Below are 55,536 nucleotides of genomic sequence, written 5' to 3'. Positions count from 1 at the left end.
CGCTGGCGCTCGTGGAAGGCCGCGATGCGGGCGTGGGCGAGGTCGAGCGCTTCGAGCGTCTCCTTCGGGACCTTGGCCTCCGCCGCGTCGATCTCGGCTTTCGTCAGCGCGATGCCGGTCTGCGCGAGGTCGATATGGTCGAAGCGCTTGGAATAGTCGATCAGCGCGGCGTCGCCCCGGGCGGCCACTTCCTCGATAATGCCGCGGACCGTGTCGTCGACGTCCTGGGCGGCCTCGCGCTTCGTCGCCAGCAGCGCGGTGAAGCGCTCCTCGAAATCCGCCGCCGACGCATCCAATCGCCAAGTCATGTTCTTCTCCAACCGGTATTTCCGGTTGTCATGACCCTCCCTCGCCGTCTTCGTCAAGCTCATGTGACGGACAGGCCTTCGCGGCCCAGCGCGGACCGAGGTCCTGAAGGCGGGCCTCGACGCATTCCACATCGAGGGAAATCGCCGCTCCGCCGGCAAAAATCAGCGTGACGACGCCCCCCGGAGGCTCGGCGGCGGGCTCGAAAGTGACGGCCAGAAGGTCCAAAATCGCTTCGGGCTCGGCGCGGGGGATTTTGAGCTGGCGCACCCGCCGCACCCCGTCGAAATGGACGCCCGCATGGCAGCGTTCACGCTTGCCCTGCTCGGCGGCGGCCCAGTCGTAGCGGCAGCCGACGAAGGCGAAGCGCCGCTGCTCGGGCAGAAAGGCGATGTCTCCGACCCGCACCAGCGCATCCTGGAGCAGAGCGGAGAGGCAGGAGAGATCATCGGCGTCCATGGCCTGGAGCCTCAGACCATCCGACTGTGGCGAGGAAGAGCGCTTGAACATGGAGCTGGCCTCCTGTTCGAGCATATGGCGAGCGCCGTTTCGCTGCGCAACCGCGCCGCTGAGGCGATGGCGCACGCCGAGCGGAAATTTGCCGCGTGGTTTCAAAAGAGTGAGCCCTGGTCGCCGCCGCCCTTGTCTTTTCCGCGCTTCGGCCGTGCGATAGGGGCCGGAGCGGGCGACGCGCCGCCGGATTCAGAGGGGGAACCGCTTTCTGCCCGGGCCGCGATTTCTCCATCGGCGAATTGAATCTTCACGCGTGCGCCAAGCGTGACGTCGCCAGCACGCCGCAACAAGTTATCGGCCTCGTCTCGCACCAGCGCGAAGCCGCGCGCGAGTACCTGCTTGTAGCCGAGGGAAAGCCTCAGCTGATCGAGCCGGTCGAGCCGCGCCTGCCGCTCGTCCAATATGCGGATGAAGGCCGAGCGCAGCCGCTGCTCGGCATGGTCGAGCCGCCTCTGCGCGCCCTCGGCCTCCCGGCGGGAGAGGGCGAGGCGGGCGGCGAGGCCCTGGCGCAGGCGGGCGTGCAGGCCCTTCAGCCGCTCGGAGGCGCGCGCCAGCTCCGCCTGCGGGGAATGGCGGGCCAGCACATGGGAGACGCGCGAGAGCGCGAGGCGGCGGCCGTCCAGCGCGCGTCGCAAATTGCCGCGCAGCCGCTCGCCGGCGCGATCGGCGCGCTGGGCGGGAGCGAGCAGCAATTGCGCCCCCGCCGGCAGCACACGTTGCAGCGAGGCGAGGTGGCGACGATTGGCGTCGAGAAGCCGCCGCTCCGCCCCGCCGAGGCGGCGGGCGAGATTGGCCGTCTGCTCGATGAGCTCGGCGCGCACGGGCACGCATTTTTCTGCGGCGCCCGTGGGGGTGGGGGCGCGAAGATCGGCGGCGAAATCGATGAGCGTGGTGTCGGTCTCATGGCCGATTGCCGAGACCAGCGGAATGGCGCTGGCCGCGGCCGCGCGCACCACGATCTCCTCATTGAAGCCGAACAAATCCTCGAGCGAGCCGCCGCCGCGTGCGACGATCAGCACATCCGGCCGTGGAATAGGCCCGCCCACGGGCAGAGCGTTGAAGCCGTCGATCGCCGCGGCGACCTCGGCCGCGCAGGTTTCCCCCTGCACGCGAACCGGCCAGACCAGCACGCGGCGCGGAAAGCGATCGAGCAGCCGGTGCAATATGTCGCGAATCACCGCGCCGGTCGGCGAGGTGACGACGCCCACGACGAGGGGCAGGAAGGGCAGGGGCTTTTTGCGTTCGGCGTCGAACAGCCCTTCGGCCGCGAGGCGCTTGCGCCGCTCGTCGAGCAGAGCCATCAGCGCGCCGGCGCCGGCCGGCTCCAATGTCTCGATGACGATCTGATAGGAGGATTTGCCTGGAAACGTGCTGATCTTGCCGGTGGCGACGACTTCCAGCCCCTCTTGCGGCTTCACGCGCAGGCGCAGGAAGGTCATCTTCCAGATCACTGCGTCGAGGCGGGCGTTCTGGTCCTTCAGGCTGAAATAGACATGGCCGGAGGAGTGCGGCCCCCGATAATTGGTGATCTCGCCGCGCACGCGCACATGGCCGAAGCGATCCTCCACCGTGCGCTTCAAGGCGTTGGCGAGCTCGGAGACGGACAGCTCCGGCACATTGGGCCCGGCGGCGATCGGCGGGGCGGGATCATCGCCCTCGGGGGCGGGGGATTTGGCGGGACGCTTGGCCATGCGGGAGATATGGCCGATTTTGCGCCGTCCCGCGAGAGGGGCGGGGCTGCTCGTCCAGAGGATTGCGACGGCGCACGCGCAAAACAAAAGGCGCGCGGCTCTCGCAAGCCGCGCGCCCAGAGGCTTCGGAGAAGCGTCGGATCAGTATTTGCGGACCAGCGGGCCGGGAGGCGCCAGCAGCACCGGGGCCGGCGCCAGCAGCGCGTAGCGGAAGCCGAGGCGAATGTCGTGCGAGGCGAGCTGGAAGCTCTGGCGCTCGCCCGCGCAGCCGGCGGCCTGGCAGCCGATCACATTGGTTTGGAACTTGCCCATGTCGAGATAGCGGTAGCCGAGCTCGACCTTGAAATTGGGCGTGATGTTATAGGCGAGACCCGCCATCACGGCCCAGGCGAAATTGGTCTTGGTCGCGTCCTGGGCGATGCCGAAGCCGCCGGCCGGCTGCGCCGAGAGGTCATAGAGATTGTTCAGCCAATTGACCGCGACGCCGACGCCGCCGCCGACGAAGGGCGTGACGCCGTACCAAGTGCCGAGATCGACATAGCCATTCGCCAGGAACACCGCCGCGCTGTGCTGCGCGCTATAGATGTCATAGCAGCGCACGCCGCAGGCGAGGCCGAAGATATTGGCGTAGCTCTGCGTGGCGCGATAATTGGCGGCGGTGCGATATTCGCCGGTCACATCGACGCGGAACCAGTTGTTGATCTGATAGCCGACGCCGCCGCCCGCGAAAGCGCTGTCGCCGATCGAATATTGATCGAACTGCGGCGCCGGCACGAGGACGGTCGGATCGAAGGTCGAGCGCAGGTTGGAAAGCTGATTCACGCCGACGCCGACGTCGCCGCGCAGATACCAGCCGCCGAAATCGGCGGGCGGCGGCGGCTCGACCGGCGGAGGCGGCGGCAGCAGAAGATCGGCGGCGAATGCGCTGAAGCTCATGGTCATGGCGGAAGCGAACGCGGCCGCTATGAAGAGGGCTCTCGTCTTGCCCATTTATGTCTTCCCTTCACGATAGAGGACCGCGGCGCGGACCCTTGGCGCTAAGCCAATGTGAAGGAAGATTGAGCGAGAACGCTTAAAGTGGAGTTAACCTTACCGACGATGTAGGTAGCTGTGATTTGTCGAAATACATTGAATGCGACGCATGGGCTGCGAGACAGAGTCTATCGTGGCAAGCGATAGCGAATCGCGAAGTTCGGTCCGTCGCTAGCCTTCTCAGATATGACGATGTCGATCCCGACTCGCTGCTCTTGCCGCATCACGCTGCAACAATTCGGGAAACGTTGGGTTCGGGTCGGATTAGCCATTTGAGCGGCGTCATGAAGATCGCGGGCTATGACATCGAGAGTGTTGCAGCCTGCAGCCTCTGCTGTGTGAAACCTCGAGCGTAATTCAGCACGGAATTCTGCGGCCGTCGCCATCGCTAACTATCCTCCAGCCTTGCATCTATCCTTCTGAGGCTGCGCCGCGCAGCCATGGCGTTTCCGTCCGCGGCGCTTTTTGCCTTTCGCGCCTTACGCCGCCTCGGCCCGCGTGAGGGCGTCGCAAATATCGTCCACGACGCTGCCGACGATCTCCGGGTCGTCGCCTTCGCCCATCACGCGAATGACCGGCTCTGTGCCAGAGGGGCGGATGACGAGACGGCCGGAGCCCTCGAGGCGGCGGCGGCCTTCCTCGATCGCTGCGACGACGGGGGCCTGCTCCAGCGCCCGCGCGCCGCGCGCCCGCACATTTTTGAGTACTTGCGGCAGCGGCTCGAAGCAGCGGCACACCTCGCTCACATTGCGATTCAGCTTTTTGACCGCGGCGAGCGCCTGCATGGCGGTGACGAGTCCGTCGCCGGTGGTGCCGTAATCGGAGAGGATCACATGGCCCGATTGCTCGCCGCCGAGATTGTAACCGAGCTCGCGCATGCGCTCGATGACATAGCGGTCGCCGACCGCTGTGCGCTCGAGATTGAGGCCCAGCCCCTGCAAATGGCGCTCGAAGCCGAGATTGGACATGATGGTGGCGACGACGCCGGGCTTGGCGAGCAATCCCTCGTCGCGCCAGCTGCGCGCGACCACCGCCATCAGCTGATCGCCGTCGATCACATGGCCGAGCTCGTCGACCATGATGACGCGATCGGCGTCGCCGTCGAGCGCTATGCCGACATCGGCGCGCATCTCGCGCACCTTGTCGCGCAGCGCTTGCGGGGCCGTGGAGCCGACGTCGCGATTGATGTTGAAGCCGTCCGGCTGGTCGCCGATGGTGATGACCTCGGCGCCGAGCTCCCATAGCGCTTCCGGCGCCACCTTATAGGCGGCGCCATTGGCGCAATCGAGCACGACGCGCAGCCCCTCGAAGCTCATGTTCCGCGGCAGCGTGCGCTTGGCGTATTCGATATAGCGGGCGCGCACGTCCTCGACGCGCTTGGCGCGGCCGAGTTCGTGCGGCCCGGCGAGCCGGCTGGTCAGATCGCGGTCGAGCAGCTTCTCGATCTCCGCCTCGGTCTCGTCGGACAGCTTGAATGCGTCCGGGCCGAACAGCTTGATGCCATTGTCCTCGTAGAGATTGTGCGAGGCCGAGATCATCACGCCGAGATCGGCGCGCATGGAGCGCGTCAGCATGGCGACGGCCGGCGTCGGCATGGGGCCGAGCAGCAGCACCTCCATGCCGACGGAGGTGAAGCCGGCGACCAGCGCATATTCGATCATATAGCCGGAGAGCCGCGTGTCCTTGCCGATGACGACGCGGTGGCGCCGCTCGCTGTCGCGATTGAACACGAGGCCGGCCGCCTGGCCGACCTTGAGGGCGAGCTCGGGCGTGATCTTCTGATTGGCGCGTCCGCGAATGCCGTCGGTGCCGAAATAGCTGCGCGTCATTGCTTGTCGTTCTCCGGGAAACGGCGCGGGCGGCGGCGCCGGAAGGGCGAAAGAGCCGCCGCTGCGGCGCCAGTCGACCTCGAGATTGTGGGCGTTTTCGGTCCAAACGCCGACCCTGCGGGCATGATCGGAAAAGGATATGAAGAAATATCGTCATCCATACTGGCCGCTTCCATCGCCTTTCGCGTCCTGTGGTTAATGCGTATTCCCGAACGCGGCCCGTGAACGCGCCGCGCCGCCGCTTCGCTCTGCGCGCGGACGGGGCTATGCTCACGCACGCTAACATGATCCGGGGGGCTCGATGAAGGTCGTCATCTACCATAATCCCGCCTGCGGCACATCCCGCAAGGTGCTGGCGCGGCTGAAGGAGGCCGGGCTCGAGCCGGAGGTGGTGCAATATTTGAAGACGCCGCCGGACCGAAAGGCGCTGAAGGCGCTGCTGAAGCAGATGGGCAAGGGCGTAAGGGACATCCTCCGCAAGCGCGGCACGCCCTATGAGGAGCTCGGCCTCGGCGACCTTTCCGTGAAGGACGAGGCGATTTTCGACGCGATCGAGAAGAATCCGATTCTGATCGAGCGGCCGATCGTCGTCATCGGCGACAAGGCCGCGCTGTGCCGCCCGCCGGAGGCCGTCGAGGCGCTGCTCGCGTGAATGTCGCGGGCGTTTTCGCCGTCTATCTGGGGGCCGCCGTAGCCGAGATTGCCGGCTGCTACGCCTTTTGGGCATGGCTGCGGCTCGGGAGGTCGCCGCTCTGGTCCTTGCCCGGCGTCGCGTCGTTGATCGTCTTCGCGGCTCTCCTCACCCGCGTCGAGGCCGAGGCGGCGGGCCGGGCCTATGCGGCTTACGGCGGCGTCTATATCGCGCTCTCGCTCTTCTGGTTGTGGGCGGTGGAAGGGCGCGCTCCCGATCGATGGGATGCGACGGGTGCGACAATTTGTCTAGCCGGGGCCGCAATCGTGTTTTTTGGTCCACGGAGCTGAATTTACGATAGCTTCTCGCCATCGTTTCCGCAGAATTACGATCGTGAGACGATTTTTCAAATCGGCGACTCTCTGCCGCGACGCGAGCGACGGCGGCGGGGCGAGTCATGGATTTGGTGAACGCATATCTCCTCTTAGGGCTCGGTTTTTGTATGGGCTATGGGGCGCGAGAAATGATCTCGAGAGCGCGTCGGTCCCGGCGGAGGGCCGGGCGTCGACCGAGGCCGCGGCATCCGGTCATTTCTTACGCCGTCTACTGAGCGGGCGCGCTAGTCAGACGACTTCCGATCGATCCATTCGGATGAAACATCCGTCCCTCGCCCTGAAGAGCCCGCATCGATCTCGGGTTTACCCGAGATCGGCATGATAATGCCCAAGTCGGGCTTGCCCGACTTGGGTGCGGGCGTTTCGAAGGGTCTCGCCGCTGCGTGTCGCTGGAACGTCCTTCGAGGCTTTTTGCGTGCCGCAAAAAGCGCCTCAGGATGAGGGGATTGTATTTGCTTGGTCGGCAAATCCCGCGTCGTGATCGGGTCGGCGCCAATTCCCGCTGGAAAAAGAAGAAGCCCGGCCTTTGGGGCCGGGCTTCTGAAATTTCCTCGTTCTGGCGATTAGACCGGATGCGGCTCCAGACCGCCCGCGTCGGGCTCCGGCGAAGGCCGCGTGCGGCCCGTCGACGGCACCGGCGAGGGACGGGCCGGCGGCGCGGCCGGCGGCACATCCTCGCGCACGGGGCGCTTGCCTTGCAGCAGGCCGATCAGCTCGTCGCCGGTCAGCGTCTCGAACTCGAGCAGGCCGTTCGCCAGCACGTCGAGGTCGGCGCGCTTCTCGGTGAGGATATGCTTGGCGTCGTCATAGCCTTCCTGCACCAGGCGGCGCACTTCCGCGTCGATCGTCTGCTGCGTCGCCTCGGAGAGCGTCTGCGTGCGGCCCATCGAATAACCGAGGAACTGCTCCTGCTGCGGCTCGGCGTAAGCCACCGTGCCGAGCTTGTCGGAGAAGCCGAGCTGCGTCACCATCGCCCGCGCGATGCGCGTGCATTGCTGAATGTCGCTCGCGGCGCCCGACGTCACCTTGTCATGGCCGAACACCAGCTCCTCCGCCACGCGCCCGCCCATGGCCAGCGCCAGCATCGCCTTCAGCTGCTCATAGGTCTGCGAGATCTGATCGCGCTCCGGCAGGCCCTGCACCATGCCCAGCGCGCGGCCGCGCGGGATGATCGTCGCCTTGTGGATCGGGATGGAGCCCGGCATGTTGAGCTGCACCAGCGCATGGCCGCCCTCGTGGAAAGCGGTGAGGCGCTTCTCCTCCTCCGTCATCACCAGAGTGCGACGCTCGGCGCCCATCATGATCTTGTCGCGCGAATCCTCGAACTCCTGCCGCGTGACGATGCGCTTGCTGCGGCGAGCCGCCAGCAGAGCGGCCTCGTTCACCAAGTTCATGAGATCGGCGCCCGAGAAGCCTGGCGTGCCGCGCGCGACGACCTTGAGATCCACATCCGGCGCCAGCGGCACCTTGCGGGCGTGAACCTTGAGGATCTTCTCGCGGCCGATGAAGTCGGGGTTCGGCACATTGATCTGACGATCGAAGCGGCCGGGACGCATCAGGGCGGGATCGAGCACGTCGGGGCGGTTGGTCGCGGCGATGAGGATGATGCCCTCATTGGCCTCGAAGCCGTCCATCTCGACGAGCAGCTGGTTCAAGGTCTGCTCGCGTTCGTCATTGCCGCCGCCGAGACCGGCGCCGCGGTGACGACCGACGGCGTCGATCTCGTCGACGAAGATGATGCAGGGCGCGTTCTTCTTCGCCTGCTCGAACATGTCGCGCACGCGGGAGGCGCCGACGCCGACGAACATTTCGACGAAGTCCGAGCCGGAGATGGTGAAGAAGGGGACGTTCGCCTCGCCGGCGATGGCGCGGGCGAGCAGCGTCTTACCCGTGCCGGGCGGACCGACGAGCAGCACGCCGCGCGGAATGCGTCCGCCGAGGCGCTGGAACTTCTGCGGATCGCGCAGAAACTCGACGATCTCCTGCAAATCTTCCTTGGCCTCGTCGACGCCGGCGACGTCCTCGAAAGTGACGCGGCCCTGCGTTTCCGTCAGCAGCTTGGCCTTGGACTTGCCGAAGCCGAGCGCGCGGCCGCCGGCGCCCTGCATCTGGCGCGACAGGAAAATCCACACGCCGAGGAAGGCGATGAGCGGCAGGCCGTTGATGAGCAGAGTCATCAGCCAGCTGTTGCCGTCGGCCGGCGGACGCGCGCTGATGGCGACATTCTTCGCGGTCAGATGCTGCACGAGCGACGGATCATTGGGCGCATAGGTCGAGAACGGCCGATTATCGGAGAAATGCCCGGTGATCTCATTGCCGGCGATCGTCACGTCGTGGACGCGGCCCTGATCGATCTGCGTGAGCAATTCGCTGAAGGTGATATCGCGGATCGGAGTCCGCTGACCCGGCTGCTGGAACAGCATGACGAGCGCCACGACGAGCAGCCCGATGATCGCCCAAAGAGCGATGTTCCTGAAGTTTGCGTTCATGTCGAACCTTGCGAATGACGATTCCGCCGGGGCCATCCCGGAAAACAGAAGTCGTTTCATGTAATCTAGGCGCGTCGGAAGCGATTGCCAAGAGATCGCCTCGCCGCGACGTTCTCGCCGTCTCGCGATGCGCGCGTCGCCTGCGTTTCGCAGCGCGAAGAGGCGTGTCGCCGAGGCTCATACGATCGAAGCGGAGTGGCTTTTTTACGGCTGTGGCGCGATCTCGGCGCGTCGGGGGGGCTCGGGCGTGATCGCGAGAGCGCCGCCGGCCAATATTAGGCACGCCCCGCCCAATGTCGTCTTGAAGCGCCCTTCGGCCGTCAGCGCCGCCGCCAGCCTTTCGACGGCGCGCTCCAGGCGCTCGAGCCGCGGCTCGCCGCCGCCGATGCGGGCGATCTCGGCCGCCAGCAGGCGCAGCAGCAGCTCGCGCGGCAGCGCGCGCAGAGCCGCGGCCTCGGCGCGAAACAGTCCCGGGCCGCGCTCGGCCGCAAGCTCCAGCGCAGCGCGCGCGGCGGACCAGGCGAGCGCCTCCTCGGCGCGGGCGGCGCGGGCGGAAAGGCGCAGCAGCGCCTCTGCGTCCAGCCCTTCCGCGGCCAGAGTCGCGGCCAGACGCCGCAGCCGCACCCGCGCATAGGCGGGGTTCTCATTGGAGGGATCGCGAATGAAAGCATGCTCCGCCGCAGCGCAGAGGCGCTCCAGCTCGCTCTTACGAAAGGGAAGCAGCGGCCGCAGCAGCGCCAGCCCGTCCACGCGCGACTCCATGGCCATGGCCGCGAGTCCGGCGACGCCGCTGCCGCGCGTCAGCCGAAACAGCGCCGTCTCGGCCTGGTCGTCGGCGTGATGGGCGGTGACGATGGCGCTCGCGCCGATCTCCCGCGCGCGCGCGCGGAGCAGGCGATAGCGCGCCTCTCGCGCGCGCTCCTGAATGCGGGTCGTGGGCTTTTCGCCCTCCCACCGCAAAATATGATGAGCAAATCCTAAAGCCCGCGCCCATTCGCCGACCAGCGCGGCCTCCAGCGCCGCTTCGGCGCGCAGCCCGTGGTCGACAGTGGCGATCTCGACGCGCTTTTGCGCGCGGAGCGTCCAGCGCGCGGCGAGCAGAACGAGGGCGATGGAATCCGGCCCGCCGGAGACGGCGAGCAGCAGCCTTTCATGGCCGGCGAGCGGCGCCAGCGCATGGTCGGGATCGGGAAGCGGTGGCTCAGCGGGCATTTGCGCCCGTCAGCATCGCACCTTCTTGCTTTCCTGCTGAGCGATTTCTTTCACCCGCGCCGGCGCGCCCGGATATTTCACCGCGATCTCGCCGAAGGAGGCGCAGGCCTGCTCGTTCGCGCCGATCTCGTGCAGCGATTGGCCGAGCCGCAGCATGGCCTCCGGCCCCTGCGGCGAGGCCGGATGCTTGGCGGTGATCTCGAGATATTTCTCCGCCGCCTCGCGATAGCGCTTCCGCAAGAAGAAGCTCTCGCCCAGGTTGAAGATCGCCTGCGGCGCGAGCCGGCTCTTCGGGTTTCGGGTGAGAAAGCCGGCGAAACCCACTTCAGCGGCTTCATATTCGCCTTGACGCAGCTTGGAGACGGCGAGGTCGAACTCGTCTCTCGGCGTCTGCGGCGCGGTGGGCGTCGGCGAGAGCGCGGCGGAAGGGCCGGGGGGCGGCGGAGCGGCGGGCGCAGGCGCCGGCGCGTCGAGCCGCCCATGGACGAGATCGAGTGGCGCGCCCGGCGAGCGCAGATCGGTGACGCTGCCGGCCGTTGCGGCCGCCGGCAGCGGCGCGCTCGGCGGGGTCGAGCCGAGAGGACGCGGCGCGCCCGGCGCATTGGGGTTGGAGCCGGCGTCGAAAGCGTCATTATGGCGGGTTCCGCCGGAGGCTCCGGGCGCCGCGCCGGGGTCGAGAGCGTCATTGCGCCGCGTTCCGACCGGGGAGATGGAGCTCGGGCCGGGGAGGGCCGTTTCCGGCGTCGCGGCCACGCGCGGCGCTTGCGGCGGAGGGGCGGAGGCGGCCGCGCCGCTCTCCTGAGCGCGCCGCAGCTGCTCCTCGAGCCGCCGCACATTATGCTGCAGCTCCTCCACCTGGCCGTTGAGCGCGCGAATCTGGTTCTCGAGCCGGTCGATGCGCACGCTCGAGGCGCTCGCCTCGCGGCCGGCGGCGTCCTCCTCGGGATCGCGGTGGCCGAAGAGCTGCGTCACATCGAGGCGGCGGCCGATATTCTGGCCGATGTTCTGTATGCCCTGGCCGAGCTTGTCGAGGCGGGAGCCAGCGTCGGAATCGGCGGCGAGCGCGGCGCTTGCGGCCATCATGGCGCCGAGGGCGGCGCCGGCGAAAATGGAGCGTGACGAAAGGGTCATGGGAGGAATCGATCGCGAGAGCGGAGCGGGACGAGGCGTAGCATAAGCCGGCTTTCGACCAAAATTTGACGAAGCCGCGGCGAGCGTCGCACGAGATGTGGCAAAGACGAGTCTTCTCGCTGCTGGTCCGCATGGTATCGAGAGCGAGCCGGAAGGCTCGCGGTCCAAGGACGAGAGCCTTCGGGCTCGCTCTCGTGCTCTCGCGACTGTTTTGCTCGCAATGTTCGGACTGACGAAGCTTCGCCACGCCGCCCGCCTTTTCCTCTGCATGGGGGGCGCCGTCCATGCGCCCGCCGCCGGTTCGGCGCAGGAGGCGGCGGGCGTCTGCGCGCTCGAGGCCGCTGTTCCGGTCGAGATCGCGGCGCCGGGCTCCGATCTCGAGCTGTGGACGATGGACGGCCGCCGCTTGACCCTTTCGGGGCTCGAGCCGCCATCGGGCGCGGCCGCGCGCGAGAGCCTGCAGCGCTTCTTCGCCGAGCGTCTGCGCGCCGGCCGGCTCGTTTTCCTCGCCGCGCCGACAGCGACGCCGGATCGCTGGGGAGCGGCCGCGGCGGGGCTCTTCGTCGAGGGGGAGGGGAGCGACGCGCCGCTCGTCTCGCTGGCGGAAGCCGCGATCGGCGCCGGGCTCGCGCGCTTTCGCCCCGATCCGGCCGCATTCGCCTGCCGCAATGGGCTGCTCGCCGCGGAGGAGCAGGCGCGCAGACGAAAGCTTGGACTTTGGACCTCGGGCGAGTATCACATCCTCGACGCCGGCCGGCCCGAAACGCTCTTCGGAAAGAAGGGAATGGTTCTGGTGGAGGGCGTCGTCGGCGCGATCGGCGAGGCGGGCGGCTCTCTCTATCTGAATTTCGGGCCGCGCCGCGGAGATTTCGCTGTCGTGATCTGGAAACGCAATCTCGAGACATTCGCGCGGGCCGGAACGTCGCCCAGAATGCTCACGGGGCGGCGAGTGCGCGTGCGAGGATTGATTGACACAGCTTTTGGACCGCGCATGGAGATCCTCTCTCCGGCGCAGATCGAGCTCCTCCTCGGCGACGAGCGTGTCGGCGACGAGCGCCTCGGCTCGTCTGGCCGGCGGTGACGTGCGGCCGGCGGCCGGCGCGCGTCTCGCCGCGCTCGCGGTCTTCGTCCTTCTCGGCCTGTCCGGCTGCGCCCAGCTCGAGCGGCAGGGCGAGCTTCTCAATGGCGTCGGCGCTCAACATGCGCGGCTGCCCCCCGCCGTGCCGCGCACAGTGGGCGGCGAGCAGCCCTCCGCCTCCGAGCACAAGGAGCTGGTCTCGCAATTCGGCGGCGAATATCGCTTCCCCTCGGCGGAGCGCTATCTCGACGATATTTTGATCAAGCTGGCGCAGGCGAGCGACACGCCGGGCCAGGCCGCCTATCGCGTGACCATCCTCAACACGCCGGTGGTCAACGCTTTCGCCCTGCCGAGCGGCAATCTCTATGTCACGCGCGGCCTGCTCGCGCTCGCCGGCGACGCCTCCGAGGCGGCGGCGGTGATGGCGCATGAGATCGCCCATGTGAGCGCGCGGCACAGCGCGCTTCGCGCCGAGCGCGAGCGCGAGGCGGAGGTCATCAGCCAGGCCGCCGCCGTTATCCAGAGCAAGCAGAAGGGCGATGACGTGCGCGCCTCGCAGCGGCTCTCCTTCGCGAGCTTCTCGCGGCTGCAGGAGCTGGAGGCCGACTCCATCGGCGTGCGCGTGGTGGCGCGCGCGGGCTTCGATCCCTATGGCGCCTCGCGCTTCCTCGCCGCGCTCGGCAAATCGGCCGAGCTGCGCGCCGTTCTCTACGGCAAGAAGAAATCGCCCGAGCTGGACATATTGGCGACGCATCCCTCGACGCCCGATCGCATCGCCAAGGCGGTCGCGGCGGCGCGGCAGATCAGCGCGCCCGGAGTCGGCTCACGCGATCGCGAGGGCTATCTCGCCGCGATCAACGGCCTCGCTTATGGCGACGATCCCAATGACGGCTTCGTGCGCGGCCGCAAATTCGCGCATCCGCGACTGCGCTTCTCCTTCGTCGCGCCGGAGGGCTTTCTGCTCGAGAATTCGAGCGAGGCCGTCTTCGGCGTGAAGGAGGGCGACGATGAGGCGTTGCGCCTCGATCGCGTTCGCGCCCCGGTCGGCAAGACGCTCGAGGCCTATGTCGAATCGGGCTGGGTGGACGGGCTCTTGCGCTCGTCGATGAAACGTATCGACGTCAACAGTTTGCCGGCGGTGGTCGCCAGCGCGCGCGCCGGCGAATGGAATTTCAAGCTCGCCGTCATCCAGATCGACGACGAGCTCTATCGGCTGATCTTCGCCGTGCGCGCGCTCGACGAAGCGGCCGAGCGACGTTTCGCCGCTTCTGTCGCGACATTCCGACGCTCGAGCTGGGAAGAGTCTCTGGAGGCGCGTCCGCTGCATCTCTCCATCGTGAGCGCGGGCGCGGACGACACGGCGGAATCCATGGCGCAGCGCATGGTCGTTCCCAATCGTCCGCTCGAATATTTTCAATTGCTGAATGGCCTCGAGCATGGAGGCCGCCTCACGCCGGGCGAGAGATACAAGCTCGTCGTCGAGTGAGAAACGCTCACGACGGATGGAACCGTCGCGCTCCGAGAATGTTGTAAGCCTTAGAATTCCCGGGGGGGCGGACGGCGGCGCCGGTTGTGTGGCCGCTCGGGGATTCTCCTCAATCGAGGCATCGTCGCAGCGCTTTTTCCTCGGCCGATCCCTTCGGTCGAAAGCCTTCCGCGCGCGCGACTGCCACCCCGGAGAGCGAGAATGGCTTATTTGCCCGGAGTTGGACGCGAGCTCGTGAAAGCGGCCATGGATGCGCCCTTTCTCGAACGCGAGGAAGAGAAACGTCTGGCGGTCGCCTGGAAAGACCATAAGGACACGGATGCGTTGGATAAGCTGGCCTCCGCGCATATGCGGCTGGTGATCGCGCTCGCCGTGCGCTTTCGCCATTACGGCCTGCCTGTCGCCGATCTCGTTCAGGAAGGCCATGTCGGCTTGCTGGAGGCGGCCGCGCGTTTCGCGCCGGAACGCGACGTGCGCTTCTCCACCTATGCGACATGGTGGATTCGCGCATCGATCCAGGACTATGTGCTGCGCAATTGGTCGATCGTGCGCGGCGGCACCAGCTCCTCGCAAAAGGCGCTGTTCTTCAATCTTCGCCGGCTTCGCGCCAAGCTCGCGCATGCGCCGCAGTCGGAGGCGGGCGATGCTTTTCAGGCCATCGCCGGCGCCATCGGCGTCTCGCGCGCCGATGTGGAGCTGATGAACTCGCGTCTCGCCGGCTCCGACGTCTCGCTCAACAGCCAATTGGTGGAGGACGATTCCTCGACTTCCGCCGAGCGCATGGATTTTCTCGTCGATGATCGGCCGCTGCCGGACGAGGTCGTCGAGGATCGCGTCGACTCCGATCGTCGCGCGCGCTGGCTCGCCGATGCGCTGAAGCTCTTGTCGGAGCGCGAGCTGCGCATCGTGCAGGAGCGGCGGCTCAGCGAGAGCCTGGTGACGCTGGAATCGCTCGGCGATCGTCTCGGAATTTCCAAGGAGCGCGTGCGCCAGATCGAGAATCGCGCGCTGTGCAAGCTGCGCAAGGCGCTGACCAAAGCCCAGGAGACGCCGGAGACTGCCGCCGCCGCCGAGTAGGGCGGGCGGCTCTCTCCGCGCCGAAAAAAAACGCGGCCCCGACGGGCCGCGTTTTTTCGTGCAAATCAAAAGAAGGGGGCGCGACGTCAGGCGGCGCGCTCTTCGACGTCGTCCTCTTCGCCCTCGTCGTCGCTCGCATCGTCGCCGGCGTCCGCATCGGAGTCGCCCTTCGGACCGCCGCGGCGCGGACCCTTCTGCAGGAAGGACTCGATCAGCTTGAGCGATTCCGAATCGATGAGCTTGCGCACGGCCGCGACCTCGCGCGCCATGCGATCGAGCGCCGCCTCATAGAGCTGGCGCTCCGAATAAGACTGCTCCGGCTGCGTGTCGGACCGATAGAGATCGCGCACCACCTCGGCGATGGTGACGAGATCGCCCGAATTGATCTTGGCCTCATATTCCTGCGCGCGGCGCGACCACATGGTGCGCTTGACGCGCGCGCGGCCGCTCAGCGTCGAGAGCGCCTTGTCGACGACCTCGGCCTCGGCCAGCTTGCGCATGCCCACGGCGGCGACCTTGCTGGTCGGCACCTTCAGCGTCATCTTGTCCTTGATGAAGCTGACGACGAACAGCTCCAGGCTGAAGCCGGCCACTTCCTGCGTCTCGATCGCGATGATCTGTCCAACGCCATGCGCCGGATAGACGATGAACTCGTTCGTCTTGAACCCGAGCTTCTGCGCCGAGGTCTTCGCCTTCACGGGGGCGGGAGTCGGCTTGATGGGGGCCGCAGCCGCGGTGCGCGCGGCGACAATGGCCTTGGGCGAAAGGGCCGAGCCCGTCGCGGCGCTCGTGGGAGCGGCGGGGACGGGGGCTCTGGGCGCCGGCGAAGATTTGGCGGGAATCGCCTTTCCTTGTGTCGATTTTGGCACTGGAATGGTTTCGCTCGAAGCTGGAGTTGAAACGGGCGCCGTCGCATTCGGCTCGCTCGCCCCCGCATCGGGGACGTGCGCGGAGGCGGCGACGTCGGAGTGCTCGATATCGGTTTTGATCGCGCTCTGGCGCAAGGACGTTGTAATTCTCGTCTCCCCGGTTACGCCGGCCGCAACGGCGGTTGAAGTCTCATGTGAAGTTCCCAGCGGAGCCGCTTTCGCAGCCTGCGGGCGGATGGCCTCGCCTCGCGCCGCGTCGATGCTCGGCGCCGTGACGCTTTTCGCGTGAGGCGGAGCCTCGGCGTTCTTGGTGGGCGCGGTCGCTGCGCTCGCGCTGCGCTTGGCGTCGCTGTTATGGGCGGCGCTGGCGCGGGCTCTGGCCTTGCCCGCTCCTGCGGCAGCCTTGGGCGCGGCGACGCTTTTTGCAGGGGCGGCCTTGACGCTTCTCGAGGCGGCCGACTGCGAGGCGCCCGAGCGGGCGGCGCTCGCCTTGGCCGCCGTCTTGGCGGCGGCGCGCGTTCTGGCGGCGGAGCCCGTCTTGGCCCCGGCCTTGCTCGTCGTCGTTCTCGCGGCGGTCGCTCGCGAAGCGCTGGTTCTCGCGGCGGTCTTGCTCGCGGCCGTCTTGCCGGCGGCGGATTTCGCGCTTTTGGCGGAGGCGGGGGCCTTGGCGGCTGCGCTCTTCGACGATGCGGAAGTCTTGGCGGCTTTGGCCGCCGCGGTCTTGCTGGTCTTGCCGGCGGCGCTCGCGCTCGCGGGCTTTTTGGTCGAAGGCTCCGTCGCGACGGCCGAGGTCCGCGCCGTCCTGCTTCCCGCGCCGCGTCGCGCTCCGGCGACGGACGCCTTGCGGTTCTTTGCGGTCTTCTTGCTGGAAGAGGACATACGCGGATACTCCTTCTGTTGCCCCGCTGTGGAGACGGGGCGGAAGCTTCGTGACCGAATGGGCTCAACGCGCCCCGGCCAGGACAGCGCCAATGACCGCGCATGCTTTGGCTGGCGAAAGTCCGACGCTTCTACAATATAGAGCCGACATTGGCGGCGAGCGCCGCCATCTTCGCCCATTCTCGATGTCGGCGGCTGGCCGCTATTTCCCTTGTGGAAATCGCGACGCTTGCGCCCCTCGCGCCCGAAAGCTAATTCTTAATGTTCCGTATATCATGTGGTACGGGAAAAATCAAAGGAAAGGCGCCGGCGCCTTTCCGCATGGTTACGAGCGGCCGCGCTGGCGCCTTTGAATCTCTTAACGATTTCGCGAGCGCGTCCGCTGTGGACGACGGCGCGTCAGTCGCCTTCGCCGGGCTCGGGCGAGAAATGCGCCTCCAGCTTGCCGGGCTTGCCGTCCCATTCCTTGGCGTCGGCGGGCGGGTCGCGCTTGACCGTCACATTGGGCCAAGTCTGAGCGTATTCCGCGTTCAGCGCCATCCATTTCTCGAGGTCCGGCTCGGTGTCGGGCTTGATCGCCTCGGCCGGGCATTCCGGCTCGCACACGCCGCAATCGATACATTCGTCAGGATGGATCACCAACATGTTGGCGCCTTCGTAGAAGCAGTCCACAGGACAGACTTCGACGCAATCCATATATTTGCACTTGATACAGTTTTCCGTGACGACGTAAGGCATGGGGCGTCCTCGATCCGCGGGCTTGCTAGCGTTTTTGAGAATGGGTTGCAAGCGGCCTCCCGGCCCGCGCGGCGCGCATGATATCCTGCGAGGGGTTGGAAGGGAATCGGTCTATGGCGGAAATCGAATCGGCCTCGCAGGGCGTCTCGGCGCTGCCGGCGGCGCGCTGCGTGACGGCGCGGGCCTTGCTGCTCGGTGAGCGAATCGATACGGGCGGGCTCGAGCGCGCCGATCTCGTCTCCACATCGCCGCTCGCCTTTCCGGCGGGGCAGTCGGGCTTCGTCGTGCTCTACCGATTCGGCGTCGCCGTGCTGTTCGGACTGTCGCCGCTCGAGGAGGACGAGATTCTGGCCAAGGTCGGCGCCCGCGTCGCCGGCGCCGCCGCGCGCCGCGACGACGAGACGCTGGTGCTCGAGATCACGCCCGAGGGCGACGACAAGACGCTCGCCAATGGGCGGCTCGCGATCAAGGACGCCTCCGGCGAGCGGCTGCTGGTGGTCGCCGACGCTCTGGCCAAGAGCGTGGCGCTCGCCCGCGACGAGCGCCGCGTCAACGCCGTCTTCGACACGATCGAGCCTTTCGCCGCCGAGCTCGCCAGCAAAGGAAGGCCTCCCTTCCGCCGCCGCGCCATGCTGGAGCTGATTGGCCAGACGCTGCTGGTGCAGCATCGCGTCTCCGGCCGCGTCGCCGTGGAGGACAAGCCGGACGTGCTCTGGGACCGGCCGGATCTGGAGCGCCTCTACTCCAGGCTCGAGGACGAATACGAGCTGGAGGCCCGCGGCCAGACGCTCAAAGCCAAGGTCGATGTCATCGGCGAGACGGCGCGTGCGCTGACCGAGATCATCGACGTCGATCGCTCCGTGCGGCTGGAGGCGACGGTCGTCGTGCTGATTCTCGCGGAAATTCTGCTCACCCTGTTCCAGATATTCGTGCAGCGGGCGCATTGAGACCCTTTATGCCGGAAGCCCGCGCGTGACCCTCGGCCAGCTCTCCATTCTGGCTGCGGCTCTGTTTCTGGTCGGCTCGGCGGAGGTGGTCGCCGGGCCGCTGATGACGGCCATGGCGCCGGATTTCGGCGTCGCGCCCGCGGCCATCGCCTATCTGCCGGCGGCCTATGGCCTCGCCTATGCCGGCTTCGCCATCATCGCCGGGCCTTTGTCCGACCGATTCGGCCGCAAGCGGCCGTTGCAGGCGGGGCTGCTCGGTTTTGCGCTGCTCAGCGCCGCGCTGGCCAACTCCTCCAATCTTTCCGTGGCCATAGCGCTCAGCGGCCTCGCCGGCCTCTGCGGGGCTTTCGTTCAGCCCAATTCCCTGTCCTTCGTCGCCGATTCCTCTTCGCCGGAGGAGGTGGACATTCGCACGGCGCGCGTCTTCGTCGGGCTGATGTCGGCCTTCGTCATCACGCCCTCCATCGCCGGATGGATCGCCGACCGTTTCGGCTGGCGCTACGCCTATTATCTTCTGGCGTTGCTGGCGGCGCTCGCCTTTGTGGCGGTCTCGGCGGCGTTCCGGCCCGGCCGCGCGCATGGCGGCGGAGTGGTCTCCTTCGTCGCCACCCATAGGGGCGCGCTGGCGACGCCGGGCGTCCTGCGGCGGCTCGCGGCGAGCTATTTCTGGCTCGGCTCGGTGGCGGGCTTCGGCGTGGTGGTCGCGGATGTCGCGGCGCGCAAGCTGTCGCTCTTGCCGACCGACGCCGGCCTATTGGCGGGCTTTTTCGGCCTCGTCACCATCGCCGGCAATCTTTCCGGGCCGCTCGCGCGCCGGCTTCTCGCCTATCGGGCGCTGCCCATCGCCTGCCTTGCCGCCTCGGCCGGCGTTTTCGCTTTTGCGCTGCCGGCCGGCTCTGTCGCGCAGCTCGCGCTCATCGGCCTGCCTTGGGCCTTCGGCTATGGCTGCGGCGGGCCGCTGCATCACGCCCGGCTCAGCGGAATGTCGGCGCAGTTTCGCGGCACGATCAACTCCTATCACGCGAGCCTGCTGAACCTCGGCATCTTCTCGACGTCTTTCCTGTTCGGCGCGCTGGCGCCGAGCGGGCTCGGGATTTTTTTCGCGCTCATCGGCGGAATATCGCTGATCGGCGCGACGCTGCTCGTCGTCGCCAATCTCGCCGAGCGGCGCGCGCTCACCGACCGATGAAACCCACCGCCTCTTCGACGGCCGCGTCTGTCTCCCCCGGCGCGATCCAGCGGAACGACGGCAGCTGATGGCGGGCGAAGGTGAATTGCCGCTTCGAATAATGGCGCGTGTCGAGCTTGCCCTGCGTCGCCGCCTCCTCGAGCGGCAGCTCTCCGCGCAAATAGCGCAGCAAATGCGGAGCCCCATGCGCGCGCATCGCCGGCAGAGCGGGGTCGAGCCCGCGCGCGCCCATCGCCTCCACCTCCTCGAGGGCGCCTTTGCGGAGCATGTCGTCGAAGCGCGCGTCTATGCGCCGATAAAGCTCCTCGCGCTCTGGCGCGAGGAAGAAGGCGAGGCATTGCGACGGATCGAGCAGCGAGGCCATGCGCGCGCCTTGGAAAGAGGCGAGCGGCTTGCCCGTCGCCGCGAAGACTTCCAGCGCGCGCAATATGCGCTGCGGATCGGTCGGCCGCAGCCGCGCCGCCGTCTCGGGGTCGCGTTCGGAAAGGCGCGCGTGAAGATATTCCGGCGTCCGGCCTTCCGCTTCGGCGCGGATTTTTTCGCGAATCTCGGGTGGGACTTGCGGAATGTCCGAGAGGCCGTAGAGCGCGGCCTTGAAATACATGCCAGTTCCGCCGGCGACGATGGGCGTGACGCCTTCCTGGGCGAGCTTGTCGAGCAGGAGGCGAAAATCCTCTAGCCAGCGGCCGACGGAATAATTCACCGAAGCGTCGACATGGCCGAACAGCTCATGGCGGATGCTGCGCTCTTCCTCCAACGTCGGGCGGGCGGTCAAAATGCGCAGGTCGCGATAGACCTGCATCGAATCGGCGTTGACCACTGCGCCGCCGAGGCGCTGGGCGATCGCCAGCGCGAGAGCGGACTTGCCGCTCGCCGTCGGTCCTGCGATGAGAATGGCGCGTCTCGTCATCGGTCCTTCGCAACGACAAAACGAGCGAAATGTCAAAAGCCCTCGTCGAACATGTCGCGACTTTCATCGCCGGCGCCGGCGGCCCGAAGCTGACGGTCGAGGTCGTGCGCGCCGCTGCGCCCGCCGGCGCGGTGGTGTGGCTGGAGCAGGGCGTCGCTGCGGATGTCTTTTTTCCTCTTGCGCCGGATGCTTTGCCGGAGCGGCGTCTTTCGCTTCAGGCGGCCGCGCGCGAAGCCGGCGTCGATGTGATCGTCCAGCCGAAGGCGGGGCGGCGCAAGCGTCTCCTCGTCGCCGATATGGATTCGACCATGATCGGCCAGGAATGCGTCGACGAGCTGGCCGAATTCGCCGGCATTCGCGAGCGCATCGCGAAGATCACAGAGCGAGCGATGAGGGGCGAGCTGGAGTTCGAGCCGGCGCTGCGCGAGCGCGTCGTTCTGCTCGCGGGCCTGCCGGTCACGATCATCGAGACGATACTCGCCGAACGCATAAGCTTCACGCCGGGCGCGCGGCGGCTGATCGCGACCATGCGCGCCAATGGCGCCTATGCGGCGCTGGTTTCCGGCGGCTTCACCCTTTTCGCCGAGCGTATCGCGGCCAGCCTGGGCTTCGACGAGGCGCGCGCCAATCGGCTGGAGACGCGCGAGGGAAGAATCACCGGCGTGGTCCTGCCGCCGATCGCGGGCGCGGCCGCCAAGCGCGAGGCGCTCGAGGAATTGCGCGTGAGGCTGGCTCTGCCGGCGGAGGCGACGCTCGCGGTCGGCGACGGCGCCAATGATCTCGACATGCTCGCGGCGGCCGGCCTCGGCGTCGCCTATCACGCCAAGCCGAAAGTGGCGGAGGCCGCGGCCGCTCGCGTCGATCACGCCGATCTTTCGGCGCTGCTCTTCGCGCAGGGCTATCGACGCGAGGATTTCGTCGAGGCGGATATTCGCGAGGGTTGAAGGGCTCAGGCCCGGCTCTCCTGCGGCGGCTCGGCGATGGTGAAGCGAAAGCGGGCTCTCGTCGCCTCGGAGGTGAGAAAGGCGGCGATCCCGACGCCGATGAAATGCGCCAGCAGCAGCGCGAAATTCACCAGCAGCACGAATACATCCAGCGCGCGGATGATCTTATTGGGATCGGTGATGGCGATTCCGGGCGGCTGCGACACGGTTTTGGCGACCAGCAGCGAGACGCTGAGCGATAGGCCGATGAAGGAGACGATCACGCCGATGAGGCCGATCGCCAGGCCGAGCGTGAGAAACCAGAAGGCCGTGACCTTGTGGACGCCGAGATAATCCGCCTGCGCCACGGAACGTGCCGCGCGCGTGTAGAAAAAGGCGAGCGCCGTCGCCGCGCAGAGCAGGAGAAAAGCGAAGAGGCTCCAATAGATGGCGTCGCCATAGCCGGATTGGCTGGGGCTGAAGGCGCGGCCGGAGGTGGAAAATTGCAGCAGCACGGCGCTGGCCAGCGCTATGGCGAGCTGCGGCCAGAATTGCAGCCAGCCGAACAGGCGCAGACGCGCGGAGAGCCCCGCCGTCGGCGAGCGCTCGATCAGCACGGGCGTGAGCTTTGCCGATTCTGGCGGCGGCGGCGCGGGGGAAAAGCGCGAAAAGCCGCCCAGCGCGAAATAGAGGATGGTCGCGCCGGCGAGCGCATAGCCGAGCAGCCGATGCGCCGCCAGCAGCGCCTCCGAGACGGTCGTTCCGCCGAGGCCGAGCGGCTGCGTCCAGGCTGCGCCGAGAATATCGGAGAGCCGAGGGTCGGCGGCGGGCGAAACGGGCAGGGGATGGCCGAAGACCTCCAGCGGCGCGCCGCCGAAATAGCCCCAGAGCGCGCCGGTCGCGACCAGCAGCGCGAGCGAGAGATAGACGAGAAATTCGCAGAAGGCCGCCGCGACGCGGCGCCCCTTGGACCAGCGCGCGGGCAAGGCTGGCGGCGGAACCGCGAGCCGCAGCGCGATCTGCGCGATGAGCAGAGCGCCGGCGAGGACGCCGAGCGCGACATGCAGCGCGAAAGGCGGGCTGGCGAGCGGCCGCTCCGACTGAGCGGCGAGCCATCCGAGCGCCAGCGCGAGGGCGCCGATGAGGACGACCGAGAGGAAATTGGCGCGGGCGATGGTCGAGCGCATGGGAAAGACTGTCCGGCAAAAGAAAACGCCCGCGTCGATCTCCGACGCGGGCGATCTTTTCGCCAGATAGGGCGCTCGCGCGAAGGCGAAAGCCTGGGGCTGTCGTCAGTCCAGCGTCAGAGCGACGAAATGCGTGTCGCCCTGGGCGTTGGCGACGATCAGCAGCGCCGATTTCTTGCCGCCGTCCTTCAGCGCCTTCACCTTCTTCACCGCATCGGCGGGATCGGCGACCGGCTCCTGATTGATCTCGAGCAATATCTCGCCCGCCTGCAGACGCTTATCGGCCGCATCGGAGCGCGGATCGACGCCGGTGATGATGACGCCGTTCTTCACATTCTCTTTGATCTGGAAGCGGTTGCGCAGCTCGTCGGAGAGCGAGGAGAGTTCGAGGCCGAGCGCCTTTTGCGCGGCGGTCTTCTCGATATTCTCGCTCTTGGGCGAATCATTGGAGGCGAGCTTCTCGCCATCCTCGAGGCGGCCGAGCTTGATCGACTTCGTCTGCTCCTTGCCGTTGCGGACGATGAGGACCTCGACCTCCTTGCCCACCGGCGTCGCGGCGACGAGCTTGGGCAGATCGCGCGACTCCTTGATGGCCTTGCCGTCGAATTTGACGATGACGTCGCCGGCCTTCAGCCCCGCGGTCTTGGAAGGGCCTTTGTCGTCGACGCCCGCGACCAGCGCGCCGCGCGTCTGGCCGATGCCGAGATTCTCGGCGATGGTGTCATCGACATTCTGGATGCGCACGCCGAGCCAGCCGCGCCGCGTCTCGCCGAACTTCTGCAGCTGTTCGATGACCGGCTGCACTGTATTGGCCGGGGTCGCGAAGCCGATGCCGACCGAGCCGCCCGAGGGGGACAGAATGGCGGTGTTGATGCCGATCACCTCGCCGTCGAGATTGAACAGCGGGCCGCCGGAATTGCCTTTGTTTATCGAGGCGTCGGTCTGGATGTAATTGTCGTAGGGGCCGCTGTCGATATTGCGGTTGCGGGCCGAGACGATGCCGGCCGTCACCGAGCCGCCGAGGCCGAAAGGATTGCCGACCGCCAGCACCCAATCGCCGACGCGGGCCTTGTCGCTGTCGGCGAATTTCACCGCCTTCAGCGGCTTCTCGGGCTTCACCTTCAGCACCGCCACATCGACCTTCTGGTCCTTGCCGATCACCTCTGCCTTGAGCTTCTGCCCATCGGTGAAGATGACCGTCACCTCATTGGCGTCGGCGATGACGTGATTATTGGTGATGACGATGCCGGAGGCGTCGATGACGAAGCCGGAGCCCAGCGAGGCGGATTTGCGCTGGCGCGGCAGCTCCGGGCCGCCCTGGCCCTGCTGCTGCCGGCGCTTGAGGAATTCCTCGAACAATTCGTCGAAGGGCGTGGAGGGCTGGCCGCCGGGGCCGGCCTCCTTGGACGACCGCTTCTGGTCGACGGTCTGAGTCGCGGAGATGTTGACCACCGCGTCCTGCACCGATGCGGCGAGATCGGCCAGCGAATCGGGTCCCTTGGCGCGCGCCGGCGTCGCCGCCAGCGGGAGGGCGACGAGCGCGCCGACGAGCCCCGCGGCGAGGGCGCGCCTCAGCGCCGTGAAAAGCGAAACGGACGCGGCAGATGTCATACTATTGCTCTCCTGAGACCGGACGGCGCCTCGCGCGGCGGCGAAAGCGCGATTTGCGTTCCGCGCGATTCGACGGGCTGCGTAGACTGTCGGATGACTACGCTCGCACTCTGCCAGCAAAACGGCGAGAGTTGGGCGTTCGCTATAATCCTACCTTCTGTACCTTATTTTGATCGCCTTCGCGACTCTATTTCTTTTGCGGCGGAAGGGAGGTCGGCTCCTCGGCGGCCTTGCCGGCCGAGGGCGTCCCGAAAAAACGGAAGAAATCCGAGCGCGGGCCGACGAGAAAGCGCGTGTCGCCCGTTTTGAAGGCGGTCTCATAGGCCTGCATCGAGCGATAAAAGGCGAAGAAATCCGCGTCCTTGCCGAATGCCTCGGCGAAAATCCGGCTGCGCTCGGCGTCGCCTTCGCCCTTCAGCTGATCGGCCCGGCGTTGCGCCTCGGCCTTCAGCACGATCACGTCGCGATCGGCCTTGGCGGTGATCTTCTGCGCCTGCTCGGCGCCTTGCGCGCGATATTCCGCGGCCTCGCGGGCGCGCTCGGTCTGCATGCGGCCGTAGACTTTCTCGGAAATCTGCTGCGGGAGATCGACCCGGCGGATGCGCGCGTCGACCACCTCGACGCCGAACTTGCGCGCCTCGAGATTGGCCTGCTGACGGATTTTCACCATCAGCCCGGCGCGCTCGTCGCGTACGATTTGCTGCTGATTGGCCTCGCTGAGCACACGGCGCACGGCCGAGTTCAGTACCGAGGCGAGCTGATTGTTCGCCCCGGCTATGCCGCCCACCGATTGGTAGAAGCGTAGCGGATCGACGATTCGGTAGCGGATGAAGCTGTCGACCTCGAGCCGCTGATTGTCAGAGGCGAGCACCTCGAGGTTGGGGCTCTCGACGTCGAGAATGCGATTGTCGAGGAAGATCACATTCTCGATGAAGGGAATCTTGAAATGCAGGCCGGGCTCGGTGATGAGGCCGCGGCCGGCGACCGGCTCGCCGAATCGCAGCACCAGCGCCTGCTCCGTCTGGGTGACGGTGAACAGCGCGCCGCCCGCCGCGATCAGCGCCACGAGGGCGAGAAGAACGCCGAAGAGAGCGAGAGAACTCTTCACTTGCGGCCTCCTTGCGCCGCGGAGAAGCCGGGCAGCGGAAGATAGGGAACGACCGAGCCGCCGCCCGGCGGCTCGTCGATGATGACCTTCTCGGCGCCGCCGAGCACACGCTCCATCGTCTCGAGATAGAGGCGCTGGCGCGTCACAGAAGGCGCTTTCTTATACTGGTCGTAGATCTGGTCGAAGCGGGCCGCCTGGCCTTGCGCCTCGGCGACCACCTGCTCGCGATAGGCCTCGGCCTCCTGCAATATGCGGGCGGAGGCGCCGCGCGCTTCCGGCACGACGCGATTCGCATAGGCCTCGGCCTCATTGCCGAGCCGCTGGAGATCCTGCTGCGCGGCGGTCACGTCGCGGAAGGCGGCGATGACCGAGGCGGGCGGATCGACAGAGAGCAGCAGCACCTGCAGCACCAGAACGCCGCTGTGATAATCGTCCAGCACCTTTTGCATCAGCTGCTGGCTGGCCGGCTCGATGAGCTTGCGGTCGGCGGTCAGAATCTTCTGAATCTGCGACTGGCCGACGATCTCGCGCATGGCGCTCTCGGCGATCGCCTTCACCGTCGCGGCCGGATTGGCGACATTGAAGGCGAAATCCTCGGGATGAGCCGGGTCGATCTGCCAGAAGACGCGGAATTTGACGTCGGCGATGTTCTCGTCGCCGGTGAGCATGAGGCTCTCCTCCGGCGCCTCGGGCGCGAGCGGGCCGCGGCGGGAGGCGGCCGGCTGCTCGCGAAAGCCGATGTCGACGGCGTTGCGGTCGGTGACGGCGAGCTTGATCACCGTCCCGATCGGCGAGGGCAGATTATAGTTGAGGCCAGCCTGCGTTTTTCCGCGATATTTGCCGAAGATCAGATTGAGCCCGACCTCATTCGGCCCGACCGTGTAGAAGCCGCTGGCGAGCCAGGCGAGCAGCGTCAGCAGAGCGAGAATGGCGATTCCGCGCCCGCCGAGGCCAGAGGGCAGCATCTGGCGCAGGCCGTCCTGGCCGCGGCGCAGCAGCTCCTCGAGATCGGGCGGAGAACCGCCGGGCGGACTGCCGCCGCCCCAGGGGCCTTGGCCCCAAGGGCCATTGTCGTTCGGCTTGCGAGGGCCGCCGCCTTGACTGCTCCAGGGCATATCGTCTCTTTTTGAAAAGGGCCGTGCGCCCGAGGGCGGAACGCCGCTGATTTATAGGCGTCGCCGGGCGCATCGGCAATGCGCCGCCCGCCACCACCCCACGAAAAAACATCCGCATCCTTTAAAAGGCGCGGACGGAAAATCGTCAGTTCGGGCTGACGAGCGGATGCCCGACTCCGCCGCCGCCGCCCGAGGCGAGGCCGCCCGCGCCCGGATAGAAGACCGGCCCGGCGCGATAGGTCCGCGCGGCGCGCTGGCCGGCGCCGCCGCAGCTGTCGTCGAAGCTCCAATCCTCGCGGCCGAGCGGCTGCGGCGGGGTGACGAAATCGCCGGTGACGGTGACGAAGGTGCAGGCGGAGGCGAGCGTCCGGCAGACGCCGCCGAGAATCGAGCACACCTCGACGGCGCCGTCGTAGAGAACCACATCGGTGCGGCCGAAGACGACGCGGACGCCGAAGGCGGTGCCGCGGACGCCGATCGTCGCATTGGGCGTGCGCACGACGTAATCCTTGTGGCCGGCCGGCGCGCTGACGAAGCGGAACACGCCCTTGGCGGCGTTGAAGGTCACGCCATTCTCGCCGGAATAGACGAAATTATCGAGCTTGACGCGGGAGGAGGGGCCGAGCTGCAGATCGGTGCGGTCCTGGAAGACGAATTTTCCGCGGCTCTCGGTTCCGGTCAGCAGAACCTCTTGCGCGAAAATCTCGTCGCCCACGGTGAGCTTGGCGGCGGCGCGCTCGGCGATCTCGCCGCGCACGTCTTTCTCGATGGTGGCGGCCGAGCCGATCGCCGGCTCCGCCATGGCGGGGGACGCGAGCGTGGCGGAAACCGCGAGCGCCGCGGAAAGTCTACGCATGGGCGGTCCAACCTGTGAATCGAAAAGCAATGGCGCGCCGAAGGGCGGCAATCGCCCACATCTAGCCCCAGCGCGCGCCGGAGCGCAACCGTCGGCGGAATGGGGATGGAGGAGAAGGGGGCGCGAGGCGCTGGCGGAGACGGAGGGATTCGAACCCTCGATAGGGCTTTACAACCCTATAACGGTTTAGCAAACCGCCGCCTTCAGCCTCTCGGCCACGTCTCCGCAGGCGCTCGATGCGCTGTCGCCGAAGCATCCGAATCTCGGCGCTCCGGCGAGCGCGAGTTGAGATATGCCAAAGCGGCAAATTATTGGCAAGCGCAGTGTTGCGCGCGAATTATTTATGCACGGCCTTCCGCACTGTTGCGCAATTGACACAGGCTTGGACAAAATCCGCCGATCAGCCCTCCAACGGCCCCGCCTTTGTTGACGACAATCGTAATGATCCGTAGCTATTCACCACAGACGGCGCACCTCTGGTGGCCGGTTGTCGCGGTCGGCGATCGATCGTTGGGGGTCCTGGGGGCTCCGGCGGCGGCGGATCGAAGACCCATGAAATCTAACTGAGGGCCGTATGATGAAAAAGTCTTTGCTCGCCGCCACCGCTCTGGCGTTGGCCGTGTCCGCGGGCTCGGCGTTGGCTGCCGACCTGCCTTCCAAGAAGGCCGCTCCCCTGCTGCCGCCCCCGCCGCCGCCGGCCCTGTGGACTGGTTTCTACGTCGGCTTGAACGCGGGCTACACCTGGGACGAGAGCAGCTCGGTGACGGTGGCTTCCGGCTCGCTGGCCCCCTTCAATCCGATCGTCGGCATCGCCGGCTCGGGCGTGCTCGGCACGAGCGTCGACGGCTTCATCGGCGGCGGCCAGATCGGCTACAACTATCAGTTCGCTAACGCCTTCGTCGCCGGCATCGAGGCCGACATCCAGGGCGTCGCCGGCAGCAACAACGGCTCGTCCTCGGTCGCGGCTTTCGGCCCGCTGACCTCGACGATCAGCGCTACGAAGTCGATCGACTACCTCGGCACCGTCCGCGGCCGCCTCGGCTATCTCGTCACCCCCTCGCTGCTCATCTACGGCACGGGCGGTCTCGCCTACGGCCAGGCCAATCTGAGCAGCAGCGTCTTCCAGGCTGTCGGCGGTCTCGTCGGCACCTCGTCGAGCGCCTTCTCCGACACCCGCGTGGGCTGGACGGCCGGCGGCGGCGTCGAGTGGCTGTTCCTGCCGAAGTGGAGCGCCAAGGTCGAATATCTCTATTACGATCTCGGCACTGTCTCGACCTCGGGCGTGATCGGCTTCACGGGCATCGCCGCTCCGGTCGCCACCACCGCCACCTCGGCTCGCTTCAACGGCCATGTCGTTCGCGCCGGCGTGAACTACCACTTCAACCTGTTCAGCCCGGCCGCTGCTCCGGTCGTCGCCAAATACTGATTTGGCGATCGCCCGATAAGGGCGAGCGAATAGAAACGAGGAGCCCGGCCTTGCGCCGGGTTCTTTGCGTTTTCAATGTCTATCGCGGTCGCGATGGGGCTGGTTCGACAGCCGGGGAGAGGGCGCGGCGGCGCGGGCGCCGGCCGGGGCGCGAAGGTTAGAGCCTGTCGAGAAAGCTTTCGACACGCTCGAAATAGCGGGTCCAATTCGGCGCCTCGAAGCGGCGCGCGGCGTCGATGGCGGCGAGATGGCGGGGGGAATTCGCCGTCGAGAAATCCTCGATCGCGCGCTTCCAGCCGAGCCCGTCTATGGGCGACAGAAACAGCGCGCGCTCCTGCGCGATCTCGTGAAAAACGGGAATGTCGGAGACGATGGCCGGCGTTCCGAGCGAGAGCGCCTCGACCACCGGGAGGCCATAGCCTTCCGCGAAGCTCGGCATCAGCAGCGCATTGGCGTTGGCGAGCAGCCGGCGCAGCGTGGCCGCGGGCAGGTCGCTCGTCCAGCGAACATGGGGGCGGAGCGCCTCGCAGCGATTCAGCATGTCGACGATCTGCTGATTCTCCCAGCCGCGTCCGCCGACGAGGACGAGCTTGGGGACAGGCTGCGGGCCAGCGGCCAGGGCGCGCCAGAGATTGAGCAGCATCAGATGATTCTTGCGCGGCTCCAGCGTGGAGACGAGCATGAAATAATCGCAGCGCGCGAGCGGTTCGTCGGGCGCATCCGCGGCCTCGCCCTGTGTCGACGGCGCCGGCTCGACATGAATTGGAATGCGCGCGCCTGTGGCCGCGATCTCGCGCTCGACGCGCTCGGCGACCGTCTCGCTCGTCGTCAGCAGCGCATTGGCGTGGCGCAAGATCGTGTCGATGCGCCTGCGAAACAGCGCCTCATAGCCGCGGCGGAAGAACTCCGGCCGATCGAGCGGCAGAAGGTCATGCACGAAGAAGACGGCGCGCATGTCCGGCCGTCGCTCCAGCCATCGAAACAGCAGCGGGAACTCGCAGGCGTGCTGGGCGATGTTCAAATAGAGCGCGCCCGGCGGCAGCGCGCGCGGCGCGTCATTGGCGAGACGCAGCGGCGCGCGCCAGAGAAATTGGCTGAGCGCGTCGCGCGGCGCAGTGGCGGAGGCGGACGGCGCCGTCTCCTCGCCGAGCAGCCAGCCGCGCAGCCGCGTCCAATCCGCCGAATCGTCCGTCGCGGCGGGCGTGACATCGGCGACGATTCGGGCGAGGCGCGAGGGCGCGAGCACATGCGGGCCGCGCACGCCATAATGCGCGCCACAGGACAGCCGCGGATGCGCGGCGAAATGGCGTGCGAAGGCGAGATCGGTGCGCCCGATGCCGGCCGCGCCCGCCGCCCTTCCGAGGGAGACGAGATGCGTGGCGTCATAGACGATCGGGCGCGTCATTCTCTCGTCTCTCTACCAGAGCGCCAGATGGCGCGAATAGAGCGAGAGAGCCGGATGATAATAGGGATCGTCGCGGATGACGTCGCGCCAGCGATCACGGAAATAGTCGCGCTCCTTGGCGTAGACGCTCATCGGGCGAAACCGGGCCGAGCCGCGCGACGCCGACTCATAATGCAGCAGCCGCGCGGCCGGCTCATAGAGCGTGGTCCAGCCGCGCTCGCCGAGGCGCAGGCAGAGATCGGTGTCGTTGAACTCGATCGGCAGATTGATCTCATCGAAGCCGCCGACCGCGTCGAGCTTGCGGCGCTCCACCGCCATGCAGGCGGCGGTGACGGCAGAGCTCTCATGCGCGAGTCCCGCGCGGTCGAGCCATGACGGCGTCTGCGGCGCGACCAGCGCGCCGAAATGGCCGGCGTCCTGGCCGAGCCCTATGGTGACGCCCGCATGCTGGATGCGGCCGTCAGGGTAGAGCAGCAGCGCGCCGACGGCGCCCGTCTGCGGCGCCATGGCCCGGCGCGCCAGCGTCTCCAGCCAGTCCGGGCTGACGACCACCGTGTCATTGTTGAGAAAGAGGATCACCTCGCCGCGCGCCGAGCGAACGGCGTCATTGTTGAGGCGCGCGAAATTGAACGGCTCCGGCCGCGACAGCAGGCGCACGCGCGGGTCTTTCTTCGCCTTGTCGAAAAGGGCGAAGGTCTTTGGCTCGAGGCTGCCATTGTCGACGATGACGAGCTCGAAGGACGGATGCGTCGAGAGGCGCAAGACGCTCTCGATGCAAGGGGCGAGGAGATCGGCGCGGTCGCGCGTCAGCACGATGATGGAGACGCTCGGCGCCGGCTCTGCGGATGCGGTCGGAGTGTGGATCGGCGGTTCCGCTTCTTCGTCGCGCGTGAGCAGCCAGCGGCGCAGATGCGCGATCTCCTCACGAGCGAGGCGGAAGGGCGCCGCGCGCATCGCGGCCTCGATCGATTCTGCGGCGAGAGTCGCGGCTGCATAGAAGGCGCAGCGGCCGAAATAGGGGCGCGCCGCCGCCAGCGTCGGGCTCCAATCCGGCGTGAAGCGCGGCCGCAGCCCATTTGCCGTGCGCAGCAGCTCGTCGGCGTAGATCAGCTTCGTCTGCGGCGCGCGCGCGATCCGCTCGGCGAGAGCGGCGAGGGCGTGATCGGCCAATTCATCGCCCGCATGCAGATGCGCGACGAAATCCGCCTCCGCGAGCAGAGGAAGGAGCTCGGCCTCGCTGCGCGCGAGACGCGCGGGCGAGGGATAGGATTGCCGTTCGATCGAGGCGAGCGTGCGCGCCCATTGCTCTTGCGTCGCCTCCGCGCCGGAGAGGAGAATGGCGAAGCGCGGCGCGCCGTCCGGCGCGCTACGCGGCGCATCGAGGCCCGTGGGCTCGAAAGGACGGGCGCGGCGCGCCAGCCAATTCTCGAAGGAATCGAGTGGGTCGGAATTGCTGGCCCAATCGATCGCGTTCTCGGCCTCCGCGCGATAGCCGAAGAGCGTGGGCAGAAAATAGGACCAGAGCTTCGCCGGCTTGCGGCGCCAGATGCGGCCGAGCGCCTCGGTCAGGCCGACGGGCCGCAGGCTCTCGATCGCAAAGCCGAAAGCGCCGGGCCGGTTGGTGGGGCTGATGAGAATCTCAAATGCGTCGCGGGGCAGGGCGCCGATCCAGACGCCCGCGCCGGCCGCCGGGCCGGGGAGAATGCGATCGATGACGCGATCTTTCGTCACGAAGCGCAGCACCGGCCGCACGGGATCGTCCAGCAGGCTCGTCCGAAAGACGATCTCGACGAAACGACGCGCGCCGAAATCGCCCTCCACGCGCAGCCAGGGCTCCTTCGAGAGGGCGAAGAAGCGGCCATTTTCTATGGCGACGTCCTTTTGCGGAAGGAGCGCGATTGCCTGCTTCGTCAAATGCGACCCATTTCTCGATCTGCGGCTCTCGCCGGCGATCGTCCTCTTGGGCGAGGGGCGCCGGCTTGTCAATGTCATGGCGAATGGGGCGCCCCGGCGCGATTCACCATGACGGGAGACTATTTCCCGGCGCGCGCGGCTCTATGTCAGCAGGGCGCTCGCCGTCGCGAGCGCGCCATCGAGAGGCCATCCGAACGAGAGACACGCCATGTCGCTGACGACCAGGACGCGCCCGACTCATGCCGCGGATGTTCCGCCGGCGGCCGCGGATTACGGGAAAATGCCGCTGGACGAGGTCCTCACGCGGCTCGGCGTCGATCCCAAGCGCGGGCTTTCGCCGGAGGAGGCGCGCCGAAGGCTGAAAGCCTATGGCCCCAATGCGCTCCCCGAGAAGCGTATTCCCTTGTGGCGCAAGGTCCTCGGCTATTTCGCCGGGCCGATGGCCTATATGATCGAGGCGGCGGCGCTCGTCTCCGCGCTGATCGGCCATTGGAATGATTTCGCCATCATTCTCGCCCTGCTGCTGTTCAATGCCGGCCTCGAGTTCTGGCAGGATCGCAAAGCCTCCAACGCATTGGCGGCGCTGAAGAAAGGCCTCGCGCCCGAGGCCACGGTGCTGCGCGACGGCGATTGGAGCGCCAAGCCCGCGGCCGAGCTGGCGCCGGGCGACATCGTGAAGATAAGGCTCGGCGTGGTCGTTCCCGCCGATCTGCGGCTGGTCGCTGGCGATTACGCCTCGATCGACCAGGCGGCGCTGACCGGCGAATCTCTGCCCGTCGCCAAAAAGGTCGGCGATGTGGCCTATTCCGGCAGCATAGTGAAGCAGGGCGAGATGATCGGCGTCGTCACGGCGACGGGCGGCAACACATTCTTCGGCCGCACGGCGAGCCTCGTCGCCGGCGCCGGCGCGGTGAGCCATGCGCAAAAGGCCATGTTCGAGATCGGCGATTTTCTCATCGTCGTCGCCGTCGCGCTCGCGGTGGTGCTGGTCGCGGTGAAGGTCTATCGCGATCTCGTCGTCGCCGACGACTGGAGCATGAAGGACGCGCTCTCCATTCTGCAATTCGTGCTGGTGCTGATGGTCGCCTCCATTCCTGTGGCCATGCCGGCGGTGTTCTCGGTGACGATGGCGCTGGGCGCGCTCGCGCTCTCCAAGGAGAAGGCGATCGTCTCCAAGCTCGCGGCGATAGAGGAGATGGCGGGCGTCGATATTCTGTGCTCCGACAAGACCGGCACGCTGACCAAGAATCAGCTGACCTTGAGCGAGCCCATCCTCTTCGAGTCCAAGGACGCGCAGGATTGCATTCTCGCCGCCGCGCTCGCCTCCAAGCTCGAGGATCGCGACGCCATAGACACGGCCTGTATCGACGCGCTGAAGGACAAGGATGCGCTCAAAGCCTATTCGATGACCAAATTCACGCCCTTCGATCCGGTGAGCAAGCGCACCCAGGCGATGGTCACGGACGCCCAGGGCAAATCGATCATCGTCTCCAAAGGCGCGCCGCAGGCGATCGTCGATCTCGTCCATCCCGACGCCAGCGTGGCGCTGCGCGTGAAGAGCATTGTCGCCGAGCTCGCCGAGAAGGGCTCGCGCTCGCTGGCCGTGGCGCGCTCGGAGGACGATGGCGCGAGCTTCCGGCTGCTCGGCGTGCTGCCCATGTTCGATCCGCCGCGCGCCGACTCCAAGGCGACCATCGCCGCCGCCCGCGCCAAGGGCGTGGTGGTGAAGATGGTGACGGGCGACGACACGGCGATCGCGATAGAGACGGCGCGCCAGCTCGGCCTCGGCGATCACATTGTCGCGGCCGCCGATATCTTCCCGAAAGATCTCGATCCCAATCATCTCTCCGTCGATGTCGTCGACGCGATCGAGCGGGCGGACGGCTTCGCGCGCGTGTTTCCCGAGCATAAATATGCGATCGTCAAGGCGCTGCAGCACCGCGGCCATCTCGTCGCCATGACCGGCGACGGCGTCAATGACGCGCCGGCGCTGAAGCAGGCCGATTGCGGAATCGCCGTCTCCGGCGCCACCGACGCCGCCCGTGGCGCCGCGGCGCTGATTCTCACCGCGCCCGGCCTCTCGGTCATCTCCAGCGCCATAGACGAGGCGCGGCGCATCTTCGGGCGCATCGAGAGCTACACCACCTATCGCGTGGCGCTGACGATCGACATCATGTTCGTCGTCGTGCTGTCGAGCGTGTTCCTCGGCTTCACGCCGCTCACCGCGGCGATGATCGTCGTGATGTCGCTGCTCGACGACGCGCCGATCATGACCATCGCCTATGACAACACGCCGGTGGAGCCGCGGCCGATCCGCTGGCGCATGCCGCGGCTGCTGGCGATCGCAACCATGCTCGGCCTCGTCTGCGTCATCGAATCCTTCGGGCTGCTGCTCATCGGCGTTCGCGCTCTCGCGCATGAGCCGCTGAAAGAGGCCATGCAGCTGTTCACGCCGCAGCAATTGCAGACGATGATGTTCCTGCAGCTGGTCGTCGGCGGCCATCTGCTGCTGCTGGTCGCGCGCACGCGGCGCTGGTTCTTCATGCCGCCTTTTCCGGCGTGGAAGCTGCTGCTGGCGATCGTCGCGACACAGATTCTCGCCGCCGCAATGTGCTATTTCGGCTGGCTCGTGCCGCCCATCTCGCTGCGGCTCATCGGCATCGTCTGGGCCTATTGCATCGCCTTCATGTTCATCCTCGGCCTGGTGCGCAAGATCGTGGCGCGCGTCGTGGACCATCGCATGAGGCGTCAGGAGAAGAGCGTCGCCACTGTGGAGCGGCCGCTCGCCGGCGGGCTCGTGCTGGCGACGCAAAAGTCCAATTGAAGGGGAAGAGCCGATGGATTGGCGTGAGAAATATGCGGTCGAGCCGGGCGGAAAGCTCCGCCTCTCCGATTACGACCCCTCCGACACGGGCAAGCACAAGTCCCATGAGGAGGCGCTGCCCAAGATCAAGGACCATGTCGAGCGCATGGCCAAGCTGCAATATCTGCTCTACGCCGACGGCTCGCAGGCGCTGCTCATCGTGCTGCAGGGGCTCGACGCCGCCGGCAAGGACGGCACCATCCGTCACTTGTTCTCCGGCATGAATCCGCAGGGCGTCTCGGTCGCCTGCTTCAAGCAGCCGACGCCGATCGAGCATGAGCATGATTTTCTCTGGCGCATCCACGCCCATGCGCCGTCCAAGGGCGACGTCGTCATCTTCAACCGCTCGCATTACGAGGATGTTCTCGTCGTGCGTGTGCATAAGCTCGTGCCGCGGGACGTCTGGTCGAAGCGCTATGACGAGATCAACGAGTTCGAGCATCTGCTGACGCGCGACGGCAATGTGAAGATTTTGAAATTCTATCTCCACATCAGCCCGGAGGAGCAGCTCGCGCGCTTCAAGCAGAGGCTCGACGATCCGGCGCGCAATTGGAAGATCAGCGAGAGCGACTACACGGAGCGCGAATATTGGCCGCAATATGTGGAGGCCTATGAGGAGGCGCTGACGCGCACCAGCACGAAGCAGGCGCCCTGGTTCGTGGTTCCGTCGAATCACAAATGGTTTCGCGATCTCGTCATCTCGCGCATCGTCGTCGACACGCTGGACGAGATGGGGCTGAAGCTGCCGCCGACGCGCGTCGATCTGGCGCAGATCACGAAGAAATATCACGCGGCCGTGGCGGACGCGAAAAACGGAAGCTTCGGGAAGGGGAAGTAGGCGGAGGCGCCTCAGTCGGCCTTCGCGCCTCAGTCGGCCTTGCGCTGCGTGGCGCCGTCGCTCTCGTCGCGGCGGCGGAAGCGCAGCACTGCGCCAGGGGCGCGATTGCGGGCGCTGATGCGGCTGCGGCCGGTGCCGGTGAGCACATAGCGGCCGCGACTGTCATCCCACCGCATGAGATCGGCCGCTATGGCGCGCTGGCGCAGCGCCATGGTCATGGGATCCTGCACATGCGGCGGCGCAATGTCGCCATGCGCATCGACCTTCTTCAAGGCCTCGATCAGCGTGGTTTCTTGAGCGTCCGTCATCGCTCTCCGTATATGACGCCGATCGGCCCGAGGAGCAAGGATTTTGAGCGAATGGCGTAGCCGAAGGTTAGCGCCGTCTTGCCGAAAGACGGCGCTCGGAGCTTGGTCAGCGAGCGGCCTCGGGAAGGCGACGCTTCCACCTTTCGCCGGCGCGCAGCTCTTTGTCGAGGACCCAGCGCAGCTGAATGGGGCGGCGGACGCGGCGGCCTTTCGGCTCGCTCTCCACAGCGGCGACCGGGATGGCGATCGGCGCCGGCCGCGGCGCGACAATGGCCGCCGGAGCGGGCGTGGGCGCCGGAGCGCGCCGCGGCGTGGGCGCCGGAGCCGCTTCCGTCGTCTTGCGCGGACGACCGGGGCGCGCCCGCGTCGGGGCCTTGGCCAGCGCTTCGATCTCGGCCTCGATCTTCGGCTCGACGGCTTTCTTCACGCCGCGCGGACGGCCGGGACCGCGGCGAACCGGCTCCTCCGGCTCGGGCTGCGGCGCGACGATTTCTATGAGGCTCGGAAGCACGCGGCCGGTCGTCGTCGCGCCGGGCGCGGCCTCCGCCGTCGTCACGGGCTCGGCCTTTTTGCCGAAGACGAGATCGGCCGCCTTCATCGCGGCTTCATAGCTGTCGTCGTGATGAACCTCGCGCTCCACGACTCGCGGCGCGAAGGTCGAAAGATCGAGAAATGCGGGCTTGGGATCGGGCGTCGCCTCCTCGAGCGGGCCGAGACGTCCCGCCGCCGCCTTGGCGGAGCGAGATTTGAATTCCTTGACGAAAGGGCGGACGATGCGGCGCATGGGTCTCCGGCGTCGATGGGGGCAAAACAGCTTCCGCCGGACGATATTCGTCCGAATCGGTCGGCCGGCTCCGAGCTTTCCCAGGATGAACGGAAATTCCGAACGCTGGTAGAGTGGGCGAATACTTAGCCGATGTCGAGAGAAAATGCTCGTGCGGTGACAAATTTGTTACTCTGCCGCACGCGCCGATAGAAGCCGCCCGGCAAATCTCTACTTTATCGTGCGAATCACTTCGCGCTACGGCGCTGCGCCACTTCACGCCGCAGCGCGGACTGACGTCGGCGACCAAATGCAGGATTGAACTCGCCGCCAGCGCCGCTAATTGCATCGCGATACGTATGAAAACGGGAGCCGTATCATGGAGTCCTGCGAACAGCCGCTGGCGTCGATGACATTCTGCGAGGCGGTGAGCTGCGTATGGGCGAAGGGCGAGACCGCGCTCAACTCGGTGCTGCAGACGCCCGCCACCGCGAGCATAGGCGACTGGGCGCTGACGCTGCTCGTCGGGCTCGTCCTGCTCAATCTCGTCATCATGCTGTTCCGCGCGGCTTTCCCCCGCCGCCGCTTCGACGAGCGCGTCCCGACCTCCAGGGCGTGAGACGCTCCGATTTTTCGAACGGGAGGAAATTGGCGCCGCCGGGGGCGAACCTCGACGGCGTTTTCTCGTCTTCGTCTCAGTTCGAGGCGTAAGCCGCCTGAGCGCCGGCGGTCGTATAGGTGTTGACCGGCTGCGTCGAGGTCGGCGCGTCATCGGCGTCGCCATCGTGGCCGGCGTTGATTTCCTGGCTGCCGCCGCTCTGCGGGGCGGGGGGAGCCTGCGTTTGATTCGTCGGGCCGCTCGACGCGGGCCGGTTGGCGTAGAGCGCCTGGGCGCTGAAGCCGGAAATCGCAGAGATGGACATTTTTTGCTCCTTTCGCGAAAGCGAGCAAAAGCTGGCCTCGCGAGAACGCCTGATCGATTTCAGGCCCCACGACGGATAGCGCGCAAGTGTTACCAATTGCTGCGCTTATGCTGCGCAGGCTCGCAATCTAAATCGGAGTGGAGAGCATCGGGGGACAAAAACGATGGCGCAGCCGATCGCTTTGCTTGGTGGAGCTGCGGGGAATCGAACCCCGGACCTCTGCAGTGCGATTGCAGCGCTCTCCCATCTGAGCTACAGCCCCGTTCCGAGGCGCTGATTACTCGGCGCCTATCCGGCTGTCAATCCGCTCCGCGTCGAAATCGTTCCCCGTCCCGAAATGACCCGTTCCCACACGGCCGAGCCGGAGCCTTTCGCATTCGGCGCGTGGCGCCCGTCCGCGCGGGGATTGCGGCGGCGGAGCAGGAAGGATAGAGAATTCTCACGAATTCGACCGTTGGAAAGCGCAACGATGCAATATGCCGTGGCCAATCTCATCTTCACGATCATCGACCTCTATTGGTGGGTCGTCATCGCAATGGCGGTCATGTCCTGGCTCGTCGCCTTCGATGTGGTGAACACCAGATCGCGCGTCGTCTACTCGCTGTGGAATGCGCTGAACGCGCTGACCGAGCCGGTGCTGCGGCCGATTCGCAGCGTCGTGCCGAGCCTCGGCGGAATGGACATCTCGCCCATCATCCTGCTGCTCGCGCTGCAATTTCTGCGCAATCTCGTCGCCGGCCAGCTCGGCGGCCTAGGCTGACATGACAGAGGCCGCGGCCTGGAGCGCGGAGGGCGACGGCGTCGCTCTGTGGGTTCGGCTGACGCCCAAGGGCGGCCGCGACGCCGTGGAAGGCGTCGAGCGTCTGGCCGATGGTCGGGCGGTGCTCAAGGCCCGGGTGCGGGCGGCGCCGGAGGATGGGCGCGCCAATGACGCGCTGGTCGAATTGGTGGCCGAGACGATCGGCGCGCCGCGCAGAACCGTGTCGATCGCCTCCGGTCACACGGCGCGGCTGAAAAAGCTCTTCATCGCGGGCGATCCCGCACGGCTCCTCGCAGCGCTGGAGAAGACCGGCGCGACAAGAAATGGTTGAGGCATGAGCAAGTCGAAGGTCGGAAATTTTTTCGAGGATTTCTCGCTGGGTCAGGTGATCCGCCACGCCGCGCCGCGCACGGTGACGGCGGGCGACGTCGCGCTCTACACGGCGCTCTATCTGCCGCGCTTCGCCGTCCAATCCTCGGCGGCTTTCGCTCAGGCGATCGGCTATAGGGAAGCGCCGATCGACGATATTCTGGTTTTCCATTTCGTGCTCGGCAAGACCGTGCCGGACGTCTCGCTCAACGCCATCGCCAATCTCGGCTATGCGGATTTCAAATTTCTGGCGCCCGTCTATCCGGGCGACACGCTGACCGCGACATCCGAGGTCATCGGCCTCAAGGAGAACTCCAATAAGGAGACCGGCGTCGTCTATGTGCGCTCCACCGGCAAGAATCAGCGCGGCGAGACGGTGCTCGACTACGCCCGCTGGGTGATGGTGAAGAAGCGCGACAAGGACGCCCCGGTCGGGCCGGAGGTCGTGCCGACGCTGCCCAAATCCGTCGCTCCCGCCGATCTCGGCAAGGCCGTGCCGGCGATAAACGTCGCCGCCTATGACAAGGATTTGGCCGGCTCGCCCTATTTCTGGGGCGATTACGAAGTGGGCGAGAAGATCGACCATATCGACGGAATGACCGTTGAAGAGGCCGAGCATCAGATCGCCACGCGCCTCTACCAGAACAATTCCAAGGTCCATTTCAACCAATATTACGAAGCGCAAGGCCGGTTCGGAAAGCGCATCATCTATGGCGGGCATGTGATCTCACTCGCCCGCGCGCTCTCTTTCAACGGTCTCGAGAACGCCTTCCACATCGCGGCGGTGAATGGCGGGCGCCATGTCAATCCGCTCTTTGCCGGCGGCACTGTCTTCGCCTGGTCGGAAGTGCTGGACAAGGCCGAGATTCCCGGCCGTTCCGACATTGGCGCGCTGCGCCTGCGGCTCGTCGCCACAAAGGATCACCCGCCGGCGGATTTCCCGCTGACCACTGCCGAGGGCAAGCCGCATCCGGCCGTGCTGCTCGATCTCGACTATTGGGCGGTTCTGCCGCGCTGACGCCAATGCGGCGGCCGGACGCCGGCCGCCGCTCTGTCTCCCCGGGAGCGAGGGGAGAGATATCAGTGGAGCGTTTTCAGCCAGTCATCGACGTCCTTGCGGACAGCTTCCTTGCTCTTTCCATAGCGTTTCTGCAGCTCGCCTTCGAATTGCTCGCGCTTGCCCTGGATGCGCGACAGATCATCATCGGTCAAATCGCCCCATTTTTCTCTAATCTTGCCTTTGGCCTGCTTCCAATTGCCTTCGATCTGGTTCCATTCCATCGCTTCTGCTCCTGTGCTGTGGCGCATCTATTTGTGAAGCGCCGCATAGGTCGGGAGATAATCCGCGCCGCCGCGGATGGTTCCATCGTCCTTCGCCCCGCTGGAGCGCGGCGCTATTTGTTCGACATCGTGAAATGAAAGGTCGTCACATGATTGCGAAAGCCTGGATTGCGCTCGCGCTGGCGCTGTGTCTCGCCAGCTCCTCGAGCCTCGCCGCGCCGCCCGCGGCGCAGAAAAAGGAGAGCGAGGAGGCTTCGGATCCGTCGCAAGGCCTTCCGACCGAGGTCACGACCACACATTCCATGTCGATTCGCGGCGAGAAGCTGGCCTTCCTCGCCCGCGCCGGCGCGGTGCGGCTGCGCGACGCCCAGAGCGGCGCGGCGCGCGTCGATGTGGCCTTCGTGTCCTATGAGCGCTCCGACGTCGATGCGGCCGCGCGCCCCATCGCCTTCGTCTTCAACGGCGGGCCGGGCGCGGCGTCGGCCTGGCTCGGCCTCGGCGGACTCTCGCCCTGGCGCCTGTCGCTCGGCGCAGGGCCGCTGTCGCCTTCCGCGCCGCCCGTCGTCGTGGACAATGCCGAGAGCTGGCTGCCCTTCGTCGATCTCGTCTTCATCGACCCGCCGGGCACGGGCTACAGCAAATTCCTCACCGACAATGAGGAGACGCGAAAGCATTTCTTCTCGGCGCAGGGCGATGCGGAAGCGCTCGCCGTCGTGGTGCGCAAATGGCTGGCGACGCATCGGCGCATCGCCTCGCCGAAGTTTCTGGTCGGCGAGAGCTATGGCGGCTTTCGCGCTGTCGAGCTCGCCCATGCGCTGCGCGAGCGCGAGAGCATAGGCGTCGAAGGCCTTGTGCTGATCTCGCCGGCGCTGGATTTCGCCTGGCTGGACAGCCCGCGCAATCTCCTGTCGCTGGCGGGCCGCCTGCCGTCCTATGCGGCGGTGGCGCGCGACGCCAAGCAGCGCGCCGAGCTCGCCGATGTCGAGGCCTACGCCTCGGGCGAGTTTCTCGTCGATCTGCTCAAAGGCCCGCGCGACAAGGAGGCGCTGGAGCGTCTCGACGCCAATGTCGCGCGCTTCACCGGGCTCGAATCTCGCATCGTGACGGAGGAGGGCGGCCGCGTCTCGCTGAAGACCTTTTTGCGCGATCGTCTGCGCGCCTCTCATCTCGTCTCCAGCGCCTATGACGGCGAGATCACGGGCTTCGATCCGCGGCCCTTCTCGCGCGAGAGCGATTGGTCCGATCCTGTGCTCGACGCGCTCGCCGCGCCGCTCGGCGCCGCCATGACGCGCGTCACGATCGAGAAGCTGCAATGGCCGATCGGCGACGCGCGCTATGAGATTCTCAATCACAAGGTCGCGCGGGACTGGGACTTCGGCCGCGGCGGCCGCGCCAATGCGGAGGCGGTCTCGACGTTGCGCGACGAGCTGGCTCTCGACGCGCGTCTGAAGGTGCTCGTCGCCCATGGGCTCGCCGATCTGGTGACGCCTTATTATGCGAGCAAGCTGATCCTCGATCAGCTGCCCGCATTCGGCGAGCCGACGCGCGTGCGGCTCGTGACGACGCCCGGCGGCCACATGTCCTATATCCGCGACGATTCCCGCCGTCTGCTGCGCGACGAGGCGCGCAAGACGATCGAAGGAAAATAAGCGTTTTCCGAGCTGGAAGGGCGGCGCCGCGTCGCCGCCCGCGCGCGCGACAATTGGCTCGCCGCGCGCGCAATCGACGTGAGACGAGCGAGATAAGCTCACCCAATTCCAAAATGGAAATATTCCAATCAGCTGCTTTCAGACAATGTTCGAAAGGAGACAGACGCCTTTGTTGTAAGCATTCCAAGAATAGCGTTCTTGCAACATTTCCAGTCTGCGTATCCTTCGATTGACCCTGCCCCTAGCTGAAAATACTCATAGTGGAAGACCTTACCGGCTTTGCCGGATTTGATTCCACGGGGGCAGGACAGAATGAACAACATCAAAGCGCCGTTTTCGCTGCGCAGCCTTCGGCGCGGGGCGTCCGAGTCGATCGCGCGCGTCGACGGCCCATCCGTGAAAGTATTGGGGGCGGCGGCGCTTCTGGCCGCCGGAGTCGGCGTCGCGACGGCGCAGGAAGCCTCGCAGCCTCTCCCGGCGGTGCGCGTCGACGCGCCGAAGGAAAAGCCCAAGCCCGTCGTCCATGCCGCGCCCGCCGCGCATCACGCCGCCAAGCCGCGCCGCGCCGCGCATGCGCCGTCGCAGCAGCCCGCCGCCCCGCAGCAAGGCGCGCAAGGCGCCCAGAGCGCGCAGGCGGGGGCAGGGGGCGGCGCCGCGCCGGCCGACGCCAATCCTTACGCCGATCCCAAGGCGCCCTATAAGGCCGATCGCCTTTCGTCCAACAAATTCACCCAGCCGCTGCTCAACACGCCGCGCACCGTGACCGTCCTCACCAAGGAAGTGCTCGACGATAAGAACGCCTTCACGCTGAAGGAGATCGCCCGCAGCACCGCTGGCGTCACGCTCGGCTCGGGCGAGGGCGGCAACGCCTTCGGCGATCGCTTCTTCATCCGCGGCTTCGACGCCCGCAACGATATTTTCGTCGACGGCGTGCGCGATCCGGGCGTCAGCTTGCGCGAGAATTTCTATACGGAACAGGTGGAAATTCTGCGCGGTCCGGGCTCCAGCTTCGCCGGCCGCGGCACTGCCGGCGGCGCGCTGAACGTCGTCACCAAGACAGCCAAGGACCGAGACTTCACCGACATGCAATTCTCCGGCGGTCCGTCGGACAATTCCAAGCGCATCACCGTCGATGTGAACAAGGCGATCAGCCCGATTCTCGCCGTGCGTCTCAACGGCCTGTTCCAGGACGCCAATGTCGCCGGCCGCAATTATGTCACCGACGACCGCAATGGCGTCTCCGGCTCCGTGGTCTTCAAGCCGATCGACAATTTCACGCTCACGGCGAACTACACCCATAGCTATCAGAACGGCCTGCCGGACTTCGGCATTCCCTATAATCGCATCACCAACAGGCCTTATGCGGAAGGCGTCACCTCGCGCAGCACATGGTATGGGCTGCTCAATCGCGACTACCAGAAATATCGGCAGGATTTCGGCACCTTCACCGGCGAGTATCGCGTCGATGACGATCTGAAGATCACCAGCCGGCTGCGGCAGGAGCGCTCCGTCATCGATTACATCGGCACGCTGACGCAGAGCGCCAGCTGGGCCGCTGGAACCGTGAACATCGGCGCGCAGAGCCGCTATCAGGTGACCAATGTTCTCGCGAGCCAGACCGACATCAATTACAAATTTGCCACAGGCCCGGTGAAGCACGAAGTGGTGCTCGGGGCGGAATACAGCCGCGAAGGCGTGACGAGAACCAATTACACCAATCTCTCGTCGGAGCTGAACGGAGGCTCGACCGGCTCGGCGCTGGTCTGCAATCTCTATCTGCCGTGCAATTCGCTTCCCTTCCTCAACACGCCGACGCTCAATCAGAATGTGACGCGCGTCGCCGTCGACACCAAGGCCGGCTATCTCATCGAGACGGCCAATTACGAGGATATCGTCATCGCCAACGCCGGCGTGCGTTTCGACGATTACACGATCACCAATCGCAACGAGTCCTATTCGACCTTCGCCGCCAATCACTCGGCGCTGGTGAATTACAATTTCGGCTTGGTGCTGAAGCCGCTGCCGGAAGTGAGCCTCTATGCGGCCTATGCGACCTCCGCCAATCCTGTCGGCGCCGAGCTCGACGGCGGCGCGGCCAATTACGGCGGTCTCACCACGGCGGTGCAGATCTTCCCGCCGCAGCGCAATTACGCCAAGGAAATCGGCGTGAAATGGGAGCTGTTCGACCGCCATCTCCTCGCGACCGCCGCGCTGTTCCGCACCGATGTGAATGGCGCGCGCGAGGTGAACGGCTCGGTGACGACTGGCAACGCCGCCTATTACGTGCAAGGCGCGGATATAGAGATCGCCGGCAATATCACCGACAAATGGAGCGTGACCGGCGGCGTCGTCATCATGGAGTCGAAGGTCACGCAATCGCAGATCGTCACCAATGTCGGCCTGCCGCTCGCCAATATCGCGCATGAATCCTTCAGCCTGCTGAGCAAATACGAGTTCGGCGATCTCTTCGGCCTCGAGGCGGATAGGCTGGAGTTCGGCGGGCAGGCGATCTATCGCTCGAAAATCTACGGCGGCAACAATATCATCGCCAATGGCGCGACGGCGGTGAATGGAACGCTCGGATGGCCGGCGCCGACTGCGGCGAATCCTTTCGTGAATGTGCCGACCGTGCTGCCCTCCTATTGGCGCTTCGACGCCTTCCTCGAGGGCAAGGTCACGGAGAACATCACGCTCAAGGTCTCGGTCATGAATCTCTTCGACCGCACCTATTATGACGCCTTCTATCAGACGGCGACGCCCTTCACGCAGGTTGCGCCCGGGCGCACCGTGCTGTTCGAGGCGCGCGCCAAATTCTAAAAGACACATTGTCGCAGGCGCCGGCTCCCTTGGAAAAGTTTCAAACAAGGAGCCGGCGCCTTTTCATTGCGCCGCAAAAAATGGAATGTGCGGATATGCTGATCTGCGTGCCGGACGTTCTGAGCAAGGAGACGGTCGCTCAATTCCGCAGCGTCATGGACGCCGCGGAGTGGGAGGACGGCGCTTCCACCGCCGGCGCCCAGCCGCCCTCGGTGAAGAGCAATGAGCAGCTGCCGCCCAATGGCGAATTGTCGCGGCGCCTCGGCGAGCGCCTTTTGCAGGCGATCGTCTCGCATCCGGGCTTCGTCGCCGCGGCGATTCCGCTGCGCATCTATCCGCCCATGTTCAATCGCTATCGCGTCGGCCATCGCTTCGGCGTGCATGTGGACAATGCCGTGCGCGGCGATCCGCTGACCGGCTTGCGCATTCGCGCCGATCTCGCCGTCACTGTCTTTCTGTCCGAGCCGGAGGAGTATGACGGCGGCGAGCTCGTCGTCGACGACGCCTACGACTCTCATCAGGTGAAGCTTCCGGCCGGCGCGCTCGCCGTCTATCCGGCGAGCGATCTGCACATGGTCGCGCCGGTCACGCGCGGCGCGCGCGTCGCCTCCTTCTTCTGGGCGCAGAGCATGATCCGCCAAGAGAGCGTGCGCGATGTGATCTATGATCTCGACACGGCGATCCAGCAGCTCGCGCCGCGGCTCGGCGGAGACGACGAGGATGTGATGAAGCTCGGCGGCGTGTATCACAATCTCATACGCCATTGGAGCGAGGTATGAGGGTCGCGCCATGCTGATCTGCATACCCGATGTGCTCGATGCGCGGCAGGTCGCCTATTTTCGCGACGTGATGTCGCAAACCGTGTGGGAAGACGGCCGCACGACGGCCGGCTCGCAATCGAGCCTGGTGAAGAATAATCTGCAGCTGCCGCAAGACGGCGCCGCCGCCCGCGAATTGGGCGATAGGGTGCTCGATGCGCTCGCAGCCTGTCCGACTTTCGTCTCCGCCGCTCTGCCGCTGCGGATTTTCCCGCCGCTGTTCAATCGTTATGGCGCGGGCCATGATTTCGGGCTGCATGTCGACAACGCTATTCGCGGCGTGCCGCGCACTTCGGTGCGCATCCGCACCGATCTCTCCGTGACGCTGTTTCTCGCCGATCCCGACGAATACGACGGCGGCGAGCTCGTCATCGAGGACCATTATGGCGCGCAAGAAGTGAAGCTGCCCGCCGGTCATCTGGTGCTCTATCCATCGACCAGCCTGCATCTCGTGCGAGAAGTGACGCGCGGCGAGCGCGTCGCATCCTTCTTCTGGCTTCAAAGCATGATTCGCGACAACGTGGTACGTTCGTTGCTTTTTGATTTGGACCAGACGATTCAAGGCCTCACGGAGAGGCTCGGCGCCGGCGATCCGGCCTGCGTCAAGCTGACGGGCGTCTATCACAATCTCATTCGCATATGGGCGGAAGCATGAAACGATCATATCAGACGCTAGCGATCGCGGCCTCGTCTCTCCTCCTCTCGACGTCTCTCTGTCTGGCCGACGGACGCGCGGACATCGTCAATCGTCCGCATGATCTCTCCGTGTCGAGCATGTTCCTCAACGCCGACATCGTCGTGAAGATCGTCATGCTCGGCCTCGTCAGCGCCTCCATCGGCACATGGACGGTGCTCATCGCCAAGACGATCGAATTGCGGCGCGCGCGCGCCCGCATTCGCGGCTCGATCGAGCGTCTGCAGGAGGCGCGCGGCCTTTCCGAAGCGCGTCTCGCGCTCGGCGGCGACGATCCTCTGGCGAGCGCGCTGATCGCCGAGGCGCTGCGCGAGTTCCGTCTCTCCTCCGATCTCTCCTCCGCCGGCGGATTGAAGGAGCGCGTCGCGTCGAGCTTCGCCGAGATCGAGCGCGCCGAGAGCCTCTCCATTCGTCGCGGCACGGGCCTGCTCGCCTCGGTCGGCTCCACCGGCCCGTTCATCGGCCTGTTCGGCACGGTGTGGGGCATTATGAACAGCTTCATCGGCATATCGAAAGCGCAGACGACCAATCTCGCCGTCGTCGCGCCTGGCATCGCCGAGGCGCTGCTCGCCACCGCCATCGGCCTCATCGCCGCGATTCCCGCCGTGCTGATCTATAATCATCTCGCGCGCCAGACGAGCGCCTATCTCGAGCTCGTCTCCAATCTCTCCGGCGAGCTGCTGCGCATCGTCTCGCGTGATCTCGATCGCGGCGTCCAGCAGGCGCCCGCCGCTCTGCGCGCCGCGGAGTAAGCCGCCATGGCCGGCAATATCGGAGGATCGCCGCGCGGCGCGCTCGAAGAGACTCACGAGATCAACGTCACGCCCTTCATCGACGTGATGCTCGTGCTCCTCATCATCTTCATGGTGGCGGCGCCGCTCGCCACTGTCGATCTTCCCGTCGATCTGCCGGCCGCGAGCGCGGCGACGCATACGAAGCCCGACAAGCCGATCTATCTCACCATTCAGGCCGATCTCGCTCTGGCGCTGGGCGAGACGCCGGTGAAGCGCAATGATCTCATCGCCTCGCTGGATTCGCTCGCCGGCGGCGACAAGGACAAGCGCGTCTTCCTGCGCGCCGACACGGCCGTGCCCTACGGCGAGATGATGGCCATTCTCGAGCGCCTGCGCTCCGGCGGCTACGCCAAGATTTCTCTCGTCGCGCTCGACGCGGGTGGGGCTACGACGGGCGGGGCCGCGAAATGACGATCGCTGCCGATCTCGACACGGGCCGGAACAATCGCATCTGGACCGGCGCCGCGCTGGCCGCGCTGGCCGCGCATCTTCTGGCGCTCGCCGCTATTTTCGTCGTCTTCGAGATCGAGACCGACGATGACGCCAGCGGCGCCCCGGCGATCGAGATCGGCCTCGCGCCCGCCGCGCCCAATGTCGAGGATTCGCCCGACGCTCCTCCCGGCCCGCAGGCCGACGAGGCCGCCGCCGCCGCGCCGGCCGTCGCCGCCTCGCAGACCAAGGAAAACGACGATCCCAAAATCTCGCGCGTCGAGGCAGAGGACGCGGATTACACGACCGCCGAAAAGCACGAGAAGCCGGTCGAGGATCCGACCAAGCGTCAGGCGACGCCGGTGATCTCGGCCGAGTCCGCCGCCTCCGAGGCGGCCGCCCCGCCCAAGACCGACGCGCTCGCCGAGGCGCCGCGCGCCATCGCGCCCGTCCAAGGCGCGGACAAGGTCGCGCGCGCGGCCAAGCTCACTTGGCTGAAGGCGCTGATGGCGCATCTCAATCGCGCCAAGCGCTATCCGAGCGGAGCGGGACGGCGCGCCGGCGAGGTCGCCGTCACCTTCACGCTCGATCGGCTCGGCCATGTGGTGAGCGCGAGCGTCAAGCGCTCGGCGGGCGACCGCATTTTCGACGACGCCGCCCTCGCCATGATGAAGCGCGCCGATCCGGTGCCGCCGCCGCCTCCCGCCGTGGCGGACGAGGGCCTCTCCTTCGAGGTGCCGGTTCAGTTTCGCGCGGCGGATAAGCACTGAGGACGATCCGTCGTTTCGGCGGACATGCTACACTTCGGCGGACTCCAACCGAAGGGACGGCATGACCGAGCGACGCTTTTCCCTGGATCTTCTATCCCTGCATGATCTCCTGCGCGTGAAGCCGCTGGAGACGCTCGCGGCGGAGTCCGGCAAGCCGAGCGAGCTGCGCCGCGTGCTGGGGCTTTGGCAGCTCACCAGCATCGGCCTCGGCGGGCTGATCGGCGTCGGCATATTCGTGCTGACCGGCGTGGTGGCGGCGACGCAGGCCGGGCCTGCGGTCTCGCTGTCCTTTCTCATCGCCGGCGTCGCCAGCGCGGCGGCGGCGCTCTGCTACGCCGAATTCGCCGGAATGATTCCGGCGGCGGGCAGCGCCTATACTTACGCCTATGCCGTGCTCGGCGAGCTCGCGGCCTGGATCATCGGCTGGGATCTGCTGCTCGAATATGCGCTCGTCGTCGCCGTCGTCTCCATCGGCTGGTCCGGCTATCTGCAGGCGCTGCTCGGCCAGCTCGGCCTCGCTCTGCCGGTCTGGGCCTCGGGCGCGGCGGGAACGGGCGAGGGCAGGGTCGTCGATCTCGCCGCCATATTGGGCGCGCTCTTCGTCGCCGGCGTGCTGGTGCTGCGCATCGAATGGGGCGCGCGCTTCAACGCCGTGATGGTGGTGGTGAAGACGGCGGCGGTTCTTATGGTGGTCGCGGCCGGCCTGCCGCATGTGCGCCTAGAGAATTGGACGCCCTTCATGCCCTATGGCTTTGGCGGCGTCGTCGAGGGCGCGGCGGTCGTGTTCTTCGCCGTCTTCGGCTATGACACGCTGACGACGGCGGCCGAGGAAGCGAAGGACCCGCAACGCCAGCTGCCCCGCGCGGTTCTGCTCTCGCTTGCCGTCGCGCTGACGCTCTATGTGGTGATGTCGCTCGTGCTCACCGGAATGGTGCGCTACGACACGCTGAACAATCCGGCGCCGGTGGCCGCGGCCTTCACCGCCGTCGGCCTTCCCTGGGCGACCTTCGTCGTCTCCGTCGCCGCGGTCGCCGGCATTATCAGCGTCATGCTGGCGTTTCTGCTCGGCTGCGCGCGCATCTGCTTCGCCATGAGCCGCGATGGTCTGCTGCCGGCCTGGTTCTCCCACGCGCATCCGCGCTTCCACACGCCGCATCGCCCGACGCTCGTCATCGGCGCGCTGACGGCGATCGTCGCCGGGCTCTATCCGATCCGCGAGGTCGCCGAGCTCGTCAATATCGGAACGCTCTCGGCCTTCGTCGTCATCTGCCTGTCCGTCATCGTCATGCGGCGCACGCGGCCGGATGCGCCGCGCAGCTTTCGCACGCCGCTCGTGCCTTATGTTCCGCTCATCGGCGTCGGCTTCTCCCTGTGGCTTCTCTCCAAGCTGCCCGCCGCGGCCTGGGAGCGCTTCGCCATATGGATGGTCCTGGGGCTGATCTTCTATTTCTCCTATGGCCGTAAGCGCAGCAAGCTCGCGCGCGCGGGCGCCGCCGGCGCGCAATCGGCCGAAGTGTAGCTTGAAAAACGAGGATGCCCGCTTCAGATAAAAAGAAAACAGGTCCGTGCGACGGGCTGTCGTCTCCGACGCGTCGCGCGGAGGGATCGGGCTGAATGAGCGAAGTCGCTGGCGTATCCCCGGCAGTCGGGGGCAAGAACAAAATCGCCGAGCTCGAGGCCGAGCTCGCGAGCGTTCATGCCGAGCTCCGCGCCGAGAAGGAGCGCTATCGCGAGCTGCGTCACCGCGTCCGCAATGATCTGCAGGCCTTGGCGACATTGATCTCCGCGCAGTCCCGCCGGCTCGAGAGGCCGGAGGGCTGCAGCAATTGCGCCATGCGCCTGCGCAGCGCCGTCGAGCTGCATAATGCGCTGGACGAGGACGATGACGCCGAGATCTGCATGTCCTCCTATCTTTGGGCGCTCTCCGAAGCGCGCCGCAAAGCTTTCGACGATCGCATCGTCGGAGAGACGATAGCGGATGATGATATTTTTCTCGATTATCGCCGCGCGCAATGCGTCGGCCTCGTCTATGTCGAAGCCGTCACCAATGCGATGAAGCACGCCTTTCCCGGCGGCGCGCAAGGCGAGGTGCAGGCGCGTCTGCGCCGCATCGGCGACAGGCTCGAGCTGACCATTGCCGACAATGGCTGCGGCTTCGATCCGGCGAATGTCTCGCGGGGCGACGGGCTGCAGCTGATGCGCGGGCTGGCGCGCCAGCTCAAGGGCGAGGCGTTCTTCGAGCGTCTGCCGCAAGGCACGCTGGTGCGGGTCGAATTCCCCGAGCATGTAGGCTAGCCGTAGGCGATCGTCTCGCCGTTCAGCGCTCTCGCAATTCCCTTGGGGCGCTTCACATCGGCGGATCGCGCGACGAGACGAATGCGCCGCGTCGCGCCGGGCGCGATATGCAGCCAGCTTTCGGCAGGACGAAAGAACTCATCCTCGATAGAAACGGATTGCGCGGCGATCGTCGTCGATAGAGCGAGAAGGAATCCGTCGCCGTCCTCCTCTATCTCCGCCGTCAAGCCGAGCTGTGATTTCGCCGCGCTGCGGCCGAGCGGAAAATGAAAGGCCTCGCGCTCGACGCCATTCGCGCCGATGAAGCGCGCGACGGTCAAATCATGCGACGGCGGCCCGAAATTATAGGCGAGCGCCGTGTCGAAAAATCCGCCCCAGAATTCCGCGTCGCGCAATGTCGCGACGCCATGCGGCTCGACGACGACGCTGCGGTTCGCTCTCATCACCGGCACATGGCCGTCGCGATAGCAGGCCAGCGAAATCTCGCCCTCGACGCGTTGCGGTCCGTCATTGCGCAAATGCGCGAAGAGTCCGTTGACGCCTTCGTCCGTGAGCATGAGCGACAGCGGACGAAAGGCGCGCGCCAAAGCGTGATAGGCGGATTTCGGCTCGCCATGCGCATCGAGAACGCCCCAGCCTGCGCCGGGCCACAAATCCTCGAGAAACCAGACGATGGCGCCATGAGTCGCGGAGCCGCCGCGCCGCCATTCGCCGATCGTCGCCTCCATCGTCTCGGCCACCGCGGCGCGGGCAATGTCGAGATAGAGCTGCGGATCGCTCACGCGCAGCGCCGACGGATTGCAGCCATAGAGCAGGCGCATGTAATGTTCGGTAACGTCGCCGAAAGTCTGCGTCGCTCCCATGTCGCGCGCGATCCGTTCGGCGAAGAGAGGCGATGCGAGCGGGTCGTCGCCGAAGTCGCGGCGCAGCGCGGCGTCATCCGCGATATTGGCGAAGCCGAGACATTCGGACGCAAAGCGCACATTGGCGCGGCGCGCATCGTCCAAGCCGCGGCGATAGGCGCCGACGCCATAGTAATGCGAGACGCCGACATCGGCATGAAAGGGAAGGGGGCCGCCGGAGGGCGAGCTCTCGACATAGATGGCGCCGGGACGCTGCGCCTCGATGAGCTGTGGCAGAGTCTCGTCGAAGAAAGGCGAGCGCCATTTGGCCTCGGCGAGGCCGAGCATGGACGCTTGCTGATAGACCTCGCTGCCGCCGCAGAGCACGGCGAGCGAAGGCGAAGATTGTGTGCGCGCCAGAAACTCCGTCGCCTCGCGCTCGACGCTGGCGCGGAAGGCGGCGTCCTGAAACGGATAATCGAAATTGGCGAAGGCGAAATCCTGCCACACCAAGAGTCCGAGCTCGTCGCAGAGCGCGTAGAAATCATCGCTCTCATAGAGCGTGACGCCGGGGACGCGCACCATATTCATGCCGGCGTCGCGCATCGCGCGCAGCAGCGGTGCGCAATCCTCTCGGCCGCCGGCGAGCGACACGGCGTCCGCCGTCGTCCAGCAGGCGCCGCGGCAAAACAGCGGCATGTCGTTCACGCGTAGCGCGAAGCCGGCGCCATCCGCGCCGCGATCGACGCGAATGTCGCGAAAGCCGGTGCGGCCGAGATCGATGCGATGCGCGCCGATCGTCGCCGCGACGTCATAGAGATGCGGCTCGCCATGCGTATGCGGCGTCCACAGCCGCGCATCGGGCGGCGACAGCTCTGCGATGATGCGATCGTCGGCGACGCGCGTGAAGGGCGCTTCCGCTCCGCCGCAGACGAGCCGCGCAGGAGCATCCATGAGGCCGGAAATTTCGAGCGCCACGCGCAGATTGGCGCGACCATCGTGGACGCTGGCGCGCATATCCGCATTGCGCAGGCGCAGCGCGCCATGCTCGATCAGCTCGATCTCGCGCCAGGGACCGACGGGCGGCGTCGGCGGCGCGAAGCCGGGAAGGCGGCCGAGCGCTGTCGTGCGTATATGGCGCAGGCCCGCCGGCGTTATCATGCGCGGCCGCCAGCGCGCGCGGCCGCTCTTCGTCGCGATCTCGCGCTCGACAGAGCGAAAGCGAATATGAAGCTCATGCGCGCCTTGCGTCGCGACCTCTATCGCATGCGCATGGAACATATTGTCCGAGCGCAGCGCGAGCCTTCCGTCGAGATAGACGTCCGCGAGCGTGGCGAGGCCATGCAGGCGCAATTCGGCCGGGGCGGAATTGACGAAGGAGGTCTTGTACCAGACGTCGAGCGCATCGAGCAGCGGCAACTCGTCGAAGCGCGCGCCTTCGGCGATCAGCGCCTGCGCTAGCGTGCCGGGAACGCGCGTCGCGCGCCAGGAGACGGCGCCGGGAATGGCGGATGGCTCCGTCCATTCGCCGGCCTCGTCGATCGTGAAAGTCCAACCGGCGTCGAGGCGCTGGCGCTTTTCTCCTTCGACGCGCGCGCGCATCATGGGCCTCAGCGCAGCTTCGCCGAGAGACCTCCGAACAAGCCGTCATAGACGCCGGCGAGCTCGTCGAGCGTCTCGCGCGGATCATAGACGCGCTTGCGCGCGGAGGCGCGCGCCGCCTGGAACTGCATCGCCTTGGCGCCGGCCGAAATGCGTCGGCAGGACTCCGCCTCGGCGGCGAGATCGCCATCCGGCCGCAGCCAGTCGAGATGGCTGCCGAGCAGCTCGAAATTGGCGCCGAGCTGGCGGAACGTGTTGAAGGCGAGGCTGTGGAAGAAGCACGGCGGGCGCGCCTCCAGCACATTCCACAGCGCAGGGAAGCGCGTGGCGAAGGCGCGGATCGGATTGTCGCTCGGGCGGCGCGCGAAATGCTCGCGCGCCAGCTCTTCCGCCGTTCCGCGCAAATCCGCATGCGCGCGCTCGCGGTCGAAGCGCACGAATTCGGCGTAAGGAAACAGAGCGGCGAGATCGCGCGCCTCGCCGGCGCGGCCGAAGATCGCGTCGAAGTCCTCGCCGTCGAGCGCGAAATAGCCGTCATTGTGGAAATAGTCGATTCGCCGCGCAGAGAGATCGATTTCCGTGACGCCGATCGTCGTCTTGGAATGGTCGATGCGATAGGTGACGCCGCGCGTGTCCGGCAGATGATAGCCGTCCACCTCCACCATCACCACACGGCCGCGCGCGGTCTGGCGCGCGATGTGATCGTCCAGCCGATCATAGAGCGCCAGCTCCTCGACGCGAAGGCCGTAGAGACGCTCGAGATCGGCGAGGCGCGGCTTGAAGAAGGTGAGCTGATCTTCTTCGAAATCCTGCGCCAGCGTGAAGCCGAGCATGGCCTCCGGCTCGAAGCCGCGCATGGCGACGAGCTCGATCATGAGATCGACATAGCAATTGGTCTGCGGCCAATCACGCTCTGCATGATGCAGCGCGTGACGGAAATGCGGCTTCGCCGGCTTCAGCGGCGAGAGCTCGGCGTCAGAGAGAGAGAGCAGCGCGGACTGAGGTCGGCCAGCCATTGGTGTCGATCCCGTGATGTTTGAACAAGGCGAGGGCGAGGCGCTCCATGCCGAAGCCGACGCACGCGGTATGCGCGGTCTCGCCGGCGGCGGTCTTGATGCCCCACAGCGCGCCGAAATGATCCTGATGATAGTTGAAGCTCTGGCACGCGGTCGGATTTTCCGTGCTCTCGATCGGCACCAGCAGCTCGAATTTCAGCGCCTGCTCACGCTGGCTCGAGGCCATCATGCGTCCGGCGCGGCCGAAGAACGGATCATTCGCCACATCGATGTGATGCGGCAGCTCGAGCGTCTCGGCGAAGCCGCGGGCGCGCTCCAGCCAGGATTCGCGGAAGCTCGCGGCCTGCTCCGGCTCGCCGATGCGCACGAACTCGCGCATGCGGAACATTTGCATGCGCGCCGGATCCTTCGACGGCTCGTGACGGAAGCAATAGGATTGAATGTCGAAGAGGCCGCCTTCGGCCGCGAGCGGGCCGCGGCGGGCGACGATCGGATAGAGCGGATAGCAGGCGGCGGGCGTCAGCACGATGTCGGTCGCGCCCTGTCCGCCGGTCCAGTCGCCGCCGTTGTGAATATTGTCGAGAAGGGCGAGATGGTCCTTCTCGCTTCCGGCGAAGCTGTGCACCGTGCCGGCGAGCTGTGGGAAGTTCTTCATATAGCCGCTCTTCTCGAAGAGCGCGCGATTCATGCCGGGAGGAAAGCGGATGACCTCGGCGCGATCATTCGCTGCGATGCGCGTGATCAGCCGATCCATTCCCTCTATGACCGCCTCGAAGGCCTGTCCACGGCCATAGAGTCCGTCGACGCCGGTCTCATGCAGAACGCCTTTGGCGAAGAGGCGATCGAGAAAGCTGTCGCAGGCCTGGCACATGGGTCAGTCTCCCAGCCGCTGGTCGATGCGCTGCGCGAGCAGCAGATTGGACAGATTGGTGAAGATGCGGTCGTTGGAGATCATCACCTGCGCCGAGAGCGCGTCGCGCATGTGGCGGCCGACGCTGAAGGGCGTGTCGTTCTTGTAGCCGGCGATGCCGGCGATCAGCAGCGCATGATTGATGATCTCGATCGAGAGCTGCGACGAGCCGATCTTGATGTTGTTCATCGCGACGGCGAAGCTCATCGAGTTGAGATCGTCCACGTTCTGCTGCGCCTTGGCGAAGCGCTTCAGCCCTTCGACGACGTTGGAGCGCATGAGCTGCAGCTTCGCGGTCGCCTCCGCGAGGCGCAGCGCGCCGGGGGCGGGGCCATTGGGATGGCGGCGCGCGTCCTTGCGCACGAAGGATTGCGCGCGCGCGAGCGCGTCCGAGGCGACGCCGTACCACACCGCGCTCCACAGGAGATGCGCGGTCGCGAGCATGGACTCGGAGGCGATCTCGGCGAAGTCATGAGTGAAGATCTGCTCGATCGGCGCCTCGCCGCTGAAGGTGAAGCCTTCGCTGCAGGTGCCGCGCATGCCGAGCGCGTCCCAGCCGCCGGTGCGATCGAGACGATACTGGCTCTTCTCCAGCACGGCCATCAGCTGATCGGAGGGCGGAGCGTCGACCGCGCGGCGCGCGGTGACGAGGATCGCGTCCGAATAGGCGCCATAGGAGATGAGCGCGCCTTCCTTGGCGATGCGGAATGTCGCGCCGTCGCGCTCGAAAGCGCAAATGCTGTTGCGCATATTGCCGCCGACGCCGCCTTCGGTCGTCGCGGAGCCGAGCAGCAGCTGCTCGTCGCTGACGCGGCGCATGAAGCTCTCGTGCCATGCGCTGCCGCGGC

General features: G+C 66.4%; 50 protein-coding genes and 2 tRNA genes (2 of these 52 running past the window's edge). 24 read left to right on the top strand and 28 right to left on the bottom strand.

Annotated elements, in window-relative coordinates:
• The 5 genes from hisD to glmM form a co-directional block, all read right to left on the bottom strand.
• Window positions 1-308, bottom strand: the beginning of a protein-coding gene (gene hisD, locus METLW4_RS0109185) for a histidinol dehydrogenase (protein WP_026191376.1). The gene continues 994 nt to the left of window position 1, outside the view; only the first 308 of its 1,302 coding nucleotides appear in the window; the start codon lies at window positions 306-308; its stop codon lies off the left edge, out of view.
• Between the two features lie 28 nt (window positions 309-336).
• Window positions 337-816: a DUF2948 family protein gene (locus METLW4_RS0109180; RefSeq protein ID WP_026191375.1), complete on the bottom strand. Its 480-nt coding sequence runs from the start codon at window positions 814-816 to the stop codon at window positions 337-339.
• 101 nt (window positions 817-917) lie between these two features.
• Window positions 918-2,510: an exodeoxyribonuclease VII large subunit gene (xseA, locus tag METLW4_RS0109175; RefSeq protein ID WP_018265912.1), complete on the bottom strand. Its 1,593-nt coding sequence runs from the start codon at window positions 2,508-2,510 to the stop codon at window positions 918-920.
• Between the two features lie 141 nt (window positions 2,511-2,651).
• Entirely contained in the window at window positions 2,652-3,500 is an 849-nt protein-coding gene (locus METLW4_RS0109170; RefSeq protein WP_018265911.1) for an outer membrane protein, read from the bottom strand.
• Window positions 3,501-4,021: 521 nt separating this feature from the next.
• Window positions 4,022-5,371: a phosphoglucosamine mutase gene (gene glmM / locus METLW4_RS0109165; RefSeq protein WP_018265910.1), complete on the bottom strand. Its 1,350-nt coding sequence runs from the start codon at window positions 5,369-5,371 to the stop codon at window positions 4,022-4,024.
• A gap of 301 nt (window positions 5,372-5,672) precedes the next feature.
• On the opposite strand from glmM, the gene arsC reads away from it, so the two are divergent.
• Both arsC and METLW4_RS0109155 read left to right on the top strand, forming a co-directional pair.
• Window positions 5,673-6,023 (top strand): arsenate reductase (glutaredoxin), encoded by a 351-nt coding sequence (gene arsC, locus METLW4_RS24505; RefSeq protein WP_018265909.1) that lies wholly within the window; start codon window positions 5,673-5,675, stop codon window positions 6,021-6,023.
• Window positions 6,020-6,352: a YnfA family protein gene (locus METLW4_RS0109155; protein ID WP_018265908.1), complete on the top strand. Its 333-nt coding sequence runs from the start codon at window positions 6,020-6,022 to the stop codon at window positions 6,350-6,352. Before arsC ends, METLW4_RS0109155 begins: the two co-directional genes overlap by 4 nt.
• A 608-nt stretch (window positions 6,353-6,960) precedes the next feature.
• On the opposite strand, the gene ftsH is transcribed toward METLW4_RS0109155, so the two are convergent.
• The 3 genes from ftsH to ybgF form a co-directional block, all read right to left on the bottom strand.
• Window positions 6,961-8,886: an ATP-dependent zinc metalloprotease FtsH gene (ftsH, locus tag METLW4_RS0109150; RefSeq protein WP_018265907.1), complete on the bottom strand. Its 1,926-nt coding sequence runs from the start codon at window positions 8,884-8,886 to the stop codon at window positions 6,961-6,963.
• Between the two features lie 204 nt (window positions 8,887-9,090).
• The gene (tilS, locus tag METLW4_RS0109145; RefSeq protein WP_018265906.1) at window positions 9,091-10,098 is read right to left on the bottom strand and encodes a tRNA lysidine(34) synthetase TilS; all 1,008 of its coding nucleotides are present in this window, start codon (window positions 10,096-10,098) and stop codon (window positions 9,091-9,093) included.
• Between the two features lie 9 nt (window positions 10,099-10,107).
• Complete coding sequence (gene ybgF / locus METLW4_RS24500) at window positions 10,108-11,229, bottom strand: tol-pal system protein YbgF (protein ID WP_018265905.1); 1,122 nt, start codon at window positions 11,227-11,229, stop codon at window positions 10,108-10,110.
• Window positions 11,230-11,449: 220 nt separating this feature from the next.
• On the opposite strand from ybgF, the gene METLW4_RS0109135 reads away from it, so the two are divergent.
• From METLW4_RS0109135 to METLW4_RS0109125, 3 genes are all read left to right on the top strand, one after another.
• On the top strand, window positions 11,450-12,310 hold the full coding sequence (locus METLW4_RS0109135; RefSeq protein WP_018265904.1) for a thermonuclease family protein: 861 nt from the start codon (window positions 11,450-11,452) through the stop codon (window positions 12,308-12,310).
• A complete protein-coding gene (locus tag METLW4_RS0109130; protein WP_018265903.1) occupies window positions 12,270-13,793 on the top strand; it encodes a M48 family metalloprotease in 1,524 nt (507 codons plus the stop codon). Before METLW4_RS0109135 ends, METLW4_RS0109130 begins: the two co-directional genes overlap by 41 nt.
• A gap of 201 nt (window positions 13,794-13,994) precedes the next feature.
• A complete protein-coding gene (locus METLW4_RS0109125; RefSeq protein ID WP_018265902.1) occupies window positions 13,995-14,870 on the top strand; it encodes an RNA polymerase factor sigma-32 in 876 nt (291 codons plus the stop codon).
• Window positions 14,871-14,956: 86 nt separating this feature from the next.
• Here the strand turns inward: METLW4_RS0109125 and METLW4_RS28880 are convergent, their stop codons facing one another.
• Both METLW4_RS28880 and fdxA read right to left on the bottom strand, forming a co-directional pair.
• Window positions 14,957-16,618, bottom strand: coding sequence for a CarD family transcriptional regulator (locus tag METLW4_RS28880; protein WP_083919249.1), 1,662 nt, complete (start codon window positions 16,616-16,618; stop codon window positions 14,957-14,959).
• A 399-nt stretch (window positions 16,619-17,017) separates the two neighbouring features.
• On the bottom strand, window positions 17,018-17,356 hold the full coding sequence (gene fdxA, locus METLW4_RS0109105) for a ferredoxin FdxA (protein WP_018265898.1): 339 nt from the start codon (window positions 17,354-17,356) through the stop codon (window positions 17,018-17,020).
• Between the two features lie 113 nt (window positions 17,357-17,469).
• On the opposite strand from fdxA, the gene METLW4_RS0109100 reads away from it, so the two are divergent.
• Window positions 17,470-18,303 (top strand): RMD1 family protein, encoded by an 834-nt coding sequence (locus tag METLW4_RS0109100; RefSeq protein ID WP_018265897.1) that lies wholly within the window; start codon window positions 17,470-17,472, stop codon window positions 18,301-18,303.
• A 25-nt stretch (window positions 18,304-18,328) separates the two neighbouring features.
• Window positions 18,329-19,492: an MFS transporter gene (locus tag METLW4_RS0109095; RefSeq protein WP_018265896.1), complete on the top strand. Its 1,164-nt coding sequence runs from the start codon at window positions 18,329-18,331 to the stop codon at window positions 19,490-19,492.
• On the opposite strand, the gene miaA is transcribed toward METLW4_RS0109095, so the two are convergent.
• On the bottom strand, window positions 19,479-20,402 hold the full coding sequence (gene miaA / locus METLW4_RS0109090; RefSeq protein WP_018265895.1) for a tRNA (adenosine(37)-N6)-dimethylallyltransferase MiaA: 924 nt from the start codon (window positions 20,400-20,402) through the stop codon (window positions 19,479-19,481). The two genes, METLW4_RS0109095 and miaA, sit on opposite strands and share 14 nt — an antisense overlap.
• A gap of 29 nt (window positions 20,403-20,431) precedes the next feature.
• Between miaA and serB the strand changes: the two genes are divergently transcribed.
• Window positions 20,432-21,346, top strand: coding sequence for a phosphoserine phosphatase SerB (gene serB, locus METLW4_RS0109085; protein WP_018265894.1), 915 nt, complete (start codon window positions 20,432-20,434; stop codon window positions 21,344-21,346).
• A gap of 5 nt (window positions 21,347-21,351) precedes the next feature.
• Here the strand turns inward: serB and METLW4_RS26425 are convergent, their stop codons facing one another.
• From METLW4_RS26425 to METLW4_RS0109050, 6 genes are all read right to left on the bottom strand, one after another.
• Window positions 21,352-22,512, bottom strand: a complete 1,161-nt coding sequence (locus tag METLW4_RS26425) for a DUF3611 family protein (protein ID WP_018265893.1) — start codon at window positions 22,510-22,512, stop codon at window positions 21,352-21,354.
• Between the two features lie 105 nt (window positions 22,513-22,617).
• Window positions 22,618-24,123 (bottom strand): Do family serine endopeptidase, encoded by a 1,506-nt coding sequence (locus METLW4_RS0109070; RefSeq protein ID WP_018265892.1) that lies wholly within the window; start codon window positions 24,121-24,123, stop codon window positions 22,618-22,620.
• 187 nt (window positions 24,124-24,310) lie between these two features.
• Window positions 24,311-25,231 carry a protease modulator HflC gene (gene hflC, locus METLW4_RS0109065; protein WP_018265891.1) on the bottom strand — a complete coding sequence of 307 codons (921 nt, stop codon included), beginning with the start codon at window positions 25,229-25,231 and terminating at the stop codon, window positions 24,311-24,313.
• Window positions 25,228-26,346 carry an FtsH protease activity modulator HflK gene (gene hflK / locus METLW4_RS0109060; RefSeq protein WP_018265890.1) on the bottom strand — a complete coding sequence of 373 codons (1,119 nt, stop codon included), beginning with the start codon at window positions 26,344-26,346 and terminating at the stop codon, window positions 25,228-25,230. The genes hflC and hflK overlap by 4 nt, the downstream gene beginning before the upstream one ends.
• Before the next feature lie 145 nt (window positions 26,347-26,491).
• The gene (locus METLW4_RS24490) at window positions 26,492-27,202 is read right to left on the bottom strand and encodes a FecR family protein (RefSeq protein WP_083919248.1); all 711 of its coding nucleotides are present in this window, start codon (window positions 27,200-27,202) and stop codon (window positions 26,492-26,494) included.
• A gap of 131 nt (window positions 27,203-27,333) precedes the next feature.
• Window positions 27,334-27,427 (bottom strand) — tRNA-Ser (locus METLW4_RS0109050).
• Window positions 27,428-27,779: 352 nt separating this feature from the next.
• Between METLW4_RS0109050 and METLW4_RS0109045 the strand changes: the two genes are divergently transcribed.
• On the top strand, window positions 27,780-28,628 hold the full coding sequence (locus tag METLW4_RS0109045; protein ID WP_026191373.1) for an outer membrane protein: 849 nt from the start codon (window positions 27,780-27,782) through the stop codon (window positions 28,626-28,628).
• A 157-nt stretch (window positions 28,629-28,785) separates the two neighbouring features.
• Here the strand turns inward: METLW4_RS0109045 and METLW4_RS0109040 are convergent, their stop codons facing one another.
• Both METLW4_RS0109040 and METLW4_RS0109035 read right to left on the bottom strand, forming a co-directional pair.
• Entirely contained in the window at window positions 28,786-30,033 is a 1,248-nt protein-coding gene (locus METLW4_RS0109040; protein ID WP_018265887.1) for a glycosyltransferase family 4 protein, read from the bottom strand.
• Between the two features lie 12 nt (window positions 30,034-30,045).
• The gene (locus METLW4_RS0109035) at window positions 30,046-31,947 is read right to left on the bottom strand and encodes a glycosyltransferase family 2 protein (RefSeq protein WP_020493729.1); all 1,902 of its coding nucleotides are present in this window, start codon (window positions 31,945-31,947) and stop codon (window positions 30,046-30,048) included.
• 208 nt (window positions 31,948-32,155) lie between these two features.
• Here METLW4_RS0109035 and METLW4_RS0109030 point away from each other — a divergent pair, with 208 nt between their 5' ends.
• Complete coding sequence (locus METLW4_RS0109030; RefSeq protein ID WP_018265885.1) at window positions 32,156-34,771, top strand: plasma-membrane proton-efflux P-type ATPase; 2,616 nt, start codon at window positions 32,156-32,158, stop codon at window positions 34,769-34,771.
• Between the two features lie 13 nt (window positions 34,772-34,784).
• A complete protein-coding gene (locus METLW4_RS0109025; RefSeq protein ID WP_018265884.1) occupies window positions 34,785-35,648 on the top strand; it encodes a polyphosphate kinase 2 family protein in 864 nt (287 codons plus the stop codon).
• Between the two features lie 29 nt (window positions 35,649-35,677).
• Here the strand turns inward: METLW4_RS0109025 and METLW4_RS0109020 are convergent, their stop codons facing one another.
• Window positions 35,678-35,956 carry a hypothetical protein gene (locus METLW4_RS0109020; RefSeq protein WP_018265883.1) on the bottom strand — a complete coding sequence of 93 codons (279 nt, stop codon included), beginning with the start codon at window positions 35,954-35,956 and terminating at the stop codon, window positions 35,678-35,680.
• A gap of 106 nt (window positions 35,957-36,062) precedes the next feature.
• On the bottom strand, window positions 36,063-36,740 hold the full coding sequence (locus METLW4_RS26420) for a hypothetical protein (RefSeq protein WP_051079625.1): 678 nt from the start codon (window positions 36,738-36,740) through the stop codon (window positions 36,063-36,065).
• Between the two features lie 358 nt (window positions 36,741-37,098).
• Here METLW4_RS26420 and METLW4_RS0109010 point away from each other — a divergent pair, with 358 nt between their 5' ends.
• Complete coding sequence (locus METLW4_RS0109010) at window positions 37,099-37,338, top strand: hypothetical protein (RefSeq protein ID WP_018265882.1); 240 nt, start codon at window positions 37,099-37,101, stop codon at window positions 37,336-37,338.
• 76 nt (window positions 37,339-37,414) lie between these two features.
• Here METLW4_RS0109010 and METLW4_RS0109005 read toward each other — a convergent pair whose 3' ends face one another.
• Complete coding sequence (locus METLW4_RS0109005) at window positions 37,415-37,642, bottom strand: hypothetical protein (protein WP_018265881.1); 228 nt, start codon at window positions 37,640-37,642, stop codon at window positions 37,415-37,417.
• A gap of 186 nt (window positions 37,643-37,828) precedes the next feature.
• Window positions 37,829-37,904 (bottom strand) — tRNA-Ala (locus METLW4_RS0109000).
• Between the two features lie 207 nt (window positions 37,905-38,111).
• Here METLW4_RS0109000 and METLW4_RS0108995 point away from each other — a divergent pair.
• The 3 genes from METLW4_RS0108995 to METLW4_RS0108985 are packed head-to-tail and all read left to right on the top strand — an operon-like array spanning window position 38,112 to window position 39,789.
• On the top strand, window positions 38,112-38,402 hold the full coding sequence (locus METLW4_RS0108995) for a YggT family protein (protein WP_018265880.1): 291 nt from the start codon (window positions 38,112-38,114) through the stop codon (window positions 38,400-38,402).
• Between the two features lies 1 nt (window position 38,403).
• Window positions 38,404-38,733 (top strand): DUF167 family protein, encoded by a 330-nt coding sequence (locus METLW4_RS0108990; RefSeq protein WP_018265879.1) that lies wholly within the window; start codon window positions 38,404-38,406, stop codon window positions 38,731-38,733.
• Window positions 38,734-38,736: 3 nt separating this feature from the next.
• A complete protein-coding gene (locus tag METLW4_RS0108985; RefSeq protein ID WP_018265878.1) occupies window positions 38,737-39,789 on the top strand; it encodes a MaoC family dehydratase in 1,053 nt (350 codons plus the stop codon).
• Window positions 39,790-39,851: 62 nt separating this feature from the next.
• Here METLW4_RS0108985 and METLW4_RS0108980 read toward each other — a convergent pair whose 3' ends face one another.
• The gene (locus METLW4_RS0108980; protein ID WP_018265877.1) at window positions 39,852-40,052 is read right to left on the bottom strand and encodes a CsbD family protein; all 201 of its coding nucleotides are present in this window, start codon (window positions 40,050-40,052) and stop codon (window positions 39,852-39,854) included.
• A gap of 149 nt (window positions 40,053-40,201) precedes the next feature.
• Here METLW4_RS0108980 and METLW4_RS0108970 point away from each other — a divergent pair, with 149 nt between their 5' ends.
• From METLW4_RS0108970 to METLW4_RS0108930, 9 genes are all read left to right on the top strand, one after another.
• Window positions 40,202-41,701, top strand: a complete 1,500-nt coding sequence (locus tag METLW4_RS0108970) for a S10 family peptidase (protein ID WP_018265875.1) — start codon at window positions 40,202-40,204, stop codon at window positions 41,699-41,701.
• A gap of 312 nt (window positions 41,702-42,013) precedes the next feature.
• Entirely contained in the window at window positions 42,014-44,518 is a 2,505-nt protein-coding gene (locus METLW4_RS0108965; protein WP_018265874.1) for a TonB-dependent receptor, read from the top strand.
• Between the two features lie 95 nt (window positions 44,519-44,613).
• Window positions 44,614-45,297, top strand: a complete 684-nt coding sequence (locus tag METLW4_RS0108960) for a Fe2+-dependent dioxygenase (protein WP_018265873.1) — start codon at window positions 44,614-44,616, stop codon at window positions 45,295-45,297.
• A 10-nt stretch (window positions 45,298-45,307) separates the two neighbouring features.
• Window positions 45,308-45,991: a Fe2+-dependent dioxygenase gene (locus METLW4_RS0108955; RefSeq protein ID WP_018265872.1), complete on the top strand. Its 684-nt coding sequence runs from the start codon at window positions 45,308-45,310 to the stop codon at window positions 45,989-45,991.
• Window positions 45,988-46,782 carry a tonB-system energizer ExbB gene (gene exbB / locus METLW4_RS24480; protein ID WP_018265871.1) on the top strand — a complete coding sequence of 265 codons (795 nt, stop codon included), beginning with the start codon at window positions 45,988-45,990 and terminating at the stop codon, window positions 46,780-46,782. Before METLW4_RS0108955 ends, exbB begins: the two co-directional genes overlap by 4 nt.
• 6 nt (window positions 46,783-46,788) lie before the next feature.
• Entirely contained in the window at window positions 46,789-47,235 is a 447-nt protein-coding gene (gene exbD, locus METLW4_RS0108945; protein WP_018265870.1) for a TonB system transport protein ExbD, read from the top strand.
• Window positions 47,232-48,023 carry an energy transducer TonB gene (locus METLW4_RS0108940; RefSeq protein WP_018265869.1) on the top strand — a complete coding sequence of 264 codons (792 nt, stop codon included), beginning with the start codon at window positions 47,232-47,234 and terminating at the stop codon, window positions 48,021-48,023. Before exbD ends, METLW4_RS0108940 begins: the two co-directional genes overlap by 4 nt.
• A gap of 61 nt (window positions 48,024-48,084) precedes the next feature.
• On the top strand, window positions 48,085-49,542 hold the full coding sequence (locus tag METLW4_RS0108935; RefSeq protein WP_018265868.1) for an amino acid permease: 1,458 nt from the start codon (window positions 48,085-48,087) through the stop codon (window positions 49,540-49,542).
• A gap of 95 nt (window positions 49,543-49,637) precedes the next feature.
• Entirely contained in the window at window positions 49,638-50,318 is a 681-nt protein-coding gene (locus METLW4_RS0108930; RefSeq protein ID WP_018265867.1) for a sensor histidine kinase, read from the top strand.
• Here METLW4_RS0108930 and METLW4_RS0108925 read toward each other — a convergent pair.
• The 4 genes in view from METLW4_RS0108925 to METLW4_RS0108910 are tightly spaced (at most 5 nt apart) and all read right to left on the bottom strand, a layout consistent with a single transcriptional unit that may run on beyond the window.
• A complete protein-coding gene (locus METLW4_RS0108925) occupies window positions 50,315-52,765 on the bottom strand; it encodes a glycoside hydrolase family 2 protein (RefSeq protein WP_018265866.1) in 2,451 nt (816 codons plus the stop codon). The genes METLW4_RS0108930 and METLW4_RS0108925 overlap by 4 nt on opposite strands.
• 5 nt (window positions 52,766-52,770) lie before the next feature.
• Entirely contained in the window at window positions 52,771-53,778 is a 1,008-nt protein-coding gene (locus tag METLW4_RS0108920) for a DUF1839 family protein (RefSeq protein ID WP_018265865.1), read from the bottom strand.
• Window positions 53,738-54,649 (bottom strand): amino acid--[acyl-carrier-protein] ligase, encoded by a 912-nt coding sequence (locus tag METLW4_RS0108915; protein ID WP_018265864.1) that lies wholly within the window; start codon window positions 54,647-54,649, stop codon window positions 53,738-53,740. The genes METLW4_RS0108920 and METLW4_RS0108915 overlap by 41 nt, the downstream gene beginning before the upstream one ends.
• A 3-nt stretch (window positions 54,650-54,652) precedes the next feature.
• A protein-coding gene (locus tag METLW4_RS0108910) for an acyl-CoA dehydrogenase family protein (protein ID WP_018265863.1) crosses the window boundary here: on the bottom strand, window positions 54,653-55,536 show its 3' portion. Its footprint extends 274 nt past the window's final position; the window shows 884 of its 1,158 coding nt (coding positions 275-1,158); the start codon falls outside the window, past its right edge; it ends in the stop codon at window positions 54,653-54,655.

This window comes from Methylosinus sp. LW4, assembly GCF_000379125.1.
Taxonomy (GTDB): domain Bacteria; phylum Pseudomonadota; class Alphaproteobacteria; order Rhizobiales; family Beijerinckiaceae; genus Methylosinus.
The sequence above is the reverse complement of the archived record's forward strand: the minus strand, read 5'-3'. Positions and strand labels throughout refer to the sequence as shown.

Excerpts from the sequence above, each read along its gene's own strand:
- METLW4_RS0109010 (WP_018265882.1), top strand. The coding sequence starts at position 37,099 with ATGGAGTCCTGCGAACAGCCGCTGGCGTCGATGACATTCTGCGAGGCG.
- METLW4_RS28880 (WP_083919249.1), bottom strand. The coding sequence starts at position 16,618 with ATGTCCTCTTCCAGCAAGAAGACCGCAAAGAACCGCAAGGCGTCCGTC.
- METLW4_RS0108985 (WP_018265878.1), top strand. The coding sequence starts at position 38,737 with ATGAGCAAGTCGAAGGTCGGAAATTTTTTCGAGGATTTCTCGCTGGGT.
- METLW4_RS26425 (WP_018265893.1), bottom strand. The coding sequence starts at position 22,512 with ATGCGCTCGACCATCGCCCGCGCCAATTTCCTCTCGGTCGTCCTCATC.
- METLW4_RS0108970 (WP_018265875.1), top strand. The coding sequence starts at position 40,202 with ATGATTGCGAAAGCCTGGATTGCGCTCGCGCTGGCGCTGTGTCTCGCC.
- METLW4_RS0108980 (WP_018265877.1), bottom strand. The coding sequence starts at position 40,052 with ATGGAATGGAACCAGATCGAAGGCAATTGGAAGCAGGCCAAAGGCAAG.
- METLW4_RS0108935 (WP_018265868.1), top strand. The coding sequence starts at position 48,085 with ATGACCGAGCGACGCTTTTCCCTGGATCTTCTATCCCTGCATGATCTC.
- arsC (WP_018265909.1), top strand. The coding sequence starts at position 5,673 with ATGAAGGTCGTCATCTACCATAATCCCGCCTGCGGCACATCCCGCAAG.
- METLW4_RS0108995 (WP_018265880.1), top strand. The coding sequence starts at position 38,112 with ATGCAATATGCCGTGGCCAATCTCATCTTCACGATCATCGACCTCTAT.
- METLW4_RS0109030 (WP_018265885.1), top strand. The coding sequence starts at position 32,156 with ATGTCGCTGACGACCAGGACGCGCCCGACTCATGCCGCGGATGTTCCG.
- METLW4_RS0108955 (WP_018265872.1), top strand. The coding sequence starts at position 45,308 with ATGCTGATCTGCATACCCGATGTGCTCGATGCGCGGCAGGTCGCCTAT.
- METLW4_RS24490 (WP_083919248.1), bottom strand. The coding sequence starts at position 27,202 with ATGCGTAGACTTTCCGCGGCGCTCGCGGTTTCCGCCACGCTCGCGTCC.
- METLW4_RS26420 (WP_051079625.1), bottom strand. The coding sequence starts at position 36,740 with ATGCGCCGCATCGTCCGCCCTTTCGTCAAGGAATTCAAATCTCGCTCC.
- METLW4_RS0109125 (WP_018265902.1), top strand. The coding sequence starts at position 13,995 with ATGGCTTATTTGCCCGGAGTTGGACGCGAGCTCGTGAAAGCGGCCATG.
- exbD (WP_018265870.1), top strand. The coding sequence starts at position 46,789 with ATGGCCGGCAATATCGGAGGATCGCCGCGCGGCGCGCTCGAAGAGACT.
- METLW4_RS0109070 (WP_018265892.1), bottom strand. The coding sequence starts at position 24,123 with ATGACATCTGCCGCGTCCGTTTCGCTTTTCACGGCGCTGAGGCGCGCC.
- serB (WP_018265894.1), top strand. The coding sequence starts at position 20,432 with ATGTCAAAAGCCCTCGTCGAACATGTCGCGACTTTCATCGCCGGCGCC.
- METLW4_RS0109170 (WP_018265911.1), bottom strand. The coding sequence starts at position 3,500 with ATGGGCAAGACGAGAGCCCTCTTCATAGCGGCCGCGTTCGCTTCCGCC.
- ybgF (WP_018265905.1), bottom strand. The coding sequence starts at position 11,229 with ATGACCCTTTCGTCACGCTCCATTTTCGCCGGCGCCGCCCTCGGCGCC.
- xseA (WP_018265912.1), bottom strand. The coding sequence starts at position 2,510 with ATGGCCAAGCGTCCCGCCAAATCCCCCGCCCCCGAGGGCGATGATCCC.
- tilS (WP_018265906.1), bottom strand. The coding sequence starts at position 10,098 with ATGCCCGCTGAGCCACCGCTTCCCGATCCCGACCATGCGCTGGCGCCG.
- hflK (WP_018265890.1), bottom strand. The coding sequence starts at position 26,346 with ATGCCCTGGAGCAGTCAAGGCGGCGGCCCTCGCAAGCCGAACGACAAT.
- METLW4_RS0109100 (WP_018265897.1), top strand. The coding sequence starts at position 17,470 with ATGGCGGAAATCGAATCGGCCTCGCAGGGCGTCTCGGCGCTGCCGGCG.
- fdxA (WP_018265898.1), bottom strand. The coding sequence starts at position 17,356 with ATGCCTTACGTCGTCACGGAAAACTGTATCAAGTGCAAATATATGGAT.
- METLW4_RS0108940 (WP_018265869.1), top strand. The coding sequence starts at position 47,232 with ATGACGATCGCTGCCGATCTCGACACGGGCCGGAACAATCGCATCTGG.
- glmM (WP_018265910.1), bottom strand. The coding sequence starts at position 5,371 with ATGACGCGCAGCTATTTCGGCACCGACGGCATTCGCGGACGCGCCAAT.
- METLW4_RS0109135 (WP_018265904.1), top strand. The coding sequence starts at position 11,450 with ATGTTCGGACTGACGAAGCTTCGCCACGCCGCCCGCCTTTTCCTCTGC.
- METLW4_RS0108930 (WP_018265867.1), top strand. The coding sequence starts at position 49,638 with ATGAGCGAAGTCGCTGGCGTATCCCCGGCAGTCGGGGGCAAGAACAAA.
- METLW4_RS0108925 (WP_018265866.1), bottom strand. The coding sequence starts at position 52,765 with ATGATGCGCGCGCGCGTCGAAGGAGAAAAGCGCCAGCGCCTCGACGCC.
- ftsH (WP_018265907.1), bottom strand. The coding sequence starts at position 8,886 with ATGAACGCAAACTTCAGGAACATCGCTCTTTGGGCGATCATCGGGCTG.
- METLW4_RS0109025 (WP_018265884.1), top strand. The coding sequence starts at position 34,785 with ATGGATTGGCGTGAGAAATATGCGGTCGAGCCGGGCGGAAAGCTCCGC.
- METLW4_RS0108990 (WP_018265879.1), top strand. The coding sequence starts at position 38,404 with ATGACAGAGGCCGCGGCCTGGAGCGCGGAGGGCGACGGCGTCGCTCTG.
- METLW4_RS0109180 (WP_026191375.1), bottom strand. The coding sequence starts at position 816 with ATGTTCAAGCGCTCTTCCTCGCCACAGTCGGATGGTCTGAGGCTCCAG.
- METLW4_RS0108965 (WP_018265874.1), top strand. The coding sequence starts at position 42,014 with ATGAACAACATCAAAGCGCCGTTTTCGCTGCGCAGCCTTCGGCGCGGG.
- METLW4_RS0109040 (WP_018265887.1), bottom strand. The coding sequence starts at position 30,033 with ATGACGCGCCCGATCGTCTATGACGCCACGCATCTCGTCTCCCTCGGA.
- METLW4_RS0108960 (WP_018265873.1), top strand. The coding sequence starts at position 44,614 with ATGCTGATCTGCGTGCCGGACGTTCTGAGCAAGGAGACGGTCGCTCAA.
- METLW4_RS0109020 (WP_018265883.1), bottom strand. The coding sequence starts at position 35,956 with ATGACGGACGCTCAAGAAACCACGCTGATCGAGGCCTTGAAGAAGGTC.
- exbB (WP_018265871.1), top strand. The coding sequence starts at position 45,988 with ATGAAACGATCATATCAGACGCTAGCGATCGCGGCCTCGTCTCTCCTC.
- METLW4_RS0108915 (WP_018265864.1), bottom strand. The coding sequence starts at position 54,649 with ATGTGCCAGGCCTGCGACAGCTTTCTCGATCGCCTCTTCGCCAAAGGC.
- METLW4_RS0108920 (WP_018265865.1), bottom strand. The coding sequence starts at position 53,778 with ATGGCTGGCCGACCTCAGTCCGCGCTGCTCTCTCTCTCTGACGCCGAG.
- METLW4_RS0109005 (WP_018265881.1), bottom strand. The coding sequence starts at position 37,642 with ATGTCCATCTCTGCGATTTCCGGCTTCAGCGCCCAGGCGCTCTACGCC.
- miaA (WP_018265895.1), bottom strand. The coding sequence starts at position 20,402 with ATGACGAGACGCGCCATTCTCATCGCAGGACCGACGGCGAGCGGCAAG.
- METLW4_RS0109045 (WP_026191373.1), top strand. The coding sequence starts at position 27,780 with ATGAAAAAGTCTTTGCTCGCCGCCACCGCTCTGGCGTTGGCCGTGTCC.